The 57,671-nt window shown below is 39.9% G+C and carries 54 protein-coding genes and 6 tRNA genes (1 of these 60 running past the window's edge); 20 read left to right on the top strand and 40 right to left on the bottom strand.

From position 1 onward, the window contains the following. The 3 genes in view from ACTHN6_RS17915 to ACTHN6_RS17905 are tightly spaced (at most 58 nt apart) and all read left to right on the top strand, a layout consistent with a single transcriptional unit that may run on beyond the window. Positions 1 to 324, top strand: the 3' portion of a protein-coding gene (locus ACTHN6_RS17915) for an adenylosuccinate synthase (RefSeq protein WP_440437146.1). 945 nt of this gene lie to the left of the window's left edge; the window shows 324 of its 1,269 coding nt (coding positions 946-1,269); its start codon lies beyond the left edge, outside the window; it ends in the stop codon at positions 322 to 324. A gap of 58 nt (positions 325 to 382) precedes the next feature. Beyond that, the gene (locus tag ACTHN6_RS17910) at positions 383 to 826 is read left to right on the top strand and encodes a hypothetical protein (RefSeq protein ID WP_440437145.1); all 444 of its coding nucleotides are present in this window, start codon (positions 383 to 385) and stop codon (positions 824 to 826) included. Positions 827 to 836: 10 nt separating this feature from the next. Next, on the top strand, positions 837 to 2,120 hold the full coding sequence (locus ACTHN6_RS17905; RefSeq protein ID WP_440437144.1) for an anthranilate synthase component I family protein: 1,284 nt from the start codon (positions 837 to 839) through the stop codon (positions 2,118 to 2,120). Here the strand turns inward: ACTHN6_RS17905 and ACTHN6_RS17900 are convergent, their stop codons facing one another. From ACTHN6_RS17900 to pheT, 8 genes are all read right to left on the bottom strand, one after another. After that, the gene (locus ACTHN6_RS17900) at positions 2,121 to 3,209 is read right to left on the bottom strand and encodes a lytic transglycosylase domain-containing protein (protein ID WP_440437143.1); all 1,089 of its coding nucleotides are present in this window, start codon (positions 3,207 to 3,209) and stop codon (positions 2,121 to 2,123) included. It abuts the gene before it with no gap. A 4-nt stretch (positions 3,210 to 3,213) separates the two neighbouring features. Then, positions 3,214 to 4,659 (bottom strand): Asp-tRNA(Asn)/Glu-tRNA(Gln) amidotransferase subunit GatA, encoded by a 1,446-nt coding sequence (gatA, locus tag ACTHN6_RS17895; RefSeq protein WP_440437142.1) that lies wholly within the window; start codon positions 4,657 to 4,659, stop codon positions 3,214 to 3,216. A 33-nt stretch (positions 4,660 to 4,692) separates the two neighbouring features. Beyond that, positions 4,693 to 4,932, bottom strand: coding sequence for a Sec-independent protein translocase subunit TatA/TatB (locus tag ACTHN6_RS17890; protein ID WP_440437141.1), 240 nt, complete (start codon positions 4,930 to 4,932; stop codon positions 4,693 to 4,695). Positions 4,933 to 5,065: 133 nt separating this feature from the next. Further along, entirely contained in the window at positions 5,066 to 5,416 is a 351-nt protein-coding gene (rplS, locus tag ACTHN6_RS17885; RefSeq protein WP_440437140.1) for a 50S ribosomal protein L19, read from the bottom strand. 108 nt (positions 5,417 to 5,524) lie between these two features. Continuing rightward, entirely contained in the window at positions 5,525 to 7,084 is a 1,560-nt protein-coding gene (gene rny, locus ACTHN6_RS17880; RefSeq protein ID WP_440437139.1) for a ribonuclease Y, read from the bottom strand. Positions 7,085 to 7,523: 439 nt separating this feature from the next. Then, positions 7,524 to 7,808 carry a cell division protein ZapA gene (locus tag ACTHN6_RS17875; protein ID WP_440437138.1) on the bottom strand — a complete coding sequence of 95 codons (285 nt, stop codon included), beginning with the start codon at positions 7,806 to 7,808 and terminating at the stop codon, positions 7,524 to 7,526. Next, the gene (locus ACTHN6_RS17870) at positions 7,808 to 8,095 is read right to left on the bottom strand and encodes a hypothetical protein (RefSeq protein ID WP_440437137.1); all 288 of its coding nucleotides are present in this window, start codon (positions 8,093 to 8,095) and stop codon (positions 7,808 to 7,810) included. The genes ACTHN6_RS17875 and ACTHN6_RS17870 overlap by 1 nt, the downstream gene beginning before the upstream one ends. Before the next feature lie 20 nt (positions 8,096 to 8,115). Beyond that, complete coding sequence (pheT, locus tag ACTHN6_RS17865) at positions 8,116 to 10,539, bottom strand: phenylalanine--tRNA ligase subunit beta (protein WP_440437136.1); 2,424 nt, start codon at positions 10,537 to 10,539, stop codon at positions 8,116 to 8,118. 382 nt (positions 10,540 to 10,921) lie between these two features. Here pheT and dnaB point away from each other — a divergent pair, with 382 nt between their 5' ends. Next, positions 10,922 to 12,487, top strand: a complete 1,566-nt coding sequence (dnaB, locus tag ACTHN6_RS17860) for a replicative DNA helicase (protein ID WP_440437135.1) — start codon at positions 10,922 to 10,924, stop codon at positions 12,485 to 12,487. Positions 12,488 to 12,495: 8 nt separating this feature from the next. On the opposite strand, the gene ACTHN6_RS17855 is transcribed toward dnaB, so the two are convergent. Next, a complete protein-coding gene (locus ACTHN6_RS17855) occupies positions 12,496 to 13,500 on the bottom strand; it encodes a carbohydrate kinase family protein (protein ID WP_440437134.1) in 1,005 nt (334 codons plus the stop codon). A 92-nt stretch (positions 13,501 to 13,592) separates the two neighbouring features. Here ACTHN6_RS17855 and ACTHN6_RS17850 point away from each other — a divergent pair, with 92 nt between their 5' ends. Further along, a complete protein-coding gene (locus ACTHN6_RS17850) occupies positions 13,593 to 14,567 on the top strand; it encodes a sensor histidine kinase (protein ID WP_440437133.1) in 975 nt (324 codons plus the stop codon). Continuing rightward, complete coding sequence (locus tag ACTHN6_RS17845) at positions 14,567 to 15,271, top strand: response regulator transcription factor (protein WP_440437132.1); 705 nt, start codon at positions 14,567 to 14,569, stop codon at positions 15,269 to 15,271. The genes ACTHN6_RS17850 and ACTHN6_RS17845 overlap by 1 nt, the downstream gene beginning before the upstream one ends. Here the strand turns inward: ACTHN6_RS17845 and ACTHN6_RS17840 are convergent. Next, positions 15,253 to 16,644 (bottom strand): BatD family protein, encoded by a 1,392-nt coding sequence (locus ACTHN6_RS17840; protein WP_440437131.1) that lies wholly within the window; start codon positions 16,642 to 16,644, stop codon positions 15,253 to 15,255. The genes ACTHN6_RS17845 and ACTHN6_RS17840 overlap by 19 nt on opposite strands. Positions 16,645 to 16,836: 192 nt before the next feature. Between ACTHN6_RS17840 and ACTHN6_RS17835 the strand changes: the two genes are divergently transcribed. Further along, complete coding sequence (locus ACTHN6_RS17835; protein WP_440437130.1) at positions 16,837 to 17,979, top strand: formimidoylglutamase; 1,143 nt, start codon at positions 16,837 to 16,839, stop codon at positions 17,977 to 17,979. Positions 17,980 to 17,991: 12 nt separating this feature from the next. Here ACTHN6_RS17835 and ACTHN6_RS17830 read toward each other — a convergent pair whose 3' ends face one another. The 12 genes from ACTHN6_RS17830 to rpsU form a co-directional block, all read right to left on the bottom strand. Beyond that, entirely contained in the window at positions 17,992 to 18,420 is a 429-nt protein-coding gene (locus tag ACTHN6_RS17830; RefSeq protein WP_440437129.1) for a hypothetical protein, read from the bottom strand. A gap of 127 nt (positions 18,421 to 18,547) precedes the next feature. Beyond that, positions 18,548 to 19,144, bottom strand: coding sequence for a transcription termination/antitermination protein NusG (gene nusG, locus ACTHN6_RS17825; protein WP_090654089.1), 597 nt, complete (start codon positions 19,142 to 19,144; stop codon positions 18,548 to 18,550). A gap of 16 nt (positions 19,145 to 19,160) precedes the next feature. Next, complete coding sequence (gene secE / locus ACTHN6_RS17820; RefSeq protein WP_090654087.1) at positions 19,161 to 19,355, bottom strand: preprotein translocase subunit SecE; 195 nt, start codon at positions 19,353 to 19,355, stop codon at positions 19,161 to 19,163. Positions 19,356 to 19,447: 92 nt separating this feature from the next. Then, positions 19,448 to 19,518: transfer RNA gene (locus ACTHN6_RS17815), tRNA-Trp, on the bottom strand. 66 nt (positions 19,519 to 19,584) lie between these two features. Next, entirely contained in the window at positions 19,585 to 20,772 is a 1,188-nt protein-coding gene (tuf, locus tag ACTHN6_RS17810) for an elongation factor Tu (protein ID WP_440437128.1), read from the bottom strand. Positions 20,773 to 20,887: 115 nt separating this feature from the next. Further along, positions 20,888 to 20,959: transfer RNA gene (locus ACTHN6_RS17805), tRNA-Thr, on the bottom strand. Positions 20,960 to 21,048: 89 nt separating this feature from the next. Next, positions 21,049 to 21,121 (bottom strand) — tRNA-Gly (locus tag ACTHN6_RS17800). A 122-nt stretch (positions 21,122 to 21,243) separates the two neighbouring features. Then, positions 21,244 to 21,326 (bottom strand) — tRNA-Tyr (locus tag ACTHN6_RS17795). Between the two features lie 15 nt (positions 21,327 to 21,341). Continuing rightward, positions 21,342 to 21,414 (bottom strand) — tRNA-Thr (locus ACTHN6_RS17790). A gap of 222 nt (positions 21,415 to 21,636) precedes the next feature. Beyond that, positions 21,637 to 21,936, bottom strand: a complete 300-nt coding sequence (gene hpf, locus ACTHN6_RS17785; RefSeq protein ID WP_440437127.1) for a ribosome hibernation-promoting factor, HPF/YfiA family — start codon at positions 21,934 to 21,936, stop codon at positions 21,637 to 21,639. Between the two features lie 160 nt (positions 21,937 to 22,096). Next, positions 22,097 to 22,990 carry a site-specific tyrosine recombinase/integron integrase gene (xerA, locus tag ACTHN6_RS17780; protein ID WP_440437126.1) on the bottom strand — a complete coding sequence of 298 codons (894 nt, stop codon included), beginning with the start codon at positions 22,988 to 22,990 and terminating at the stop codon, positions 22,097 to 22,099. 56 nt (positions 22,991 to 23,046) lie between these two features. Beyond that, positions 23,047 to 23,244, bottom strand: a complete 198-nt coding sequence (gene rpsU, locus ACTHN6_RS17775) for a 30S ribosomal protein S21 (protein ID WP_090654078.1) — start codon at positions 23,242 to 23,244, stop codon at positions 23,047 to 23,049. Between the two features lie 181 nt (positions 23,245 to 23,425). Between rpsU and ACTHN6_RS17770 the strand changes: the two genes are divergently transcribed. Together ACTHN6_RS17770 and ACTHN6_RS17765 are read left to right on the top strand one after the other, a co-directional pair. Then, complete coding sequence (locus tag ACTHN6_RS17770; RefSeq protein ID WP_440437125.1) at positions 23,426 to 24,568, top strand: sensor histidine kinase; 1,143 nt, start codon at positions 23,426 to 23,428, stop codon at positions 24,566 to 24,568. A 1-nt stretch (position 24,569) separates the two neighbouring features. Then, on the top strand, positions 24,570 to 25,262 hold the full coding sequence (locus ACTHN6_RS17765; RefSeq protein ID WP_440437124.1) for a LytR/AlgR family response regulator transcription factor: 693 nt from the start codon (positions 24,570 to 24,572) through the stop codon (positions 25,260 to 25,262). On the opposite strand, the gene kynU is transcribed toward ACTHN6_RS17765, so the two are convergent. The 6 genes from kynU to ACTHN6_RS17735 form a co-directional block, all read right to left on the bottom strand. Beyond that, a complete protein-coding gene (gene kynU / locus ACTHN6_RS17760; protein ID WP_440437123.1) occupies positions 25,257 to 26,546 on the bottom strand; it encodes a kynureninase in 1,290 nt (429 codons plus the stop codon). The two genes, ACTHN6_RS17765 and kynU, sit on opposite strands and share 6 nt — an antisense overlap. Before the next feature lie 79 nt (positions 26,547 to 26,625). Then, complete coding sequence (locus tag ACTHN6_RS17755) at positions 26,626 to 26,955, bottom strand: four-helix bundle copper-binding protein (protein ID WP_440437122.1); 330 nt, start codon at positions 26,953 to 26,955, stop codon at positions 26,626 to 26,628. Between the two features lie 113 nt (positions 26,956 to 27,068). Continuing rightward, positions 27,069 to 28,442, bottom strand: coding sequence for a hypothetical protein (locus ACTHN6_RS17750; RefSeq protein WP_440437121.1), 1,374 nt, complete (start codon positions 28,440 to 28,442; stop codon positions 27,069 to 27,071). Between the two features lie 103 nt (positions 28,443 to 28,545). Further along, positions 28,546 to 28,932, bottom strand: a complete 387-nt coding sequence (locus tag ACTHN6_RS17745; RefSeq protein WP_440437120.1) for an HYC_CC_PP family protein — start codon at positions 28,930 to 28,932, stop codon at positions 28,546 to 28,548. Between the two features lie 20 nt (positions 28,933 to 28,952). After that, positions 28,953 to 29,687 carry a heavy-metal-associated domain-containing protein gene (locus ACTHN6_RS17740; RefSeq protein WP_440437119.1) on the bottom strand — a complete coding sequence of 245 codons (735 nt, stop codon included), beginning with the start codon at positions 29,685 to 29,687 and terminating at the stop codon, positions 28,953 to 28,955. A 73-nt stretch (positions 29,688 to 29,760) separates the two neighbouring features. Continuing rightward, positions 29,761 to 30,324: a helix-turn-helix domain-containing protein gene (locus ACTHN6_RS17735; protein WP_440437118.1), complete on the bottom strand. Its 564-nt coding sequence runs from the start codon at positions 30,322 to 30,324 to the stop codon at positions 29,761 to 29,763. 123 nt (positions 30,325 to 30,447) lie between these two features. Here ACTHN6_RS17735 and ACTHN6_RS17730 point away from each other — a divergent pair, with 123 nt between their 5' ends. Beyond that, positions 30,448 to 30,936 carry an META domain-containing protein gene (locus ACTHN6_RS17730; RefSeq protein ID WP_440437117.1) on the top strand — a complete coding sequence of 163 codons (489 nt, stop codon included), beginning with the start codon at positions 30,448 to 30,450 and terminating at the stop codon, positions 30,934 to 30,936. A gap of 57 nt (positions 30,937 to 30,993) precedes the next feature. Here ACTHN6_RS17730 and trxB read toward each other — a convergent pair whose 3' ends face one another. The 4 genes from trxB to aspS all read right to left on the bottom strand — a co-directional run bounded on the left by trxB (position 30,994) and on the right by aspS (position 35,558). Next, on the bottom strand, positions 30,994 to 31,947 hold the full coding sequence (gene trxB / locus ACTHN6_RS17725) for a thioredoxin-disulfide reductase (RefSeq protein WP_440437116.1): 954 nt from the start codon (positions 31,945 to 31,947) through the stop codon (positions 30,994 to 30,996). 169 nt (positions 31,948 to 32,116) lie between these two features. Beyond that, complete coding sequence (locus tag ACTHN6_RS17720; RefSeq protein WP_440437115.1) at positions 32,117 to 33,016, bottom strand: DUF4249 domain-containing protein; 900 nt, start codon at positions 33,014 to 33,016, stop codon at positions 32,117 to 32,119. A 71-nt stretch (positions 33,017 to 33,087) separates the two neighbouring features. Beyond that, entirely contained in the window at positions 33,088 to 33,687 is a 600-nt protein-coding gene (locus ACTHN6_RS17715) for a 5'-methylthioadenosine/S-adenosylhomocysteine nucleosidase family protein (protein ID WP_440437114.1), read from the bottom strand. Positions 33,688 to 33,707: 20 nt separating this feature from the next. Then, positions 33,708 to 35,558, bottom strand: a complete 1,851-nt coding sequence (gene aspS / locus ACTHN6_RS17710; protein ID WP_440437113.1) for an aspartate--tRNA ligase — start codon at positions 35,556 to 35,558, stop codon at positions 33,708 to 33,710. 372 nt (positions 35,559 to 35,930) lie between these two features. Here aspS and parS point away from each other — a divergent pair, with 372 nt between their 5' ends. From parS to ACTHN6_RS17690, 4 genes are all read left to right on the top strand, one after another. After that, positions 35,931 to 36,452 (top strand): type II RES/Xre toxin-antitoxin system antitoxin, encoded by a 522-nt coding sequence (gene parS, locus ACTHN6_RS17705; RefSeq protein ID WP_440437112.1) that lies wholly within the window; start codon positions 35,931 to 35,933, stop codon positions 36,450 to 36,452. Positions 36,453 to 36,460: 8 nt separating this feature from the next. Further along, a complete protein-coding gene (locus ACTHN6_RS17700) occupies positions 36,461 to 36,919 on the top strand; it encodes an RES family NAD+ phosphorylase (protein ID WP_440437111.1) in 459 nt (152 codons plus the stop codon). Positions 36,920 to 37,018: 99 nt separating this feature from the next. Beyond that, positions 37,019 to 38,578: a glycoside hydrolase family 10 protein gene (locus tag ACTHN6_RS17695; protein WP_440437110.1), complete on the top strand. Its 1,560-nt coding sequence runs from the start codon at positions 37,019 to 37,021 to the stop codon at positions 38,576 to 38,578. Between the two features lie 33 nt (positions 38,579 to 38,611). Then, on the top strand, positions 38,612 to 39,535 hold the full coding sequence (locus tag ACTHN6_RS17690) for an alpha/beta hydrolase (protein ID WP_440437109.1): 924 nt from the start codon (positions 38,612 to 38,614) through the stop codon (positions 39,533 to 39,535). Positions 39,536 to 39,678: 143 nt separating this feature from the next. On the opposite strand, the gene ACTHN6_RS17685 is transcribed toward ACTHN6_RS17690, so the two are convergent. From ACTHN6_RS17685 to ACTHN6_RS17675, 3 genes are all read right to left on the bottom strand, one after another. Beyond that, positions 39,679 to 42,210 (bottom strand): metallophosphoesterase, encoded by a 2,532-nt coding sequence (locus ACTHN6_RS17685; RefSeq protein WP_440437108.1) that lies wholly within the window; start codon positions 42,208 to 42,210, stop codon positions 39,679 to 39,681. Then, positions 42,179 to 42,598: a hypothetical protein gene (locus tag ACTHN6_RS17680; protein ID WP_440437107.1), complete on the bottom strand. Its 420-nt coding sequence runs from the start codon at positions 42,596 to 42,598 to the stop codon at positions 42,179 to 42,181. The genes ACTHN6_RS17685 and ACTHN6_RS17680 overlap by 32 nt, the downstream gene beginning before the upstream one ends. Before the next feature lie 193 nt (positions 42,599 to 42,791). Then, positions 42,792 to 42,865, bottom strand: a tRNA-Met gene (locus ACTHN6_RS17675). 206 nt (positions 42,866 to 43,071) lie between these two features. On the opposite strand from ACTHN6_RS17675, the gene ACTHN6_RS17670 reads away from it, so the two are divergent. Next, positions 43,072 to 45,612 (top strand): PKD domain-containing protein, encoded by a 2,541-nt coding sequence (locus tag ACTHN6_RS17670; protein ID WP_440437106.1) that lies wholly within the window; start codon positions 43,072 to 43,074, stop codon positions 45,610 to 45,612. 1 nt (position 45,613) lies between these two features. On the opposite strand, the gene ACTHN6_RS17665 is transcribed toward ACTHN6_RS17670, so the two are convergent. The 4 genes from ACTHN6_RS17665 to ACTHN6_RS17650 all read right to left on the bottom strand — a co-directional run bounded on the left by ACTHN6_RS17665 (position 45,614) and on the right by ACTHN6_RS17650 (position 48,613). Next, positions 45,614 to 46,813 (bottom strand): pyridoxal phosphate-dependent aminotransferase, encoded by a 1,200-nt coding sequence (locus tag ACTHN6_RS17665; protein ID WP_440437105.1) that lies wholly within the window; start codon positions 46,811 to 46,813, stop codon positions 45,614 to 45,616. A 40-nt stretch (positions 46,814 to 46,853) separates the two neighbouring features. After that, complete coding sequence (locus tag ACTHN6_RS17660; protein WP_440437104.1) at positions 46,854 to 47,579, bottom strand: methyltransferase family protein; 726 nt, start codon at positions 47,577 to 47,579, stop codon at positions 46,854 to 46,856. A 1-nt stretch (position 47,580) separates the two neighbouring features. Continuing rightward, a complete protein-coding gene (gene cmoA / locus ACTHN6_RS17655; protein ID WP_440437103.1) occupies positions 47,581 to 48,309 on the bottom strand; it encodes a carboxy-S-adenosyl-L-methionine synthase CmoA in 729 nt (242 codons plus the stop codon). Between the two features lie 61 nt (positions 48,310 to 48,370). Next, positions 48,371 to 48,613 carry a KTSC domain-containing protein gene (locus ACTHN6_RS17650; RefSeq protein WP_440437102.1) on the bottom strand — a complete coding sequence of 81 codons (243 nt, stop codon included), beginning with the start codon at positions 48,611 to 48,613 and terminating at the stop codon, positions 48,371 to 48,373. 145 nt (positions 48,614 to 48,758) lie between these two features. Between ACTHN6_RS17650 and ACTHN6_RS17645 the strand changes: the two genes are divergently transcribed. Then, complete coding sequence (locus ACTHN6_RS17645; protein WP_440437101.1) at positions 48,759 to 50,639, top strand: lectin-like domain-containing protein; 1,881 nt, start codon at positions 48,759 to 48,761, stop codon at positions 50,637 to 50,639. A gap of 80 nt (positions 50,640 to 50,719) precedes the next feature. Here the strand turns inward: ACTHN6_RS17645 and ACTHN6_RS17640 are convergent, their stop codons facing one another. Beyond that, on the bottom strand, positions 50,720 to 51,163 hold the full coding sequence (locus ACTHN6_RS17640; protein ID WP_440437100.1) for a response regulator: 444 nt from the start codon (positions 51,161 to 51,163) through the stop codon (positions 50,720 to 50,722). Between the two features lie 300 nt (positions 51,164 to 51,463). Between ACTHN6_RS17640 and ACTHN6_RS17635 the strand changes: the two genes are divergently transcribed. From ACTHN6_RS17635 to ACTHN6_RS17620, 4 genes are all read left to right on the top strand, one after another. Then, positions 51,464 to 53,779: a PSD1 and planctomycete cytochrome C domain-containing protein gene (locus ACTHN6_RS17635; protein ID WP_440437099.1), complete on the top strand. Its 2,316-nt coding sequence runs from the start codon at positions 51,464 to 51,466 to the stop codon at positions 53,777 to 53,779. Between the two features lie 140 nt (positions 53,780 to 53,919). After that, positions 53,920 to 55,365: a DUF1501 domain-containing protein gene (locus tag ACTHN6_RS17630; RefSeq protein ID WP_440437098.1), complete on the top strand. Its 1,446-nt coding sequence runs from the start codon at positions 53,920 to 53,922 to the stop codon at positions 55,363 to 55,365. Positions 55,366 to 55,437: 72 nt separating this feature from the next. Continuing rightward, on the top strand, positions 55,438 to 56,466 hold the full coding sequence (locus ACTHN6_RS17625) for a 6-bladed beta-propeller (RefSeq protein ID WP_440437097.1): 1,029 nt from the start codon (positions 55,438 to 55,440) through the stop codon (positions 56,464 to 56,466). 162 nt (positions 56,467 to 56,628) lie between these two features. Then, positions 56,629 to 57,671 (top strand): c-type cytochrome domain-containing protein (locus ACTHN6_RS17620; RefSeq protein ID WP_440437096.1); only part of this gene is annotated, 1,043 nt, incomplete at its 3' end.

Raw genomic sequence — 57,671 nt, 5'->3', positions numbered from 1 at the left:
TGCATGCTTAACGGGGTAACGAATGTGGTAATGACGAAAGCAGATGTATTAGATTCATTTAAAGAGCTTAAAGTTTGCACAGAATATTTAATAAACGGTAATAAAAGTAAGGAAGTGCCGTTCCAGTTAACGCATGCAGATGTGAAGCCTGAATATAAAGCCTTTGAAGGATGGAGCTGCGATTCTACTTTGCTTAAAACAGGGGATAATTTACCGGAAGCTATGCAGCGTTATATTTCTTTTATCAATCAATATATTGGTTCGCCTGTAAGCCATGTGTCAAACGGCCCGCAGCGTGAACAGATAATAAAAATTAATGATTAATTTTTTTTGCTGATTAAAAAACTCGTTGAAATTTTACAACAGCTAATCCAAACTGTGTATGGCATCTAAATCTGACAAAACAAAGAAAACTACTCCGAAACCGTCCGGAGATAAAGCTGGTAAAACAAGTTCTTCCAAAGCAAAAAAACAAGTGGAAGAGGATGATGAACTGGATGAAGATTTTGAAGACGATGAAGAAGTACAACCTTCAAAAGCTGCAAAGTCTGGCCCCAAGACTAAAAAGCAATCCGAAGAGGATGACGACGATGATGATGGAGAAGATGAAGTGGATGATTGGGATAAACCTGAAGAGGAAGAAGAGTGGGATCCCGATTTCGATGAATTCGACATACCAAAATCAGGAGGTAAAAAATCATCTGGCGGCGGAAGTAAAAAGGGCGATGATGATGACGATGATTTTAAATTTGATGATGATTTAAAAGAGTTTGATCTTTTTAATGATTCAAACAGCTTTGACGATGATGACGACGACGATTTCTAAAATGTAATAGGTGAAAAGAACAACTGCATCTTTTCCTATTGATGATATTCTGTTGTTTAAAAAGCAAATGCTGAGCTGGGCAAACCGGTTTGGCATTTGTTGTTTTATGGACAGTCATTATTATGCTGACAAACATCATAAATATGATTGCCTGGTTGCTGTTGATGCTGTCAAAGTTTTTTCTCCTTCAGAAAATATTTTATCCCAACTTGATCATTTTTATAGTGAAAATGCAGACTGGATTTTCGGGCACCTGGGATATGATTTAAAGAATGAAATCGAGGATTTACAATCATCACATACAAATAATGCCGGCTTTGAAGATGTTTTCTTTTTTGTACCAGCAATAGTAGTAAGCCTTGATAAAAATATCGTTACGATTCATTCAGTTAAAGAACAACCAGGTTTAATAATTGAGGCGATTGGAAACGAAGTTTTAAATGATAACCGGTCTTCATCATCAAAACAAATACAACTGCAATCTTCTTTAACGAAAGAAGAATATATTGATATTATTAAAACGGTTCAGCGCCATATACTTCGTGGAGATTGTTATGAATTGAATTACTGCCAGGAATTTTTTGCAGCAGAGGTTTCAATAGAGCCTTTGCATACTTATTTAAAGCTTATAGAAATTTCTCCAACCCCATTTTCCTGTTTTTATAAGATTAACAATAAACATCTGTTATGTGCCAGCCCGGAGCGCTTTTTATCTAAAACCGGCAGCACTATTTTTTCGCAGCCGATAAAAGGCACTGCTCCAAGAAATGTAAACATTGCGCTGGATGCGCTTGAAAAAGAAAATTTGCAAGCTAACCAAAAGGAGCGCAGCGAGAATGTAATGATTGTTGATTTGGTGAGAAATGATCTTAGCAGGATTTGTAACGAGGGAACAGTTGTAGTTGATGAATTATTTGGCATCTATTCTTTTCCGCAGGTACATCAAATGATTTCTACTGTAAAAGGCGAATTAAGGGAGGATATAACATTTGCTGAAATTATTCGTGCAACCTTTCCCATGGGTTCAATGACGGGCGCTCCAAAACGGCGGGCCATGCAATTAATTGAGCAGTATGAAAAAACAAAGCGGCAATTGTTTTCAGGCAGTGTTGGCTATATATCACCCGAAAGAGATTTCGACTTTAATGTAGTAATACGAAGCATTTTTTATAATGCCCACAATAGGTTTTTGAATTACCTGGTCGGTGGCGCCATAACTTTTTATGCCGATGCGGAAAAAGAATATGAGGAATGTTTATTAAAAGCGAAAGCAATAATTGATACGCTTCGGTAATTATTTGCCCGCTACAACCGGTGTAGCCGCAGGCCTGGAACCATTCAATAACAGTTCAACACTTTGTTTAAGTATATCGCTCTTTTTAGATTGAAATAATTGAGCTTTATCAGCAGGAACGCGCATGGGATAAATATCACCTTTAGCAAGTACATTATCAATATCAGGGTTAAGCTGATTGAATAATGAAAGATCCATCATTAAGTTATTAGCAATAACAACGGAATTATATTTCCCGTAAATATTTACGGTTGAGCAGTTGGCGGCAATGTCTAAATAAGCATCCTTATTTTGCAAAGTTATGGCCTTATTGTCTGTTGCAATACCTCCGCTTCCCTCAAAAAAATAGCGCGTTGCAATAAACTTTTTTACATGATTGCGTGTTTCAAGTGGCAGGTAATATTGAATCTTCCAAAAATCTTTGCTATGTGCTTTTGCAATAGCACGGTTTACATTGCCTGCTCCTGTGTTGTAAGCAGCAATTACCAAAAGCCAATCACCATAGGTATTATACAAATCTTTTAAAATTTTGCAGGCGGCGTTGGTGCTTTTAACGTAATCGGCTCTTTCATCATAATAGCCTGTCCTTAATCCATGCTCTCTTGCTGTGGCATCCATAATTTGCCACGGTCCCACGGCGCCTGCCCAGGAAATAGCCGTACTGTTCAAGCTGCTTTCTATAACAGAAAGATATTTTAGCTGCAGCGGGATGCCATAAGAAGACAAAATCCGATCATATAAATTGAAATATGGCTTTCCCCAAACCTTCATCTTATTGAAGTAAGCTGTATGTTTTTTTATATAATTATCTGCAAAATATTTTGCCTCAGCATTCATTGATAAATCCATGGGGTTATTGCCAACCGCAGCATTTCCTAAAAGGCTTGTAAACATTTTAGAGCTGTCTGCAATAAATGCACCCTGGATTGGTCTAGAAATAGAATCGGTACCGGTACTATCTTTTGGGAATAATGTATTATTTGTGCGGGAAAACGAGGTGGTTGAAATATTCAAAAGACAGAATAAACAGGCTGCTTTTACTATAGAAAAAGTTTTCAAAAGGTATATATGCCTGAAAAACTGCTTCATAATTTTAAACATCAACCGGTTGGTTAGTTGTTTTGTTTATCTCTGTCAGATGTTCTGAAATAGCCAGCAAAGTTAACTCATTTAAATGAGATGCCATTACCTGCAGGCCAAAGGGCATACCATTGGAATGTCTAAATAGCGGGATTGATATGGAAGGAATACCGGTTAAATTAGCGAACACGGTATAGATATCTGCCAAAAACATAGCTATGGGGTCATTATTTTTTTCGCCTATTTTAAAAGCGGTAGTTGGTGAAACCGGCATTACTATGGCATCAACTTCAGTAAATATTTCCTTTACTTTTTTAAGTAAAATATTTCTAACTTTTTGAGCCTTTGTTATATATGCCTCATAATAACCTTCGCTTAAAACAAATGTGCCCAGCATAATGCGCCGTTGTACTTCCTTGCCAAAAAACCGGCTGCGGGTTAAATTTATCTGCTCGTTTAAATCTTTAGCCGGCTGTTGTGCTCCATATTTCAGACCATCATATCTCGCCAGATTACTTGAAGCTTCAGCGGTTGTTAAAATATAATAAGCAGGCACTATATAATCCAGCAGGTCAAATTCAATTTGGGAAACTTTAAAACCTTGTTCCTGTAAATGATTAATAAAATGCTTTTGGGTTGCAGCTATTTCAGGGTCAAGCCCGGTATGATTTAATGTTGCCGGGAAATAGCCGATTTTGAAATCTTTTTTTTCGTTCCACCGGTCGAACTTAAAAATATCTTCTGTGGCTGTGCTGTCAAAATCATCTTTTCCTGCAATCACTTCAAGCACGATACCAGCATCTTCCACGGAATTTGCGAAGATCCCAATCTGGTCAAATGAGGAAGCATAGGCAATAAGCCCAAAACGGGAAATGCGCCCATAAGAAGGTTTTAAACCTACAACGCCGCAGAAATCTGCAGGTTGACGAACCGAGCCGCCTGTATCGCTTCCTAAACTTACCATGCAAAGCTTAGCCTGAACAGCTACAGCCGAACCACCCGAAGAGCCGCCCGGCACCCTCGAATTATCTGCAGCATTCAATACATTGCCAAATGCTGAATTTTCGTTGCTGCTGCCCATGGCAAACTCATCGCAGTTTTGCCTGCCAATAATTATGGCATCTTCCTGCAATAATCTTTCAACAGCAGTTGCATTATAAACCGCCTGGAAATTTTTGAGTACGCGGGAGCCGGCGGAAAGTTTATGGCCTTTATAACTTATAACATCTTTAAGGCCCACAACTACGCCATGCAATTTGCCCAACGCATTTCCTCCTTTTCGTTTTGCATCGAGCAGGGCAGCACGTTCCCGTGCTTCTTCTTTATAAACTTCAAGAAAAGCATTAAGGTGCTTATTTTGTTCTATATTCTTTATATAATAAGAAACGGCATCAGCGCATGTTGCTTTGCCGTTTAATAATAAAGATTGATAGTCTTTGATAGAATGAAAGCTAAACAAAGGCTACAAATTTTTTAATGATATGGAAAGAAATTATGGCTGAGTTGTAGTAGAAGCTGTTTGTTGAACACCGTTTGCCGATGGTGTTGGCGGCTTATTGTCTTTTTCATTCAAGCCTTCTTCAAGTTCTTTTCTAACACTGTTTTTTGCATCGTTAAATTCACGAACGCCACGGCCCAAACCCTTCATAAATTCAGGTATTTTACGGCCACCGAAAAGCACCAGAACTACTACTGCTATCAGTAATATTTCCTGAAAACCAAGATTTCCCATTTGATAAAATTTAAAGTGAAAACAAATATAGTAACTAATATACGAGACCGCCTAAAGAACTGCTTGTAAAAAATAAAAAAGCGAAAAATTTTTAACATCTTTCGCTTTTCTCTTAGGTGGTATAGTGTGATAATTAAATTCTTTTTTCTTTGATCCTGGCGCTCTTGCCGCTGCGGTTACGCAGGTAGTACAACTTTGAACGGCGAACTTTACCTACTTTGTTCAGAACAATCGATTCAACATTAGGTGAGAAAAAAGGAAATGCTCTTTCAACTCCAATTCCATCAGATATTTTTCGCACTGTAAAAGTTGCCGTAGCACCAGTACCCTGAATTTTTACAACATCGCCGCGAAACCCTTGTACACGTTCTTTGCCACCCTCTACAATTTTATAATTAACTGTAACATTATCACCAGCCTTAAATTTCGGGTGTTGCTTTTTTGCCGTAAGCTGTTCATGTATAAATTGAGTTGCTGCGTTCATAACCAATAATTTTAAAAAGGTTTGCAAAGGTAACGGCATTTGCAGGAAATGCCAAATAATAAAAACCAATTCTTTATAAACATTAAGTATTGTTTATAATATTCAAGGTTACCGGGCTACATTAATGGCCCTTTTCTCCCTTATTACGGTTATTTTAATTTGTCCGGGATAAGTCATTTCGTTCTGAATTTTCTGGGCTATTTCAAAACTCAGTTTATCGCTGTCTGAATCTGTAATTTTCTCTGATTCAACAATAACCCTTAATTCCCGGCCTGCCTGAATTGCATAGGCCTTTTCTACGCCGCTATAACCCATAGCCAGTGTTTCGAGATCTTTAATGCGCTGAAGGTATTGTTGCATAATTTCCCTTCTTGCGCCCGGTCTTGCACCACTAATAGCATCGCAGCTTTGAACAATAGGTGAGATGATATACTGCATTTCCATTTCATCGTGGTGTGCCCCGATGGCATTTACAACGGCCGCATTTTCACCGTATTTTTCTGCAAGCTTGGCGCCGAGTAAAGCATGGCTTAATTCTGTTTCTTCATCAGGCACTTTCCCAATATCATGCAATAAACCGGCACGCTTTGCCAGTTTGGGACTTAATCCTAATTCCGCTGCCATGGTTGCGCATAAATTGGCCACTTCCCGGCTGTGCATTAATAAGTTTTGCCCATAGGAAGAACGGAAACGCATTTTTCCCACAATGCGAACCAGCTCTTTATGAAGGCCATGAATACCCAGTTCAATTACTGTCCTTTCGCCTATTTCCATTACCTGCTCTTCCAGTTGTTTGCGTGTTTTTTCAACAACTTCTTCAATGCGGGCGGGGTGAATTCTTCCATCAGCTACCAGTCGCTGAAGACTAAGACGTGCAATTTCGCGGCGCAACGGATCGAATGAAGAAAGTACAATAGCTTCAGGGGTGTCATCAACAATAAGATCAACACCTGTTGCAGCTTCTATAGTACGGATATTTCTGCCTTCACGGCCTATAATCTGGCCTTTGATTTCATCACTTTCCAGGTTGAAGATAGTAACCGTATTTTCAATGGTTTGTTCGGCTGCAGTTCGCTGAATAGATTGAATAATAATTTTTCGTGCTTCTTTATTTGCTTTTTGCCTTGCTTCTTCAATCACCTCCTGCTGAAGTTGAAGCGCCTGGGTTTGAGCCTCCTGTTTAAGACTTTCAATTAGTTGTGTCTTTGCTTCTTCTGCGGTAAGGCCGGCAATCTTTTCGAGTCTTTTAATATGTTCTTCCTGATGTTTTTCAAGCTGGGTTCTCTTCTGTGCAACAACTTCCAGCTGCCGGTTAAGATTTTCTTTAATTACTTCATTTTCCTTTATTTGTTTGTCAAGTAAGCCTTCCTTTTGATTAATACTGATTTCTTTTTGTTTTATCCGGTTTTCACTATCATTTATTTTACGGTTCCGTTCCAGAACCTCTTTATCGTATTCAGCTTTAAGTTGTACAAATTTCTCTTTTGCTTCGAGTATTTTTTCTTTCTTAATGGTTTCAGCCCTTAGCTGTGCTTCAGAGAGCATTTGCTGAGACTGTAAATCAGCCTCTTCTATTTTTTTGCGGGTATTTTTGGCAAATAAGATTTTTCCCAACCCAATTCCGGCAAGCAAAGCAATTATTCCTGTGATTATGATTGATATATCCATGAAAAATTAAATTGATAAAAAATTATTGTTATAACTGTTAAGCTGCGAAGTTAATTATCAACAGGCAGAATATTTAAAGTGATTTTGAGTCTCATTTTAGGACAAAGTTGTTTCAAATCGGGAATAATTAGAATTGAGTTATTTTATAACTTTCTGATATACAGTAAGTTGCTTGTTTGCAATAGCGTTGGCACTCAATTTGAAAAAAGACCAATACCCGTTTTTAATTCGTTCTTTAAGAAACCTTTAAAAGACTTACCGTTAAAACTAACAGTAAAGTTTTTAAAAGTTAGGGGCCGTAACCCAAACTGAATGTGTTTAATGTAGTACCTTCTCTGAAAACTGAAGAGAAAATTGAAAAATGTTTGCCTGTAAGGCGCAATGATTTTCGGGGCTTTTTCAGAATACGCTCTGTTCATTTTTGGACGGAGCTTTTTATTTATATAGCTTCCTCAATTAACTGTTGAAGTGCTTTTAATTTTCCTGAAATTTCCCTGGCATTTTCATTAGTAATTGCGCTTGAAGGTTGTTCGGTTGCCAGCCATATTAATACCATGGCGATATAATCCTGCATGTCTTTACCGGCAAAATTAGTTTTAAATTCTACCAATTTATTATTTACGAGTTTTATTGTTTTACGCAGATTTTCTTCATCAGCAGGCTTAATTTTGACACGGTAATTTCTATCGCCCACCAAAATATTTACAGGTATTAATTCTTCCATTATCTGGCATTAAGTAGTGCAAGACATTTTTCAATGTCTTTTAAATATGCATCAATCTTAAATTGCAAAGCTTCTTTTTGTTCTTCATCGTACAAACCATTAATATTTGCTGTAACAATCTTTTCTTCACTTGCATTAATTAAATGCTCCTTTTCTGAAACGGCTTTTCTCAACGCTTCATTTTCTTTTTTTAGACCCTCGTTTTCTTTTTTTAACCCGTTCAGTTTTTTTAATAACGTTTGTAAAGCAAAATGTAAATCTTTAACTGTGGCATGCAAATCTTCCATACAATAAAAATTAGGCCAAATTAGTGCCGGATTTCTGCATCAAATTCTTTTACCAGCTTTTCGGTAATTGCCTTCATAGCCAGCTCCACTTCAGCATCGGTAAGCGTTTTTTCTGCATTGATAAATCTAAAGTTAATGGCAAACGATTTCTTATCAGCGCCTAATTTTTCACCTTCATAAATATCAAACAGCTTAAAGCCTTCAAGATATTTCACCTTCATTCTCTCTAAAAACGATGCAATGCCGCCGTAAACAACATTTTTGCCGGTTACAAAAGCGAAGTCTCTTTCCACAACCGGAAACTGTGAAATTTCTTTATATAAAACCTGCTGTTTTATAGTTTCTTCTGCCAGGCCTTCTACATCAAACTCTGCAAAAACAACCGGCTGTTTAATACCAAATTTGTGTAAAAGCGAATTGGCTGCCAGCAAAATGCTGCCCAATTTAGTGTTGTTTTTTTGAAGTGTTTGAATGGTGCCTTCTGCCATGGCTTCGGGTTCTTCAAAAAATATATTTTTAATATTGATGCTTTCCAGCAGTGCTGCAGTAATACCCTTGGCTGTAAAAAAATCAGCTTCTGCATGTTGGTTTTTCCAACCCGGAGTTTGTTGCCTGCCTGTTATCCAAAAACAAAGTTTTTCTGTTTCTGTGTAACCATTTTCATCCTGCTTATAAACCTTACCAAGCTCAAAAAAACGAAGGTTAGTATTTTTTCTGTTGATATTATATGCAAGTACTTCCAGCCCTGTTTCAAGCATGGAAGGCCGCATAATATCAAGATCGGCGCTTAAATTATTAAGCAATTTAACAGCAGTATTTAACTGATCTTCCCTGTAATTTTTACTATTGGTAATAGAATTGGTAATAATTTCATTGAACCCCAAACCGGCAAATAATTGCGCCAGTTTTTCTTTCAAATTCTCCTTTAAACTGTTTTCATTTATAGCAGGCGTTATTGTAATTGTTGATGGAATTTCAATATTGTTCAAGCCGTCAATCCTTATAATTTCTTCTACAATATCGGCGGGCAAACTAATATCAGCTTTGCTTAATGGCACAGCCAGTTTTATAAAGCTGTCATTTTTTTCAAGTATATCAAATTCAAGCGCAGTTAAAATGTTTTTTACTGATTCCGGCGAATAAGTTTTGCCACTTAATTTTTTAAGGTAATCATATTTTAAAACAACAATTTTCTTTTCTGCCACTGTTGGATAAACATCAATCAGTTTCCCGCTTACTTCACCACCTGTCATTTCTTTTATCAATTCAACAGCGCGTAAAAGCGACTGTACTGTGCCTGAAATATCTACACCTTTTTCAAACCTGATGGCAGCTTCTGTTCTCAGGCCATGTTTTAATGAAGTTGCCCGTATAGAGGAAGGGCTGAACCATGCGCTTTCTAAAAATATGCTTTGTGTTTTTTCGGTAACACCGCTGCCTATGCCGCCAAAGACACCCGCGATACAAATAGGTTCATTGTTGTCGCAAATCATTAAATCCCCGCTGCCTAATTTCCTTTCCACTTCGTCCAGTGTTTTAAATAAAGTACCCTCGGCCAGATTTTTTACCACTACTTTTTTACTGCTTAAGGCATCAGCATCAAAAGCGTGTAAAGGCTGGCCCGTTTCATGCAAAATGAAATTGGTAATATCAACTATATTATTGATTGGACGCTGGCCTATTGCTTTTAAATAATGCTGCAGCCATGCGGGTGATGGCGCAACTTTTATATTTTTTATTGCTATACCTGAATACCTTTTGCAGTCATCTGTATTTTCAATTACAACAGTAAATTCACTGTTTTCGCTGCTGCTTTCCGTATTATTTGTAAATGGAAGCTTTGCCGTTACTATCGTATGATTATGGTAAGATAACCATGCACAAACATCTTTGGCAACACCAATATGGCTCATGGCATCCATGCGGTTTGGTGTTAAACCAATTTCATAAATCCAGTCAGTATAAACATCAAAGAGCTTTTCAACAGGTGTTCCGTTTTTCGTTTCTGCAGGTAAAATAAGAATGCCTTCATGATTGTTGCTTAAGCCTATTTCATCTTCAGCGCAAATCATTCCAAAGCTCTCAACACCTCTTATCTTAGCCACTTTCATTGTTACTGCATCTCCATTCAAAGGATATATGGTTGTGCCCACAGGCGCTACTATAACTTTTTGGCCGGTAGCTACATTTGGTGCGCCGCAAACTATTTGCAATGGCTCACCTTTATTTATATCAACTTTTGTTATTTTAAGTTTATCTGCATTTGGATGTGGTTCGCAACTTAAAACCTCACCTGTAACAAGTCCTTTTAATCCTCCTTTAAAATTTTCGTAAGGTTCAAGTGCTTCAACTTCAAGGCCAACAGAAGTTAAAATTTCAGATAATTTTTGCGGTTCAATTATTTCGGGTAAATATTTATTAAGCCAGTTATAAGATATCTTCATAAAAATCAATTAATGCAAAAATAGACTTTGAAATAAGAGAAGAAAGTGAAATTTTAAACTTAAGCAATACAGCTTTTTTTAAAACTAAGTATGTTTTTTATGAAAAAGTTTTTGCACCCGTAACTGTGAATATCAGCACAGAATTTTCTTAAAACTTTTTATTTCTGTGGAAGAACTATAATCTTATCGTGGATAACCACGTTATTTTGTTGGCAAACTGTGCAAACAAGTTTGATAAGTTTAATTGAACTAAAATTTTTTGGTGCCATGAATTAGGCCTTAATTCGTTGCCCCGTTACCGGTAATATACAGGTAACACCGGGGCAACAATTGCTTAACATAACGCGGCTACTTAAAACCGATTAAATTCTTTTCATATAAAATGGATATTGTTAACCAAAATAAAGACAGAAGAACAAGAAGAAAACCAGCAATAGATCTTAGCACTACCGTTTATGGAAAATTGCCGCCGCAGGCCCGCGAACTGGAAGAAGCGGTACTTGGTGCTATCATGCTTGAAAAAAGCGCTTTTGATACCGTTATTGAAATTCTGAAGCCGGAATGTTTTTATACGGATGTAAATCAACGCATATTTAAAGCTTTTCAAAGCCTGGCGCAACAAAGCATGCCGATAGATATGCTTACCGTTGTTGAACAACTAAAAACTTCGGAAGAGCTTGAGGCGGTAGGCGGCCCTTATTATATTACCAAACTTACCAATGCCGTGGTATCCACGGCTAATATTGAAGCGCATTCAAGAATTATTCTGCAGAAATTTATTCAGCGGGAACTGATTCGCATAAGCGGTGAAATAATCAGCGACGCGTATGAAGACAGTACCGATGTTTTTGATTTGCTGGATGACAGCGAAACAAAAATGTTCAGCATCACCAATAATTATCTTAAAAATAATTATGAAGATATTGGCAATGCCTTAGCCAAAACCATCAACCGCATTGATGAACTGCGCACCAAAACAGAAGATATATCCGGCGTTCCAAGTGGCTTTTCAAGCCTTGACCGTGTAACCTATGGTTGGCAACCAACTGATCTTATCATACTGGCGGCAAGGCCATCTGTGGGTAAAACAGCATTTGCTTTAAACCTTGCCCGCAATGCCGCTTTAAGTCCTGTTAAGCCTACGGCTGTTGGTGTGTTTTCGCTTGAAATGAGTTCTTCACAATTGGTACAGCGTATTTTGTCGGCGGAAAGTGAAATAGCGCTTGAAAAAATTGCACGCGGCAAACTGGAAGACTATGAATACCAGCAATTGCATACCAAGGGTATTAAACGTCTGGAGCAGGCTCCCATTTTTATTGATGATACGGCAGCTTTAAACATTTTTGAATTCAGGGCAAAAGCACGCCGCCTGGTAAATAAGCATAATGTTGGTATTATAATTATCGATTACCTGCAGTTAATGAGCGGCACTGCCGATCGCGGTTCAAACCGTGAACAGGAAATAAGCACTATTTCCCGTAACCTGAAAGCGCTTGCCAAGGAATTGAACATACCAATAATTGCATTAAGCCAGTTAAGCCGTGCCGTTGAAACGCGTAAGGAAAGCAAGATGCCTCAGTTGAGTGATTTGAGAGAATCCGGCGCTATTGAACAGGATGCTGATATGGTTATGTTTATTTACCGGCCGGAATATTATGAGAACTTTTCAAACGAGCATGGCGAAAGCACACGCGGTGAAACGCACATTAAAATAGCAAAGCACAGGAACGGCTCGCTTGAAACTATAAAACTCCGCGCCCTGCTGCACATACAAAGATTTGAAGAATGGGATGGCGACAGCGGCCCTGCTTTATCTTCAGGCGGTAATTGGAAGCCGCTTGGCCCGCAGCCTTCGCAAACAGGCGATGATAATAATGCACGCCTCTTTATACAAAAGGGCAGCCGCATGAACGATGATACGTTTGGTGAGGATGAAGACCCTTTTTAGCAAACAGCTTAGTTAAATATATCGCTGCTTAAGTGTTTAAAGGCTTCCATGGCGCCCATATATTCGCAGGTTCTGGCGCCGGCTTTGTTGGCGTTATAAACTATATTTTTCCAGTTTTCGAAAGATATTTCATCCAAAGCCGTTTGCATTTTACTTAACTGGTATAGCACAGCGCCAACAAATGCATCGCCGGCCCCGGTTGTGTCAACAACCTTCACATGAATGCTGGGCACTGTAACAATTTCATCGTTTACAATCAACAGCGTGCCTTCTTTCCCGATAGTTATTGTAAAAACAGCGTTTGTTTTTTCTCTTAGAATTTTTATAGCATCCGTTACAGTTGCTCCACCGGTTATCAATAATGCTTCTTCTTCACTTACTTTAAAAAAATTACAGCTTTCTATAAAGTTCCAGGACTGGTCAATAAATGATTGCACATTATTTTTAAAAAGCAGGTGGCGATAATTAGGATCGAAGCTCACATATAAATTTCGCTGAAGCGCTTTCTGTATCAGGCCCTGGTAGGCAGTTTGTAATGGGCCGGGCAGGAAGCCCGTTGCAGAACCAAAATGAATAATGGAAAATCCATTGAGATCAATAGCCTCCATTTCAGACCTGTTTAACTGGCCATCAGCGCCGCGGTTAAATACAAAATCACGTTCGCCGTTTTCCATTAAAGAAACAAATGCAAATGTGGTGAAGTAATGGTTATCCTGCAGCATCCATTTTGTTGAAACTTTGAAATCCTGCATCACTTCTATGAGGTGTTTGCCAAAGGGGTCGTTTCCAACTTTAGCGGCTAATTCCACATCACCACCAAGTGCAGCAATAGCGGCTGCAACATTCGTGGGCGCCCCGCCGGGCTTCTTTAAAAAGTGCTGGCCTTCGGTTAGCGGTTTACCTTTGTCTGTGCAAATCATATCAATAAGCGCTTCGCCCATGCATAAGATTTTGCCTCCTTCCCACAAACGCGTATTTTGAGCATCATCATATTCCGTCAGGTTGTTTTCCATTGTAATTTTTTAGATTAACAGATCAGAAGCTGTTTACAAGTGTAGCACATCATAATCAATTTTGCAACACATAATCTTTTTATTTTGCAGTAATGATCTCTGTTTATAAACAGCGCAAGCTTACATTCATAACTTTTGTGTACTGGTTCCTGCTGTTGTTTATTACGGCAGCATGGATATGGTGGTTTATTTCGCTGGAACAACAAAACGACCAGATGCGCTTTTATAAATTGCTGCAACTGAATAAAGATGATGCTGCGTATGAACAAAAGCTTTTTTTAGTTAATGATGAACATTCCCGCAAAACGGCACAGTATATTAGTGAAGGAATAACTTTTGTAATCGTAACATTGATAGGAGCATTATTTGTTTATCGTTCTGTGAGAAAACAATTTATGCTAAACCGGCAGCAGCAAAATTTTATGATGGCTGTTACGCATGAATTAAAAACGCCTATTGCTGTTATAAACCTCAGCCTTGAAACTTTACTTAAAAGAAAACTTGATGAAGAAAAGCAGCAGCATTTTATTAAAACAAGCCTGCAGGAAACAGAACGGCTTAATGAGCTTGTTTCAAATATTCTGATAACATCGCAATTGGAGAGTGGCAATTATTTAAGCGCTAAGGAAAGTATTAATTTTTCTGAACTGGTTGATAAATGCGCGATATATTTTGCTGCCCGTTTTCCATCAAGAACCATCATCAAAAACATAGAAGAAAACATCTTTATTAATGGTGAAAGTCTATTGCTGCAATTGCTGATAAATAATTTAATAAGTAATGCCTTGAAATATTCACCAAAAGGAAAACCTGTTTATATAAAGCTGGTGAGTTATAATAATGTTCTTTTGAGTGTGATTGATGAAGGCGTTGGTATAAACGAGGAAGAGAAGAAAAAGGTTTTTACAAAATTTTATCGCAGCGGAGATGAAACAGTGCGCAACACAAAAGGTACAGGGTTAGGGTTATATCTTTGCAAACGGATTGCCGAAAGCCATAATGGTAAAATAAGTATCGCCGATAACCAGCCTGCCGGAAGTATTTTTAATGTAGAATTTAAAGTATAATGAAAGAAGAAAAAGCAAATATATTGTTGGTGGAAGATGAAGAAAATCTACACGAAACATTAAAGCTGAACCTTGAAATGGAAGGCTATTCCGTTACTTCTGCCTTTACCGGAACACAGGCTATGAAGATAGTGGCCGAAGAATATTTTGATCTTATCATTATGGATATAATGCTGCCTGAAATGGATGGAATAACCGTTACAGAAAACATCAGGATTAATAATAACGATGTTCCGGTTTTAATACTAAGCGCTAAGGATACCGGGAGCGACAGGGTTTTGGGCCTGAAAAAGGGTGCTGATGATTATTTAACCAAGCCGTTTAATCTTGAAGAATTATTATTAAGAATTGATAAACTCATTATTAAAAACAAAAAAATTTCCGATAAGGATTTTGCGTTTGATACCTATAATTTTGATGGCAACATTATTGATTTTAAAGCACAGGAAGCAACATTGAATAATGGTGATAAAGTTGAGTTAAGCAAGAAAGAAACCATGTTGCTAAAACTGCTTATTGAAAACAAAAACCAGGTTGTAACAAGAGAAAAAATATTGCAGTCTGTTTGGGGTTATAAAGTTTATCCTAACACGAGAACGATTGATAATTTCATTCTTAATTTCAGAAAATACTTTGAAAAAGATAGCCGCAACCCGAAGCACTTTCATTCTGTAAGAGGGGTGGGCTATAAATACGTTGAATAATCTTCCTGCTGCAGCTGTTCAACTGTTTCCTTTACTTCTTTAAAATAAAAATCAAGATCGGCAGGCGTTTCAAAAGGCGCATATAAATTCAGGTTAATAGCTTCGTATAAAGCTGCCGCTTTATTACAAACGGGTGCATTGCATGTTTTTTTAATTAATTCATTCATTAAAACCTGTTCAGAGTATTGTGTTGAATCAAGCTTTTCAGCAACTGCTTTTGTAAGAATAGTTTTTGCTTTTATAAAAAAAGTTTTGTTATCGGTAATAGTTTGCAGTTCATCAAAATACCTTGAGAAGTCAGTTTTATATTTTACTTTAAAAACAGGGCTGGGAGTTTCAAATGCAGGCGGGGCTGTACTTGAAACGGTGATGTTTTTTGGATTATTTTTATCATTACGCCTGTGGGAGATAAGCGCTGTTAATGCCACAAGCAGCGCAATTGCCGGTACTATCCATAAATATTTTCGGTTGGTTATATCATAATTTACAATTTCACTGGCTGCATCTTTTTGGGAAAGCGCCTTTATAAAAAATACAGGAATGCTATCTGTTTGTACAGTCTCATATTTTCTTAAATCAGTATTAAAATAGCTGAAACTTATTGGCGGGATAATGATATTTCCTTCCCTGTTTCCAACAAATGGTATAGTAAAAACACGGTCGCCGGTTATGGGAAAATCATTCTGGCTTACATGCTGCGAGTCTTTACTATCAAAATGCTGCACATTTTGCGGCCAGTTAATTTCTGGCTGAACAATAGCATCAAGATTACCTGCACCTTTTATCGTTACAATTAAATTTCCATTTTCACCCACAGGGATTTTATTATTTTCAATAGCTGCATTTATACTGAACGTGCCGGTAATGCCATAAAAATTTTCCGGTTTATTATTCTCAGGTAAATTAATTACATCTACCGTTTTATTACCATTGCTTACGGTAATATTAAATTTCCTGGTTGTTAAAACATCATTGGGATTAAAAACCTGCACATAATTATTCACGTATGCTTTTCCCAGCGAAAGACTTCCTTCCTGCAATGCGGTTAATTGTACCTTCCTGATTGTATAAACTGAAAAGGCTTCATTATTAATATTTTCAAATTCGGGTCCCTGGTCAAAGTTTAATTCTTTTACGCTGCATCCGGAAAACTCAGGTTGTTTGGCTACAGAAGGCCGGTCGTTTATACCGCTGGCAACATAAAATTTATAGGTAGCCATAAGTGGCTCACCCACAAAAGCCTTATCCTTATTAGTAAAAACCTTTACAAACATTTTTCGTTTCAGCGAAGATTCTATATCCTCATTATTATTCTGGTCATTACCCGTTTCATTATTAATTAAAGAAGGAATATCGGCAGACAGTGGTTGCACAAAAGAGGTTTGTATGCTTGCGGCAAGCATTAAAAATGTCAATACATATTTCGCATACAAAGGCATTCAACAAAAATATATACAGATATTTTGTAAATAATCCGGGTGCGGGTTAAACAATTCAAAATTAAAAACCAGTGTGCTTTTGCCAAAGCTTCATTTTAATTATGTTTGTTATAATAAAAGTACAATATGGCATTTTCTGCAATAGATACAATCATAGATTTTCTTGAACCTGTTAATTTAAGCTTGCTGAATAATGATGAAGATTATAATTCCAAACAATTAGGCAGCGCTGCAGATATTTATACGAGTAATTTTCCTGATGTTGATGCTGCAGATCTTATTATTGTTGGCTGCAGCGAAGCACGTGGCGCCGGTGCACCTAAAAGAGATGATGATGGCATTAATGCTGTGCGGACCCATTTTTATAATTTGTATCACTGGCACGCGGAAGTTAAAATTGCTGATATAGGCAATGTAAAATCGGGCGCTTCACTGGAAGATACTTATGCTGCATTGCAGCAAATATTGAGTGAGTTATCAGCGCTTGATAAAAAAGTGGTGGTTATTGGCGGGTCACATGATATTATGATGGCGCAGTATAATGTTTTTGGGGAACAGCAAAAACTTGTTGATGCTGTTTGTATAGACGCTATTCTCGATATGAATGTTGACAGCCGCATGCCGGCTGAAAATTTTCTTATGCAAATGTTTACCAAAGAACCCAATTATTTAAAGCATTATAATCACATAGGTTTTCAAAGCTATTTTGTACATCCGTCAATGCTGGAAACAATTGATAAGCTGCGCTTCGATTGCTACCGCGTTGGAATTGTAAAAGAACATATGGAAACAATGGAACCGGTTGTACGCAACGCCAATATAATTGGTTTTGATATAACGGCCATTCAGTATAGCCATGCACCTGCCAACCGCATAACTCCAAACGGATTTAACGGCGAAGAAGCCTGCATGCTGATGCAATATGCGGGTATGAGCAGTAATGCCGGCAGCATTGGCATTTATGGTTATAATTATAAGCAGGATGTAAGCGATCTCACAGCCAAACAAATTAGCCACATGCTTTGGTATTTAATGGATGGTATTCAGAAGGGAAAAAATGAAGCGCCACTTGAACAAAGGGAGTATTTTAACGAGTTCAGGCTAATGTTTGCCGATTTTGAAACGATGTTTTTACAAAGTAAAAAAACGCAACGCTGGTGGATGCAATTGCCTGATAAAACCTTCGTTGCCTGCAGCGGGAAAGATTATGCCACTGCTTTAAACAACGATATTCCTGAACGCTGGCTGCGGGCGGCAGAAAGGTTATAAATGAATTTTAATTTAAAGCCCAAAGGAGAATTTAAGAAGTACAAATAATAGTACTGCTATTCCAAGCCACATCATTATAGAACCGAGCTGCCTTGTTTGAGCATTATAAACATAAAATTCTTTACCCGTCTCATCTTTTTGTTTAGACCGGCTATAAATATAACCTGCATAAATAGCTATAAATCCTCCAAACAAAGCCAATACAAAACAGAGAAAGATATATAACGGGCTTCCAGACTTTTCCTTTTCAAATTGTTTATTCAGCGTTTGTTTAAATTCTTGCCTTTGCTGTTTTGGTAAATCCAGATTTATATTGCGAGCTGTGAGTTCTTGTTCTGCAAGCGCTACAAAATCGGGATTATAGTTTGATGCATTAATAAATATCTCGGTGAGCTCCTCGTTGGTTTTTTGTTTTATCTGTCTGGTAAAATCAAATTGCATAAGCTTAGAGTTTTGCTTATCGAAATTAAGACAGTGCTACCAACACTACAATATATATCAACTTGTTTTTTCTTAGCATAAAAAAACCACAGAGAATATCTGTGGTTTTTCTTTTGAAAAGAAGTATTTAACTAAGCTTTTCTACCTGCATGTAATTCAGTTCAACCGGAGTAGAACGCCCAAATATTTTTACGATCACCTTCAGCTTTTTCTTCTCATCATTCACTTCTTCAATCACGCCATTAAAATCGTTGAATGCACCATCAATAATCTTAATGGTTTCACCAATAATAAATGGTTCGCTCATGGTAATACCACCGGCTTCACTCATTTCATCCACTTTACCCAGCATTTTATTTACCTCGCTTTTGCGCAGTGAAATAATATTGCCTTTTGAGCCTTTGCCATCGGTTAAAAAATGCATTACGTTGCTCACATTACTTATGTGATGAATCATATCATCTGTAAGCTTTCCGTCCAATACTTCAAGCATAACATAACCCGGGAAATAGTTCTTTTCACGCATTACCTTTTTGCCATTCTGCACTTTATATACTTTTTCCATTGGCAGAAATACCTGTTTTATAACCTCAGCATAACCGCTGCGGATTATGTCTTTATCAAGATATTCCTTTACTTTTCTCTCTTTGCCGCTCACAACACGCAATACATACCATTTGGTATCCTGCTGTTGAACAACATTTTCCTCAGTTACATTCTCCATACACTTACTTTATATATTAACTGAAAAATGAATAGATAAGTTTTAGCAGTTCATTACTGCCCAAATCCATTAAACCTATTATGGCCATTATTATTATTGTAGCACCCAAAACAACTAAGGTTGATTGCTGCAACTGGGCCCAGGTTGGCCAGGTAACTTTTTCAGTCAATTCTTTATAAGAATCGCGGAAATAATTAGAAACTTTATTCATTTTTTTAAGTTGATTGAGTTGACTGGCTGATTAAGTTGATTAGTAAAAACCTTTCAACGTATCAACATTTCAACTTGTTTACTTTTACTAAGCACGGGCACTAGGATTCGAACCCAGATCGAAGGTTTTGGAGACCTCTATTCTACCATTGAACTATGCCCGTAAAATCAAATTAGCTAATTAGCAAATTGCTAATTAGCTAATTTATATCGATTGTCAAAAATACCGATTATTTTATGATTTCAGTAACCTGGCCTGCACCTACTGTACGGCCACCTTCGCGGATAGCGAACTTCAAACCTTTTTCCATAGCTATCGGCTGAATTAACTTAACGGTTAAACCGATGTTATCACCAGGCATTACCATTTCAGTTCCTTCAGGTAAAGCTACTTCACCTGTAACGTCTGTAGTTCTGAAATAGAACTGAGGACGGTATTTGTTGAAGAACGGCGTATGACGGCCACCTTCTTCTTTGCTCAGTACATAAACTTCGCATTTGAATTCAGTGTGGGGAGTAATGCTCTTAGGCTGAACGATAACCATACCGCGACGGATATCTTTCTTTTCAATACCGCGTAACAGTAAACCTGCATTATCACCGGCTTCACCGCGATCCAGCAATTTTTTGAACATTTCCACACCTGTTACAGTTGAGCTTAAAGGAGCATCCATTAAACCAACCAGTTCAACAGGATCGCCAACTTTGATCACACCGCGCTCAATACGTCCTGTGGCAACAGTACCACGGCCGGTAATTGAGAATACGTCTTCAACAGACATAAGGAAAGGCTGATCGATAGGGCGGGGAGGCAGCGGAATATAGCTGTCAACAGCGTCCATTAATTCTTCAACTTTCTTAACCCATTTTTCTTCGCCGGCCAAAGCACCGGTTGCAGAACCCTGTATAATAGGAGTGTTATCACCATCGAAACCGTAGAAGCTTAAAAGTTCACGAATTTCCATTTCAACAAGCTCTAATAATTCAGGATCATCAACCAGGTCAACTTTATTCATAAACACTACCATGCGGGGAACGCCCACCTGGCGTGCCAGCAGGATGTGTTCTTTGGTTTGAGGCATGGGGCCATCAGTTGCAGCAACAACAAGGATAGCACCGTCCATCTGGGCAGCACCGGTAATCATGTTTTTCACATAATCCGCGTGACCCGGACAGTCAACGTGAGCATAGTGACGATTAACCGTCTGATATTCAACGTGTGCTGTGTTAATGGTAATACCACGCTCTTTTTCTTCAGGGGCGGCATCAATTTCATCATATTTTCTAGCCTCAGCCATACCTTTTGAAGATAAGATGGTAGTAATAGCTGCGGTTAAAGTGGTTTTACCATGGTCAATGTGACCAATTGTACCAACGTTTACGTGAGGTTTATCCCTCTTAAAAGTCTCTTTAGACATCTTTATCGTTTTTGTGTTGTTGTTTAAAAATCCAGCTATCAGCTTTAAGGCTTCAGCAATTAAAATTTATATCGTTCCGCTTCAGCGGCACAAATTTCATCCAGTCTTTGAACAGAGCCGTTGATGAGAATTGAACTCACGACCTCTTCCTTACCAAGGAAGTGCTCTACCACTGAGCTACAACGGCTTGTCAAAAAAAAGTTGACAGTTGACCGTTGTAAATTGACAGTGAAGTTCCCGTCAACTGTCATCTATCCTCTGTCATCTCATTCAAAGAGCGGGAGACCAGGCTCGAACTGGCCACCTATAGCTTGGAAGGCTATCGCTCTACCAAATGAGCTACTCCCGCATTTTAATTTAAAAATTTGAAAATATAGTAATTTAAAGATGATTACTGTAGTTCAAACATTCAAATCTCAAAGAACTTATTCAATAAGGCAATTAGTAGTTACCCTATTACCAAATTAGCTGTGGGCAGAGCAGGGTTCGAACCTGCGTACTCGTGAGAGAACAGATTTACAGTCTGTCGCCTTTAACCGCTCGGCCATCTGCCCAATTATAAATACCAGAGCCACTTGTCGGAATCGAACCAACGACCTACTGATTACAAATCAGTTGCTCTACCAGCTGAGCTAAAGTGGCTTTTGTAATAATTATTAATTACGCCACCTAATAATTGAAAATATCCTTTTTAATTCCTAAAGTGACGACAATAAAAGAACTACCCCTTTTTTTCGGGATGGCAAAGGTAAGTGAAAACTTCATTTGGCAAAATTTTACGCAGAATTTTTGAAGTGGTTTTGCAAGAATAAATTAAAAAACCCCCGCTGAAGGCGGAGGTTTTAATTTTAAAGCGCTTTAAAATTAAGCGGCTTGTTTTTCTTTTTGTTTTTTTAATTGGTTAACTACAGAATCTAATGCGCTGTCGAAAGATTCCTGAAACGACTTTGAAGTTGCTTTTACAAAAAAGCTGTGCCTGGGCACGTATATTCTTATTTCGGCAATTTTATCTTTAATATTATGCGCCACATTGTCTAATTTAAGAAAAACATCGGTACGTATTATTCGGTCGTGGAATGTGGTTAGCTTATTAAGTTTTTTGTTTACGTGGTCTATCAGTTTAGCGTCGGCGGTAAAGTGTACCGTTTCAATGTTTACATTCATAAAAAAACTGCTTTTAAAGTGAACAATAAAAAAAGAACTCACCTGGAAATGCCCTTTCGGGGTTTATTGATTTCCGTTGATGAAGATAGAATTTTTAAATTTTAATACCTCATTTTTTTGTCACTTTTTAAAGGAATTTTAAGGCAATTTATCAAACTATTTAAGCCTTGGGATGTGCTTTTTTAAATACCTCTTTTAAACGTTCGATGTCGTTGTGCGTGTAAACCTGTGTCGCTGCAAGGCTGCTATGGCCAAGCAACTCCTTTACTGCATTCAGATCGGCCCCGTTACTGGTTAAATGGGTGGCAAAACTGTGGCGTAAAATATGCGGGCTTTTCTTATTTACAGTAGTAACCAGCGACAGGTTTTTCTTTACCGTATTATATACCTGCCTGGCATATAATGGCTTGCCTTTTTCGTTTACAAATACCTGGCCGGTGTTGCCGTCTCCCGGCTTATGTTTTATATAATCCTGAAGATTTGCTATTAGTTCTTTATTTACCGGTATGATTCTTTCTTTATTGCCTTTGCCTAAAACCTTTATATGGTTGTAAGCACTATCAATCTGGGATGTTTTTAAATTCACCAGCTCGCTTACACGCATGCCCGTATTATAAAAAAGCTGTAATACCAGTTTTTCAGTTCTTCCTTTCCAGTCGTCTGAAAATTCTACATAATCAAATAATGTTTGAATATCTTTTTCTTCCACGTAAACCGGCAGGCGCTTGTTGCTTTTTGGTGCGTTGATGATGCTCATAGGCGTTGTTTCCACAATGCCCTCCCGCATTAAAAATTTATAGAATGATTTTAAAGTGGAAATTTTACGGTTGATGGATTTTGCCGTTAAATCTTCTTCCTGCTTAAGATGCGCCAGCCAGGATCTGACTATAGCCGCATTAATTTCAGCTATGCCCGGCCTGTCAAATTCGGCAATCACAAAACTTAAAAACTGTTCAAGATCGTTTTGGTAAGAAATGATGGTATGCTGCGAATAGCGTTTTTCAAAACGCAGATAATTGAGGAAAGCTTCTTTTTGTGGATATTGAGCAAACATAAACAGCCATAAAATTATATATCTTATGGCTGTTTTCTATCTATAATAGAAAAATATTAAAGCTCAATCTTTCCGCTGGAGATTTTTTGCTTGTAAATAGCTTTTAAAATCTGGTTGCGACGCTTAACAGAAGGTTTTGTAAAAGTCTGGCGCTCCCTTAATTGTAATAAGGTTTTGCTCTTTTCGTACTTCTTTTTATACTTCTTGAGCGCTTTGTCAATGTTTTCGCAATCTTTTGAATCTACAATTAACATAAATTACTTTTCCTTTTTTAGGGCTGCAAAGATAAGTACATAAATCTATTTTCCAAATGTAATTTAGCTATGAAAGGGCAATTTTTTGATTTCTTTAATTGATCGGAATTATACGGCAGTTGGTCGAAATCATTTAATGCAGAGCATTCTATCCGGTAGCTTTAGACTTTAAAAACAACATATGGAATTTGATAACGACCGGCCGGTAAAACATACGGGCAAAATTGAAATATTTTGCTGGGTATTGCTTGCTTTAATGAATCCATTAATGAATTGTCTCACTTTCTTTTTAAACGATGCAAAGATCTGGTGGTTTGTATTTGGAGTTAATCTTTTGCTGTTGCCTGCTTACATTTTCTATTCAGCTATAATAGTTTCAAGATTTTTATATAAAAAAAAATATGTGCAATTTTTTGGCTTAACTATTTTGTTCCTGGTGGTTATACAGCTAATACTATCTGGTATTTATTCAATTATTTGGGATTTTGGTTCGCAAGCTGAACAAGCCTATTTTACTTATAGTTTTAGTACGGTCATCAGGGAATGTTTATGGAGTATCATTTATACATTAATTGCAATAGCAATTTATTTTATTAATAAGGCTTCTGATGAAAGAAAATTATTAATAGCACTGCAAAAAGACAACAACAATTTTCGGTTAAAATATTTACGAGCACAACTTAACCCGCATTTTCTTTTTAATACTTTAAACAGTATTTATTCATTAAGCATGCAGAAGTCTGACGAAACACCAAATGTTGTATTAAAACTTGCTGACCTGATGCGTTATCTTATTTATGAATGCAATGAAGATAAAATACTCCTGAGTAAAGAAATCGAATTCATACGCAATTATATTGAACTTGAAAAAATAAGGTATAATGCTGACATACGGTTTGAAATTGAAGGCGATGCTGATGATATAATGATAGAGCCTTTGCTGTTTATTTCATTTATTGAAAACGGGTTTAAACACGCATTCGACAGCGCTTACACCAATGCATTCATATATATAACCATAAAAATAAAACCGGAACAAATTGCGCTTACCGTTATTAATAATACCAGCATTGATCTTGAAACGCAGGCAAAAAAAATCCAGGGCACAGGCATCAGGGCAAGTAAAAACATGCTGGAATTATTGTATCCTACTTCCCACGCTTTGCATATTATTCAAACCGAAAAGGAAGAAAGCCGATCAACTGAATTGCGCATGCAAAATGCCAGGCGAAGACTTGAAAATCTTTATCCGGATTCCCATACGCTTGATGTAATTTTAAGCAACAACACTTTTACTGTTTCACTAATTCTTAAAAGAGCCTGATTTGATAAAATGTATAATTGTTGAAGATGAAAGGCTGGCGCAGCAGGTAGTTGAATCTTATATTGAACGTACGCCACAGTTACAACTGGTTGCAATTTGTAATAATGCCCTTGAAGCGAAAGAAGTTTTATTAAAGCAACAGGTTGACCTGATATTTTTAGATGTTCAGCTTCCGGGAATGACCGGGTTAAATTTCCTGCGGACTTTACAAGCTATGCCGTATATTATTCTTACTACAGCTTACACTGATTATGCCCTGGAAAGTTATGAGTTTAATGTTATAGATTATTTGCTGAAACCCATACCATTCGAGCGTTTTACAAAAGCAATACATAAATACCTTGACATTAATTTACCTGTTGAAAGCAAGGCTAAGAGCGATCATATTTATGTAAAAAGCAGCGGAAGGTTTATTAAGGTAAATTTTGCTGATGTTATTTATATACAAGGCATGAAAGACTATCTTAAAATAGTTACCGCTAATGCAAATATTGTAACGTTGCAAACAATGGGGGAAATGGAAAGAATATTACCACAAGCACAATTTATACGCGTTCATAAATCTTATATCGTTTCATTAAATCATATAAAATCTATTTATGGCAACAATATTGAAACAGCAAAAGCTTCTATACCCATTGGTATTAATTATAAGGAGAAGATTTCAGGACTGATCAGCGGTTATTTTTCATAATATACCATCTTGCTGAAAAATGCTTTCAATAATGTTTCCGAAGCGCCATACATCTTCGTAGGTATTATATAAAGGTACCGGCGCCACACGAATTACATTAGGTTCGCGCCAATCGGAAATTACACCTTCATTGGTTAAAGCATTAAATATGGCTTTGCCGTTTTTATGCATGAGCATCGAAACCTGGCAGCCTCTTTCATGTTCATTTGCTGGTGTTATTACGTCAAGTATGCTGTCATTATATTTTTGATTGATATCATTCAAAATAAAATGCAGGTAAGCGGTCAACGCTTTTCTTTTTTGATGAAGATGCTCTATTCCTGCCGCTTCAAAAATATCAAGTGCAGCTTTGTGTGCTGCCAGCAATAGTGCAGGCGGCGTGCTTAACTGCCAGCCTTCTGCTGTGGGAATGGCATCAAAATCTTGTTCCATTTTAAAACGGGTTGATTTATTATTGCCCCACCAGCCTGCAAGCCTTGGAAAATTTTTATCCGTTGCAAATCTTTCATGAATAAAAACGCCGGAAACAGCGCCGGGGCCGGAGTTTAAATATTTGTATGTACACCAGCACGCAAAATCAACGTTCCATTCATGCAGCTGTAACTCAACATTGCCGGCTGCATGCGCCAAATCAAAACCTGCATAAGCGCCGGCTTTATGCGCAGCTTCGGCAATAGCTTTAATATTGAAATATTGTCCTGTGTAATAATTTATACCACTGAATAATACAAGCGCCGTTTCATTGCTATGCTGTTCAATTACCGAAATAATATCTTCTGTTCGCAATAAGTGTTCGCCTTCACGCGGCTTAACTTCAATAATAGCGTCTTCAGGGTTAAGGTTATGCAGTAAGGCCTGTGATGCAAATGCGTATTGATCGGAAGGAAAGGCTTTTGCTTCGCAGATGATTTTATAGCGTTGCTTTGTTGGCCTGTAAAAGCCTGCCATCATTAAATGCAGATTTACGGTAAGTGAATTCATTACCACTATTTCTTCCGGTAAGCAGCCAACAATTTTTGCAAGTGGTTTGGTGAGTTTATCATGAAAATGCATCCAGGCATTTTCTCCTTTAAAATGCCCTTCCACACCGAGTGCAGCCCAGCTATCCAGTATCTTCTTTATTTCACCTAACGTGTTTTTTGGCTGAAGCCCAAGCGAGTTGCCGGTAAAATAAATGCAGTCTTTACCATTATGCTGCGGAAATAAAAACCTCTGCCTGAAGTGCTTTAATGTATCTTTCTCATCAAGCTGTAAGGCGCAGGCAAGCGTATTTTCGAACTTCATAAAAATTCAATTGGGTAAACAAAAATCGTTATCTGCACGAATAAATCTTCAATTTACCCAATTGAATTACTGTAAATACTTATGCCATCTTTCTGCACGCCTCTGCGCATTTTTTGCATGCCGCCGCGCATTCTTTGCAATGCTCATGGTTATGTTTGCTGCATTCTGCATAGCAATCATCGCACAACTGCGCACAGATAAAGCAAATTTCTTTTGCCTGGCTGCTGCCCAAACTCATTAACTGCGCTGATGCATAGCATATAGCAGCACATTCCATACACAGCTGAATGCATCTGGCCATCATGTTCACATCTTTTTCCTGCGTATCTCCGCTGGCACAATGGTTACACAAGGCGGCGCATTCCAAACAGGCATCAATGCATTCTTTGTAATCGTGGTAATTTTTCATATAAAAGGTTTTAATGATTACATTAATTGATGGTGAGCTTCAGTTGTGAATGGATGAGTAATTCAAGATCGGCAATATTCATTCACAATTAACAGCCCATAAGTATAGAAACATTACATTTTCATCCTCATCATACCAGGATAAATACGCAGGTATACTTCCAATGCAGAAGGGTTCTTTCCATATAAACTATACAACTTTTTGTCTTCTTTGTAAAAAGTAAAATGCGTACCCAGCGCAACCCTTGTTTTATTCAGTTTGAGTAAATCATAATTCGCGCCAATTGTAAATGCGTTTACATTAAACAGGTCATGTCCATAAACATCATCATCAAGATTAAGCTCATGTGTTGATTTTTGCACAAACTCATATTTTCCATAAAGCGCCAGTTTGTTTAAACGATAAGACGCTTCAACAAGCGCAGCATGTTCGCCATCTTCATCTTTTTGTTTGTTCATGCCCCAAACGGCCGTAGCGGCTAATGAACTTTTCTTACTGAATTGCGCAGCATATTCTGCGGATGCAGTTGTTCTGTAAACATTTTCATCAGGATGCAACGCTTCAGGACTTTTTACATACGCCTGCGATACCTGGAATGCCCAGTTTTTTGAAGGATTGAAAGAAAGCCTGCCGCTCCAGGAATCAAATCTTGGTTTATCCAAATTATAACGGTTTTCACCGGGCTCCCGGCCGGTAAAAGAAGAACCTTCCAGTTTGAATTGTCCCAATCTTACGCCAATAGTTGCCACGCCAAAGGTTATGTGCGTTGCATCAATCCAGTGATGTGAAATGGGCGCATCAGGATTATCCATGGCAGAAGCGCGGTGCATAAAAGCCACAGGGCCTAAAGCCGGCTCGCCAGGATAGCCAATGTATGCAAACACATCTGCTTTATTGGAAAGTGCATAAGAATAAGCAACAGACAGTTCAGAAAAAAGATCATGCGGATGCTGGCGATCCACAAGTGGTACGCCATGTGCAGATTCGCCGCTTTGAAACAATAAAGGATAACCTTTCTGGCCGGTTACCAGTGCATCAAGCGAAAGCATAGTTCCAAAACGAAACAGGCCTCTTTCGCCAACCTGCCGTTGGCCCATAAACATAAGCCAGTTGGGCGCATCAAACATTTCGTCGCCACGTGTGCCTTTATCAGCCAGATCTTGTTTATTGTAACGGAGAAAGAGATTGTAATGCAGCATATACATCCAGTTTTTTGAATGATACATGTGGCCATACATTGGCGCTGCATCAGGGCTCCAGCCCGTGCCGGAACCGTTACGCGTCATGGGAAGGTTGAGTGAAAAAGAATGCGACATATTGCCCATGGGGGCATAATCAATCTTGCCGGCATTTTTTGTAGGGGAAGGCATTGAATCGCTTTTCATTTTATGCATATCATGATGTGTATGCATTGAACTATCGTTTTGCGCCTGTAAATAATTTATTGATATAAGAAGAACTGTAATTCCGGTTATAAAAGATTTCATGAAATGATTTTAAAATTAATAATAGTAACCTGGTAGTCTGTAGAGAAAGTAACAACATTTAAAATGCTGCAGAGAAACGACATGTGATTGAACAACACTATTATCAGATTCTGAAAACACAATTCAATAAAAATGGTGGATTGGTCTTTGGAGGTGGATTTTCAATGCGCTGAACAACTACATTCTTACTGAATAATGGTATATCAATAAAGGCAAATGAACGATCCTTTACATATTCAGCATGATTAAACAGCGTGAAATTAACGGCTGAAATAACCTGTTCTTTACTGATATTGAAAGAAGCATGGGCATCATTGCAGCATCCCTGCTGTTCCTGTTTATGCATGCCGCAGTTATCACAATTTTTTGAATCGTCTTTATCAATGTCCCATCCAATAAATTTTCCCATGCAATAATGAAAACTTACTGTGGCGCCGCTGGATGCAGTTGCATACACAATAAAAAGTAATATGGACAGGATTTTCTTCAACTGAAATTTTATATCAATATTTACGCCAGCAAAAATAAAAGCATTGCACCACTCATTGATATCATTAACAAATCTTCAATAATTGTTATAGTGCTCATGGGTAAATTAAATACAGCGCCAAGACAGGCACATTTTATTTTTCTTTTATTGAAAACGCTTTGCAAAACACCTGTAATACTTACGGTCATTACAATTAGTGTAACAGCATTGGTAAGTAAGGGATTAAATCCTGTAATAAACGCCACACCTAATGCAAGCTCAATAAAAGCATATAAATAGCCGTAACCCATCCATCTTTTCGCAATAATATCATAAGAAAAATAGCTTTCGGCGAAGCCTTTCAAATCAAGCATTTTAAAAAATGAGAAGACAAGAAAGAAAGCGCCCATGAAATTGTTCATCCAGTGCATGATATTAAAGCCTTTGTTAGCCTCAATCAGCAATGTTATGCCGGTGATGTACATAAAAATCAATAACACCGGCTTATAAGTTGCAAACCATGTTTTACCTTCATCTCCATGCTCCATTTGCATTTGAACAGGCACATCAGATTCCGTTAACTGGTATTTAGGATAATCTTTCAATGCATGCTGCAAGGCGCTTGTTTGTATATGATGATGCATAGTAATGTCTGCTTCATTTTTATCAAGATGAATATCTGCTTTCTCAACACCGTTAACAGCTTCTAAAAGCTTTTGCACTTTTGAAGCGCAGCCGTTACAGGTCATTCCGGTTATAGTATATGTGTGTGTCATACAGCAAAATTATTTCAGTACCCGGCCCTGCTGTTACACAATTGTGGATTGTATTTATATAATTCGGGTTATATTAAACGTTGTCGAGTGTTTTGCGGTGGTGTATGCCGCTTTGTTTAAAAACCGTCGGCGTTTGCCCGGTAACTTTTTTAAATTGTGCGGATAAGTGTGCCACACTGCTGTATCCGGTTTCATAAGCAATCTCGCTTAAGCTTTTTTCATCATATACCAGTAGTTCTTTTACTTTTTCAATTTTCTGATTGATGATGAATTGTTCAATGGTTATGCCTTCTGTTTCAGAAAATAATTTACTGAGATAGGAATAATCATGGTGTAATTTTTCTGCGATAAAAATGCTGTAATTTTTTTGTGGTTGCTGATCGTTGTAATGCACTGTATTGATGATGAGCGTTTTGATCTGTTCAATTATTTTTTGCCTTTTATCATCCAGTAGTTCAAAGCCTAACGCTTTTAAGTTCTTACTTAACTTGGATTTTTGATCTTTACTTAAACTGTCTTCTTTAATAAGCACTTCCCCCAGTTCTGTTTTTAATGGATGTAATCCGAGTTTTGTCAATTCGTTTTCAATTGCAATTTTACACCGCTGGCAAACCATATTTTTTATATAAAGATTCATTATTCAAAATTAGTAAATAGCAATTGCTACTTTAAGAACATGATGTGAGATTTATTATTGAAATATATAGCGGCAAAAATTTTGCTGATTTTAAAATTTATATTTACCTATAAAATTCAATTTATGAAAGCAAAATATTTCGCCGTCTTATCAATGTGCCTTGGCATAGTTTACAGTGCCTGCAGCAATCCTAAAGATGCTGCAACTTCATCATCAGACTCTTCGTCCACCGTTGCAGAAACTGCACCTGCAACACCCGCTTCCACAATTACAGATGGGAAATGGAAATTGATTGAATTAATGGGACAACCAATTGCCGACAGTGTAAATGGCAAAGAGCCTTTCATTATGTTTAAAAATGAAGACAGCAGCTATGCTGCCAACGGCGGCTGCAATGGCCTGGGCGGTAAATTTGAATTAAATGAACAGGCGCTGCGCATTACGTTTAAACAAGGTATGTCAACGATGATGGCTTGCCTCGACATGACGGTTGAAAACGGATTAAAGCAGGTATTTACAGATGCAGATAATTACACACTCAGTGGCGATAGCATTTTATCTCTTAATAAAGCACGCATGGCGCCGCTGGCACGTTTTAGGAAAGTAGAATAATCAAATATAAACCGGATTATACTTAATAAACCTGCTGGTTTATCAACAGGTTTATAGTTAATTCAACCCTGATTCTCCCAAATATCTTTCTGCATCCAATGCAGCCATGCAACCGCTGCCGGCTGCGGTTACTGCCTGGCGGTAAATTTTATCCTGCACATCGCCTGCAGCAAATACCCCTTTGATATTTGTTTTGGTTGAACCGGGAACAGTTTTAATATAACCGGCTTCATCCATGTCGATCCAGTTTTTAAAAATATTACTGTTAGGCTGGTGGCCAATTGCAACAAAGAATGCGCTTATTGGTATGGTTTGCTCTTCGCCGCTTTTATTGTTTTTTATCTTCACTCCTTCAACTTTTGTTTCGCCCAGCACTTCAACGGTTTCTGAATTCCAGTAAATTTTAATGTTAGGTGTATTCTTAGCACGCTCCTGCATCACCTTGCTGGCGCGCATGCCATTCTCATCTTTGCGTACGATCATGTGCACATTGGTGGCGAGCTTTGAGAGATATAACGCTTCTTCGCAGGCAGTATCGCCGGCGCCCACAATAGCCACTTCTTTATTGCGGAAAAAGAAACCATCGCAAACGGCGCATGCGCTTACGCCATAGCCATTTAAACGTTGTTCGCTTTCTATGTTAAGCCATTTGGCTGATGCGCCGGTAGCAATAATTACGGCATCTGCCTCTATTAACTTTTCTTCATCAATCCACACTTTATGAACGGGTCCGGTAAAATCCACTTTTGTAGCAAGGCCATAGCGGATATCGGCGCCCATGCGTTTTGCCTGTTTTTCAAAATCAATCATCATTTCCGGGCCCTGGATGCCATCTGCATAACCCGGATAGTTTTCCACTTCGGTTGTTATGGTTAATTGCCCGCCGGGCTGAATACCCTGGTATAAAACGGGTTTTATATTGGCGCGTGCTGCGTAAATAGCTGCTGTATATCCTGCCGGGCCTGAACCTATAATCAGGCAGTGAACCCTTTCTGTTTCGTTATTTGCCATACTGAATTTTAATTTGAACAATTGAATGATGCTGCCATGAAAAACTTAAGTAGAAGGGAGTGACACAACCGTGACGCTACAAAGTACAAAAGCCGGGAATCACAACAACAAAAATTATTTGCCTGCAAATAATTTAAGCGTGCAAAATTAATAAAGCTTGTGTTAATAATTACTTAGGGATGATAATAGAACGGTATTGTGTGGCATAACCGCAAAAAGCGCCAAGCGCATCGCCGCTGATATTGCCGATGATTTTAATGGGAGAGGAGAAGGGGTTGCCGGTGCTTTGATAAGCATATTCCCAGGTGCGCCAGAAATCGTAAGTGGCTTTATCTATGTCGCAGAATTTAAAAACAATGCTGTCGCCGCGGTGAAAGAAACCAAAATCATCATCGTTGAATTTAATGGAATCGCCCCTGCTGTAACTTTTTGGTATCTGGAAAGTGTAGGTGGTGCCATCGGTAACCTGGTCGTCAAAAGCGGAGGTATAGCCCGGATAAAATGGCTGATTATTGGTGCTTACGAAATAGCGTACGTAATCGCCAAAACCGGGTGGATCGGTAAACAGGCCATATAAAACACAACGGGTTGTGTCGGGATTTTCAGGTGCTTTTTTCCACCAGAGCGAATCGCAGGTTTTTCGCATGGGGGGAATGGTAGTGATGGCTGTATAAACGGAACTATCCGGCAGCACAATATTCAGGTTATAAGTAGTGTTAAGCTTACCAATAAGTACCTGTGCGGGATTGGCGGCATCAACTGTATAATAATAAAAAGTATAACCACTGGTATCAATATAATTTACTTCTTTTAGTGTTACAGTTTTGCTGCCATCGGTTATAGTTACATTGGCATTGTGCACGAATGAAGCCTGCAACTCTTCCGGTGAAATTGTATTGAAATAATTGAGCGAATAGGAAAGCACTATCGTTGGTGTACCGTTATCTTCAATTCGGCCATCAACAACGAGTTTGGTGGCTTGATCGTTTACTTTGAGACTGATAGTGCGTTCGCAGGATGCCAGCACAATGAACAGGCATACGTAATATAATTGTTTGAATTGCTGCATTGATTAAGGGCAAAGATATTGGGAAACTAATTGAAGCCTCTGAACATCTTCTTTTGCGCATCTTACCATATTTACTCTGTAGAGAATAATATCTTTTTAAAAGCCTCAGCAGCTTTATGCACCTGTACTGTCCAGTTGTCTGCTGCGGCGTCATCGGCGCCGTCTGAAATATATTTCAGGCAGATAAATGGGATATTTTCTTTCATGGCAATTAAGGCAAGCGGATAGGCTTCCATATCAATTACATTGTAATCGGCATTTGAGTGATTGATTTCGAAATCATCGCCGGAACCACAAATACCGTGAGGCAGGCCTTCTATTTCAATACCATAATTTAATAAAGGTGGAATGCCTGAAAGCGGCGTTTCATATTTGGCAAAGCCTAATGGACGAACATCCATATCGCGTTGAATAAATTTTGTGCAGCAGATTACTTCGCCGGTAGGGAAAACATTGCTGCCGGCAGAACCAAGATTTATAATAAGGGAAGATTTATTGGTTTGAATAAACTTTGTAAGTTCATAAGCTGCGTTTATTTTTCCAATACCACATATGAGTTTATTTACATGCCCAAATTCTTCTGCAGCTTCCGAAGCGAGTGCGAAAACGAACAGCGTTTTTGTATCTGTAAGCTGCAAATCCTTAAATGAAATTTTGCCGGGGGATATCATAGTTTATCTGGCTTCAGAGCCTATCCTTTTACGTCAAGCTTTATCTGTAATTCCTCCAACTGTTTATCATCGATAGTGGCAGGTGCATCGAGCATTACATCCCGGCCTGAATTATTTTTAGGGAAGGCAATAAAATCCCTGATGCTTTCACTGCCACCAAGAATGGCGCAAAGCCTGTCGAAACCAAACGCAATGCCGCCATGCGGAGGAGCGCCATATTCAAAAGCGCCTAATAAAAACCCGAATTTATGCAGTGCTTCTTCTTTGCTCATGCCAAGTGCTGCAAACATTTTCTCCTGCAGTTCACGCTGAAAAATCCTTATAGAGCCACCGCCAATTTCATTGCCGTTTAAAACAATATCGTAAGCATTGGCCTTGATGCCAGCGTAAGGATGTTCCAGGTATTTTGCAGCATCTTCTATTACCGGGTTATTATTGATCATCACTTCAATATCCTGCGGCTTGGGTGATGTAAACGGGTGATGCCTTGCCACCCAGCGGTTGCCTTCTTCATCGTATTCAAACAGGGGAAAATCAAGCACCCAAAGCAGCTTAAATTCATTGTCTTTGCGCAACCCCAGGCGTTTGGCCATTTCTAAACGCAGCTCGCTCATGGCTTTGCGGGTGCGTTCTTCATTGCCTGCCAGGATTAAAATTAGATCGCCGGGTTTTGCGCCTGTGGCATCGGCAATAGCCTTTAATCTTTCACCATTATAAAACTTATCTATGCTGCTTTTATAGCTGCCATCGGCATTGCCTGCCTGTTCGGCAGACAGGCATTTTATAAAAGCCAAGCCCTTCATGCCAATTTGTGGGCGTTTCACCCATTCGGTTAATTCGTCTGTTTGTTTGCGGGTATATTCACTGCAGCCCGGAACGGCAATGGCAACAACTGTTTCGGCGCTATCAAATACAACGAAGCTGGCATTATCGATTAAAGCACTGTTGGCAGTTTTATTTACATAAACAGATGAAGGTTTTTTAAGATTGTTGATCTTCATGTCAAACCTGATGTCCGGCTTATCATTGCCGTAATTCCACATGGCATCTTCCCATGTCATGCGTTCAACCACATCTGTATAATCAATTCCCTTTACATCTTTAAAAATGCGTTTTACCAGGCCTTCAAACATATTCAGGATATCTTCCTGTTCCACAAAGGCCATCTCGCAATCTATTTGCGTAAATTCAGGCTGGCGGTCTGCACGCAGATCTTCATCCCTGAAACATTTTACGACCTGATAATAACGATCGTAGCCGCTTACCATTAACAACTGTTTAAAAGTTTGCGGGCTTTGCGGCAATGCATAAAATTCGCCCGGGTTCATGCGGCTTGGCACCACAAAATCTCTTGCACCTTCTGGCGTTGATTTTATAAGGAAAGGCGTTTCAATATCGTAAAAACCATTCTCATGTAAATAATTTCTTGCGCTGCGGTTTACGGCATAACGTAATTCGAGGTTTTTCTTAACCGCATTGCGGCGCAAATCCAAATAGCGGTATTTCATTCTTAAATCATCACCGCCATCAGTGTCATCCTGTATGGTGAAAGGCGGCACTGCTGATTTATTGAGTATCTTAAATTCATCCACTGCAATTTCAATATCACCGGTAGGAATATTTTTATTTTTATTGCTGCGCTCAGAAACTTTTCCCTTTACCTGTAATACGAATTCGCGGCCAAGTGGGCTGGCTTCCAGCTGGTCATTTAAAGTTTCGCCAAATAGTAATTGTGTTATGCCATAACGGTCGCGTAAATCAACAAAAGTTATAGCGCCGAATTTGCGCATGGTTTGTACCCAGCCGGCCAGTGTAACAGTTTCGCCGGCATTTTCAATTCTCAATTCTCCGCATGTATGTGTACGATACATAAACGCCTGTCCGCTAAAGGAGGACTACTTTTTTTATGAATAATTTTTTTGCTTCCGGCTTTGGTATTTATAATATTTCCGGTTGATTGCTTATGCCAAAATCGGGCGGCAAATATACGCGGATTGAGGGAATGCTTTTGAGCTTCCTTTCCATAATACGTTGCAGTGTATCTTACTCTAACACTCTATTCTTAAAGTAAAACGTTAAAGCTATTTATAACTGTTAAGATGATTGCTCAATTTAATCATCTTGAATCCAAATCAACTGTCTGTATAAACTTTAAGCTGAATTGTTTTAAAAATATTTGAGGAAATTTACTTTTTTTAAAATAAATGTATAATTTTATATTTGTATTAGTAAAATTTTATACTATGGCAAAAAAGAAAACGGTAAAATATAAAGCCGGAAAATCAAGCAATAATGTAGAAGAGAACGCTGCTATATATGTGGTTAAAAAAAATGGCAATGGGACGAAAAGCTTTTCTTCTATTCTCTCTTTTAGTCATAAGCCAGAAAGTCAAATGACGAATTTTGAAAAAATGGCGGCTGTAGAAGATGGCATCAGTAAAGAAGAATTGCAAAAATTAAAGGAGAAAACAAGTATGGATTACGATAAGCTTGCCAAGGCATTGTCTGTTACACGAGCCACATTAATCAACAAAAAGAAACAAGAAAAATTCAATGCAGGCCTGAGTGAACGCATTTTTAGCCTTGCCGATTTATATTCTTACGGTTATGAGGTTTTTGAAGATGTGTCCCGGTTTAATACCTGGATGTTCAGGCCAAACCAGGCTTTGGGCGGTAAAACACCTTTTGAGCTTATAGGAAGCCCATTTGGAAGAGATGAAGTAAAAAATGTTATTGGCCGCATTGAATATGGCGTTTATTCTTAATTGCCTTTATGCTTGTATATAGAATATGCAAAACCAAATTTGCAAACGATTTATCTGGAGAAGGGGCGAGATTATTTGGTGGCCGGTGGAATAATAAATTAACGCCTTGTATTTATACATCAGAAAGCAGGGCTTTGGCTTTGCTTGAATATACCGTTAATATAAATATTGACGATGTGCCCAGAACGTTAAGCATAATCACACTTGAAATACCTGATGAAAATATCCTTGCTTTTGAAGAACATGAATTGCCCGGCGACTGGAAAGATATACCGGCTCCATCTTCAACAAAAAAATTTGGTACAGCACATTTGATTACAGCAAAAAGCCCGGTTATAAAAGTTCCTTCAACTGTTATTCATGATGAATTTAACTACATATTAAACCCGCGTCATGCTGACAGCAAGCTTTTCAAAATACTGGAAGTAAAAGATTTTGTGTATGACATTCGCATCAAACTCAACTGAGTTAACTTCTTATCAACATACATTTCACGATTCTTGTAATACATTTCTAAATTTCTTTTTATCATTAAACACAAAGCGCTCAACTTATATCTTCGTTTGATGATGCGATTCTTTTGTTGTGTACTGATTCTGTTTTTTCTTGATCTTTCACCGGTTTATTGCCAGCCCAAATATGAGTTTCGTGCCGTATGGATTGCATCTGTTGCCAATATTGACTGGCCAAGCAAAAAAGGGTTAACTACCGAACAGCAAAAGCAGGAATTCATTAATATCCTTAACGAGCAGCAAAAGAACGGCATGAATGCCGTGGTTGTACAAATACGGCCCGCTGCCGACGCATTGTATGCTTCCCAATATGAGCCATGGAGCGAATTTTTAACCGGCAGGCAGGGTGTTGCCCCCTCACCTTATTACGATCCCCTTACATTCATGATTGAAGAAACGCATAAACGCGGCATGGAATTTCATGCATGGCTAAACCCATATAGGGCGGCTATGAGCCCATCAACATTTATTGCCGCCAATCATATTACACGGCAGCATCCGGAATGGTTTGTATGGTACGGCGGCAGACGATATTTTAATCCCGGTATTCCGGAAGCCATGAAGTATGTAACCGATGTTGTTATTGATATTCTCAAGCGTTATGATATAGATGGCATACACATGGACGATTATTTTTATCCTTATAAAATTCCCGGCAAAGACTTCCCGGATACGCAGGCTTATCTTAAATATGCAAGAGGAAAAGGCATAAGCAAGGCCGACTGGCGGCGCAGTAATTGCGACAGTATTGTAAAAATGATTCATGATGCTGTGCTTATGTATAAGCCATTTGTAAAATTTGGTATAAGCCCCTTTGGTGTTTGGCGCAATAGCTCAGTTGATCCAAGAGGCAGCGATACGAAAGCCGGGCAAACCTGTTATGACGATTTATATGCCGATGTTTTACTATGGCTGAAAGAAGGGTGGATAGATTACGTTGCGCCACAGTTGTATTGGGAAATAGGCCACAGGCTTTGCGATTATGAAACGCTGCTTAACTGGTGGAGCGAGAACAGCTATGGAAAACAATTATACATCGGCCACGGTGTTTACAGGGCCATTGAAAGACCAACACCGGCATGGCGTAATCCCAATGAATTGCCTGATGAAATAAAAATGCTTCGCGATGACCCTGATGTAAATGGCAGTATTTTTTATAGCAGCAAGTTTTTAATGTATAACCCAAACGGGTGGCAAGACAGCCTTCGGTTTAACTATTACAGGCTACCTGCATTAATTGCACCTATGAACTGGATTGATACCATAGCGCCGCATCATCCGCATATATTAAAAATAGATTTGGGGGAAAATATAAGAAACCAGCGCTTAACCATTTCCGGCGATGGAATTAATAAAGAAGAAACGGAACCTATAAAAAATTTTGTGGTGTACCTCTCAAAAACAATTGCGGGAATAACTAATCATCCCGCAATAATAATACCGGCGGATGCTTCACTTAAATTTGAATTTGTTATTCAAACCACTGCTATACCTAAAGAATGGGATAATTGTTATATGGCCGTTACCAGCATTGATCGGGAGAATAATGAAAGCCCTCCGTCTAATATTGTCCTGCTTGAAAAAACATCTGACGGCTGGCAGGTTAAAAATTGATTTTATTTGCATAAACCAGAATAATTTTTGCGCATGAAAAAATTTGCTTTATTCCTATTTATTTCAACAATTGCTATGCATGCCTTATATGCACAACAAACCATTAATTTATATGATGGTGCTGTACCTAACAGCAAGCCTTATAACACTAAAGAATGGTGGGAGCCCCGGGAAAGTGGCGATACAATAGTTCATTTTACATCACAGCCAACGCTTACCATTTTTTTACCTGATAGGAAAATTGCAACCGGCACTGCTGTGGTTATTTGCCCGGGTGGTGGCTACTGGATAACATCTATTGTAAAAGAAGGTTTTGCTATAGCAAGAGAATTTAATAAAATGGGTGTGGCTGCCTTTGTTCTTAAATACCGCATGCCTGAAGACAGTGTTATGGTTAATAAAACCATCGGCCCCTTGCAGGATGCCCAGCGTGCCATTCAACTGGTACGCATGCATGCAAAAGAGTGGAATGTGGATGCAGGTAAAGTAGGTATTATGGGATTTTCTGCGGGCGGGCACCTGGCTTCAACTGCGGCTACGCATTTTACCCACAGCTATATTGAGAATGCAAATAATATAAACCTGCGGCCCGATTTTTCTATCTTTATTTATCCTGTTATCAGCTTTCAGGACAGTATTGCACATATTGGCTCAAGGGACAGGTTGATTGGTAAAAACCCGTCTAAATCATTACTTGATTCTTTCTCAAACGAATTGCAGGTAACCGCACAAACGCCGCCAACATTTTTGGTGCATGCAACGGATGATAAAACGGTGCCTGTGATGAACAGCATTGTATTTTATGAAGCTTTAATCCGAAATAAAATTTCTGCCGAAATGCATATTTATAAAGCGGGCGGCCATGGCTTTGGATTGCATAATTCCACAACTAATGAGTTATGGATGGAAAGCTGCAGAAACTGGCTGCAAAGCATGAAACTTTTACCGGGAAAATAAATTTCGGAAATGAAAAGAGGCGCTGGCGAGCGCCTCTTTTTGTAGGATGCTTTCAGCTCTTTATAAAGCAGGCTGTTGCCCAGCTTGCATAGTGTAAATATTGGAGACCCAACCTGTTACATCCATACCAGGCCTGCTAAAAATCATGTGCGTGAAGCCCATCTTACACTATTATCTGACCGGCTAATAAAAGCCACATAGGCGCCGCCACCAGGAAGCGCGATTGCTGCCGGGGACTTCTGCATGAAAGGCGGTTGATTGTCCTTTTTCATGCGGGGGAGTGATACCCCACCTGACCATACATCATGAGCGATGCTATAGGTTGCCCAGTTAACGGTCTTTTGATTATCTACGTTATGCGCGCCGTAAAAAATAGTAATATCGCCATTCGCTTCTACAATTGCTGCAACGGAACTGGTTGCTTTTGGCGTACCCACACTCTGCTCAATACCATTATTCGTAACACACTTTTTATTAGTCCATACACCCGAAGATGTGTTGTATATCTGCCAGTAGATATAGCTTGAATTGCTGTCGTCTTTACGGTAGAAGAGGTACAGGTTGCTACCGGATGCAGCCAATGTGGGAGTGCCCGGGCCTGATGGAAGATTGGGTACATTGATCGTACTAACATTGCCCATATCTGTAGAGATCAGCGTAATGCTCTTGGTTGCAGTATCCTGGAAAGCTATGTAGCAGGTATTGCCAATCCACACCGAGGATATGGCCGAGCCGGAAGAACGGGTTTGGTTGTTACTTACAACATACCTGGGTGAGCTCCAGTTTTTCAGATCAGTGCTGCTGATAAAGCCTACCTTATTACTGTTTGATGAGTCGGCGTATATCAGGTAATAAGTACCGTTATGCACCGTTAGGCTTGGGCCATGGGCAGTAAACACCGTATGACCATTGGATGATATGGCAACAGGATTGCTCCAGTTATTGTCATTATTGTTCTGGTCATAGCTGGCCATCATCAGCTCATTATTGCTGTTGCTGCCGCTGGCCGCTTTATTGAAAGCAATAAACAGGTGGTGCCCGTTCTGAAGCAGGGATGGTGTATTATTACTCACAATATCATTATCCATTTTATCATTTCCCGTCCAGCTGAAAGAACGCATCGGAGAGGCGCTTATCTCTTCGGAAAGCATCAGTGCGAGGGCGGCATTAGAAGGCATGCTTTCGTATTGCGCCCAGCTTGGAAAAGAATAATATTTCACATTGATTGGATCGGATGGGTTCGTTCTTTTAAAATCAAATACAGCGCATGCATGATAGAAGAATCCGTCATTATCTACCGGTGGCTGTACATTATTCCGGGCATAGGGAACGATTGGGTAATAACGGTCGTTGCTGCTCTCAGTTTGAGGTACTTCATAGCTGCTGCTGCCCAGCAGGCGGCCTTTTGCCAGCCCGAAAATGCCATCCTGGTAAATAGCAAAACTGTGCTCATGCCCCCAGTACCAGGCTGCTATTTTATTAAAATACCGGGAGAAATAACCGTGCAGGTAACGGTTAAAAAAAGGCTCCACATCACTGTCGATCATATTTTCAGAATCACGTGTAAATAACTGGTGGTGCGACATCATGATCGTCTGCCCGCTGAAATTATCGAGTTTATCCTCGTGCCAGGCCAACTCACCATCGCTGTCCCGGTCGCCAAACAGTTGTGGGGCAAAGGGGGACAGATGCGTTACATAAGGATTGTTGTCATCCTGTCCGGTATCCATAGCCAGGAACTGCCATTTACTATCAGCGGTACGCAGACAGAAATAGCTCCCGCCTTGTCGCTGATTGCTGCTGGCATTCATCTTATCGATCAGGTGATAGAATCCTTTACCCATCGAATAGTATTCGTGGTTGCCGGGAATGGTAAATACAGGCACCATCTGTTTTCCCAGTTCCTTCGCAACATCCCTGAAGATGTTGTAGAAATTATTATCGCATTCTTCTTTGGAGCCAGAGTAATAAATATCACCCAGGTGCACAAAAGCAGCAGGATTTTCTTCCTGGAGCCATATAGCTTTCAGCAATTGTTTGCAATCATCGTTGCTCGTGCCCCAGTCACCCAGCATAATTACTTTGGCATCATTGGGTAAAGTCCAGGCGATTTTAGAAAAGTTCTTTCCTGCTCCCTGATCGTGCCATTTACGATATTCAATGATGTCTTGTATCTTCTCGTCAGAGCTTTGAAGAAACCATTGACTAGCAAGTGCTGCTGCGCCTCCCGGGCTAACACTAAAAAGAAACTCAGCTACCTCTTGATAGGCAGGTGCATGTTCAATCTGCTGCATGGTCATGTATTCCCACCACGTACCAGCCAGCACCCACCATTCAAGATCGTCATCGCTATAGTCGCGGGCGGCAAGTTTATTTTCCTCTATATCATCTGTCTTTGCAAGGGTTGTGGCATTATTTGTAGCAATACTGGTAGTTTGCGCCAACGCGTAAAAGGCCTTTGATTTTTCGACAAGCAGGGCGGCATCCGGCTGTAGCCCGGCCAGCTTTTTTCCCTGAGTTTCCTCTACATGCGCATAAATAGCCTGCATAAAAGGCAGCTGCCGTACCTTAGCAGTGCTCATATCCTTGTGGATAAATCGTTGCAGTGACTCTCCAAAGGTTTCCCATAAGGAAAGTCCTCGGTCACGTGTAGTGATGATCGGTGGTTGTTTCATGTTTTTGGAATTTTGGAATTTTGAAATTATGAGTATAGTGAATTAAAAAAGGCAGGAAAAAGCAGATTAGTTTGTACAAAAAAGCCGGATTTACGTCCGGCCGGGAGATAGGCTCTAACCCTTTACCGTCTTCGCCCACCATGTTTGGCTTCAGATATAGCAGATTAGTGTCTGAAGCTAATATCAGACCGGATAGTGAATGGTTTATTAATGTATTGAAATTTGTGATAATTAGGATACGACTAATGTTATAGCTGGAGAAAAAAGGAAGATGATTTCTAATTTCAAGCCTGGCATTATTTAAAACTTCATGGTTGCCAATAAAAATTAGCATACCTCCTGCATTGCTCACGTCAACAATTTTCTTTTGAAGTATTTTTTCCTTCATAGAATTTTTGTTATGAACAATGTTAATGAAATTATTTAAACTCCCCAACTCTGTTGAAACACTACAAAGTTTTGTAAATCAATTATTAATCATTGATATTATTGTTTAAAGCCTGGTGCAAGCCCATTCGTATCGTATACAGTACATAAAATAAAAAAGCCAGAATGCTTACAGGATAAGTATTCTGGCCTTGTAGCGGGATCGGGAATTGAACCCGAGACCTCCGGGTTATGAATCCGACGCTCTAACCACCTGAGCTATCCCGCCTTATTTAGGGAGCGCAAAAGTAGTCTTTATCAATTAAAATAAAAAGCGGGGTACTAAAAAACTGTTTCAGGGCGTTTTAAGTATTACTTTTTTTTAAGTATATGTTCCAATATATATTGATTTGCAGGATTTTTGCAATAAATCTGAAACTAGTAAAAACCAATCTTATTAAAATTAACTATCGTAATTCCATTTTTATTTTATTGTTGGGCATTTTTCTGGTGTTGAGTGTTGAGGGAAAGACGCAGTTAACCGCAGCATTTTCAGCTTCCGTTACCAGCGGCTGCTCCGATCTTACAGTGAGTTTTACCGATCTGAGTACCGGTTCGGCAACAAGCTGGTTTTGGGATTTTGGCAACGGCCAAACTTCTGCTGAAAGAAATCCAACAATGACCTATACAACCGGCGGTAATTTTACCGTAAGGCTTATTGTAAGAAATGACCTGGAGGAAGATTATGAAGAAAAAACGGGGTATATTAAAGTGTTTCGAACTCCCAAACCTGAATTTACCACGGGCGTTACCACGGGCTGCTCGCCGTTAAATGTCCAGTTTACTGATAATACCAGCCTTACGGGAGTAACGCTTAAAAACCGCACCTGGGATTTTGGCGATGGAATCACTTCTTCCCAGCAAAATCCCACGCACACTTTTACGGGTACAAAGATATTTGGCGTTTCCCTTACTATTGAAACAACGGACGGCTGTGTAGGCCAGTTTAAAGAAGAAGGTCTGATACATGTAGGAACTCAACCAACCGCTAATTTCACTGCTACTCCGCGGGATGGCTGTGCCTCTGAACTAAGACAGTTTACCAATAAATCTTCGGCTAATGTTAAATCGTGGTCATGGAGCTTTGGTGATAAAACAACAAGTGACGAGCCTTCACCTTTACAGCATTACCAGGATTCAGGCTGGTTTGATGTGCGGTTGATTGTCAGCAATAATGGATGCAGGGACACGATGTTTAAAAATAATTACATTCATGTAAAGGCTCCCGGTGGAAGGATATTCGCAACCCCTGATTGTCAGAATCCCTATACATTTAATTTTTCGGCAACCTTATCGCCAAACACCACTTACCAATGGTCATTCGGGGATGGCGAAAGTGATACCTTAAGATCAGTTCCACATACATATGATTCAGTGGGCGCCTATAATGTAGGGCTTAGAGTTGATGACGGCATTTGTTATGATACCACAAGCCGTACGGTTTTTGTTTCAGAGATCAAACCTGTTGCCGATGTGTTGTCTGCAGCGCCTTACTGCTATGGTAATCCTGTTCAATTAGGTTTTACACAATACGATCCTGATGTTGCAAAAGATTTCAGGTGGTATTTTGGTGACGGCGATTCCACAGGATATAATCCAACCCGAGATACAATAAATCACGTTTATGATACAGCAGGTAATTTTAATCCTGTTGCCATTTTCCGCAATATTTATAATTGCACCGATACAATTAGTTTAAGCCCCATAACAATTGTAGGCGCTACGCCAAAATTTTCCTTCCCGGATACCGCGTGTACCCTCACCGAAGTAGATTTTTCGGATGAATCAACGCCATCAGGATCACCAATACAGCAATGGATTTGGAGTTATGGTGATGGCAGGACAGATTCAGTTCAGGGGCCCGCTCTAAACTATTATGATTTTCCCGGCCTTTACAATGTTAAGCTTACTGTTACCGATAGCGATGGCTGCGTAAATTCGACAACACAGCAAATACAATTGCTTACCACGCCCACAGTTATTGCAGGAAACGATACATTATTATGTTTAGGTAAAAGCGCTGTTTTAACAGCCTCAGGCGCTTCAACTTATACCTGGAATACGGATCAGGCAGTTATCTGCAACCCCTGTACTGTACCACCAACAGTAACACCCAATGCAACGACCAATTATTATGTGAGAGGCTCAACGCCGGAAGGTTGTTTCGCTACAGATACCGTTGTTGTAACCGTTCAGCCTAAAGAACGCGTAAGCATACAACCCGGTGATACGGCTGTTTGCGCTGGGTCATCTCTGCAACTGATTGCAGGTGGTGCAAGCTCCGGCAGTTATTCATGGTTTCCTTCTACCGGGCTAAGCGATGCTGCCATTGTCAATCCCATTGCCACACCCCCCGGGAATATATCCTATTCAGTTTCGGGCAGCGACAGCAATCGCTGCTTTACCGATACGGCTATCATCAATATTACGGTTAATCCTGCACCTACTGTAGATATTACCGATAGCCAGGTGGCTTTGCCGGTGGGTTCTACCTATACGCTGCAATCAACCTCAAGTGCTGATGTTATCAATTGGCAATGGTCGCCGCAAACCGGCCTTTCCTGTTTCAATTGCCCAAGCCCGGTTGTTACACTCGGAAGCCCGTTAACCTATACTTTAACGGTGCGTAATAATTTCGGATGCATCAGTACGGATTCTGTTCAGATGATCCCGGCGTGTATTGATAATTTTGTTCTTATACCAAACAGCTTTACGCCGAACAACGATCGGTTAAACGATTATTTCTACCCCAACTCAAAAGTGCCGATAACCGTAAAATCCATGATGATTTTTAACCGCTGGGGACAGAAGGTTTTTGAAAGGGTAAATTTCACTACCAATGAAGCTGCTTATGGCTGGGATGGAAAGTTTAAAGGCCTTATTCAAAACCTGGGCACATACGTATATGTAATGCAACTGATATGCGTAGATGGCAGCATTATTAATGCAAAAGGAACCATAAACCTCCTGCGCTGATTTATTTACGCCCGGGATATTGTTCAAGCGCTTTCTGCAGGCAATCCATAGCTGCGCCTATAGCTTCAAGATTTAAAACGTAGGCAAGCCTTACTTCATCTTTCCCATAATCAACTGAGCCGTAAAAACCTGTTGCCGGCGCCAGCATCAATGTTTGATTATTATAACTGAATTCTTCCAGGAGCCACTGGCAGAATTTATCAGAATCATCAATAGGCAGCTTGGCCATTGCGTAAAAAGCGCCACCGGGATTTGGGCAGTAAACACCCGGAATAGCATTTAATCGTTTTACAATTAAATCCCGCCTGGCTTTGTATTCTGCTTTTGTTACATCAAAATAATTATCGGGCAAATCAATAGCTGCTTCTCCGGCAATTTGTCCAAAGGTTGGCGGGCTTAATCTTGCCTGGGCAAACTTTAATGCTGTATTGTATACTGTTTCATTGCGTGTGATAAATGCGCCTATTCTTGCACCGCAGCAACTGTAACGTTTGCTTATAGTATCCATCAAAACCACATTAGCGTCACAGCCTTCCAGTTGCATGGCGCTGAAATGCTCATCTTCATAACAAAATTCCCGGTACGCTTCATCGGCAAATAAATATAGGTTGTGTTTCAAAGCAATTTGTTTCAGCACTTCCATTTCATCTTTACTATACAAATAGCCGGTAGGATTATTGGGGCTGCAAACAACAATGGCTTTTGTGCGATTGGTAATAACCTTCTCAAAATCTTCTATGGGCGGTAAGGCAAAACCGTTTTCTATGTGCGATGTTATCGGCACCACATTCACGCCGGCTGAAACGGCAAAACCATTATAATTGGCATAATATGGTTCGGGAATAATTACTTCATCGCCGGCATCCATGCAGGCCATAAAGCCAAACAAAATAGCTTCGCTGCCACCGGTGGTGATTATGATTTGATTATGATGGATGCTGATGCCATTCTTGGCGTAATAACCCACCAGCTTGCGGCGGTAACTTTCATTACCTGCACTATGACTGTATTCCAGAATTTTAAAATCTGATTGACGGACCGCATCCAGCACATGTTCAGGCGTTTCAATATCGGGCTGGCCAATATTAAGATGATACACCTTTATGCCTTTCTTTTTCGCTGCTTCGGCAAAAGGCACAAGCTTTCGTATGGGAGATGGCGGCATTTCACGGCCACGCTTACTGATGGTGAGCTTAGACATATCACAAACCTAAAAATGAAAACTGATAAGGCAATAAAATTTATCCGTTCAGCCTGCCCGATTTCTTAATTATTCTTATGAAGATGTAAATAACCAGTAAAACCGCGAGGATGATGATGAGCAAGGTATTGCGTAAATGACTATCATAATTGGTGAGCTGCGGGTAAAAGAACAGCAGCAATAAAACAATACCAACAAGCCATATAAAAGTAGTTGTGTGTTCTTTGGAAACATAACGCTTCCAGTTAAAATGCATGCCCGAAAATGTTTTGCTGATGCCTTTAAGGCTGGGCACCCAGCGGTTTACCCTTGCACAATAGTTAATAAACTGCTCACCAAATTTATTGCGGAGAAAATTTTCTTCTGCCAGCACAATTGCCTGCCATATAAAAAGAAAAAAAGGGATCATTATAACAACATACAAAAGCGAATTGGATAATATACCCACGCCTGTAATCATTAAAATATTGCCCACGTATAAAGGATTGCGGCAATGGGCGAATATACCCGTGGTAACCAGGTCTTCTGCGTAAACTTTTTTATTCTTCCCGCCCCGGATTATATAAGCAAGCCCAATGGTGGCGCCGCGTATCGCCTGTCCTAAAACTGTAATGATTAAACCAATTATTATTGGATACCAGTAATAGTTTTTTCCAAAATTTTCCTCGGTAAATAATTGCGGAAGGCCTGGTACAAACAGCAATCCATAAAAAATTATAAACAGCCAGTTGCGGTATTTAAAAAAGAAATTGCCTATTTGTACCATATTATCTTTTTACTGCAATAAGGCCGGCGAAATTATACCATTTAAAAAATACTTCCACATGCGCAAAGCCGCTTTCGCGTAAAAGCAGGTTATCCTCGCTTAGTTTGTAAGGAACTAAAATGTTTTCCAGTGCCTCCCGCTTTTGCGAAATTTCCATTTCGCTATAGTTGTGGCGGCGCTTCATATCGTAATAATATTTTATAAAGTCGCGGTTAAAGCTGCTTTCTTCAGCCAGTATTTTTTCAATCAATATTAAAACACCGTCTTTATTCAGGCCTTCATAAATGGTTTTAACCAGCCGCTCCCGGTGAACCGGCCGTATAAACTGAAGTGTAAGGCAAAGCACCACCACAGAAGCATTTTTAATTTCAACCCCCTGGTTCAAATCGGCATTTACCAGTTGGTATTTTCTTGTAAAACCGGCCTCTTTTAGTTTACTGTCGCATTTTTCAAGCATTTGGTTAGAATCGTCCACACCAATAAACTCAATGTTTTCAGGCACCAGCGTATTCATGCCTATCATGGTAGTGCCGGTTGAGCAGCCGAGGTCATACACATAACTGCCTTCTTTTGCATGATCTGCAGCCAGTTCCGCGGTCATGCGCTGCATTTCGCCATAGTAAGGCACCGACCTGTTTACCATATCATCAAAAACATTGGCTACAGTGGCACCGAACTTAAAATCGGAAGCCTTTTTAATTTCATCTTTAAAAACCTGGTCCTGGCTCATAACTTAAGATGGCAATATTTGTGTTGCCATTGCGCAAAAGTATTGAATGATAACACATTTTTCAGCTAATTTCAACGTATTTGTAAAATGGCTTTATTCTTTTATTGATGAATGCACCTGCAGATTTGCCTGCAGTAATTGTTTTTAAAAAATCTTTCCACACCCTTTTTGGCATTTTTATATACTGATAAGTCCTGTTGTTGGAAAACGTTGCTTCCAGTATATGTGTATCTTCATCGTAGCTTATACTTTTTAAAGCCTCAGAATTTAAATGAATAGTGTTATTGTGGAATGATTTTTTCATACCTGATTATAAATAATTTAAAAATTATACCGGAATTGATGCAGTTGCCGCTAAATAAATAAATTGCAATGCTTTGATTGGAAGAATAAAATTTAAACCCCTCCCTGTATTATTCATTTCCCTATTGCTTTTAAATGCAGGGGTTTTGGCACAAAATCCGTACGAACTTGCTGGCTCCGCCATACAAGACGATTGTGGTTGCTATACTTTAACCAGTGAAAATAACTTCACGGCGGGCGCTGTGTGGAATAAAAATCAGGCAGACCTTTCCCAACCATTTAATTATGCTTTCAATGTTTTTCTGGGCTGTGATGATGCGGGCGGCGCCGACGGAATTTCTTTCGTGCTCCAAACCTCTCCTGCAGGTGTTGGCAACGAAGGGGCAGGGCTTGGATACGAAGGCCTGACACCTTCGGTGGGCATAACCATAGACACTTACATGAATGGTGTTCAGGATGATCCCGATTATGATCATATCGCCATACAATCTGATGGAAACACTTTCCATCATTCAATTTATAACCTCGCCGGGCCTGTTGCCGTTTTACCCGACAGTGTTAATATTGAAGACTGCCAATGGCATGTGCTGGCAATAAACTGGGAGCCGGCAAATAATTTAATGGAAGTAAGCGTGGATGGCCACCTGCGGCTTTCCCTCACCAAAAACATTGTGCAGGATATTTTTAATAATAACCCGCTTGTATATTGGGGCTTCACCGCCGGCACCGGCACCAATTTCAATATCCAGAAAGTTTGCGTGCCGCTTGAATCCAAATTTGCTTTGGCGGCGCATAACAACAGTTGCGTTGGCACACCTTTCAGCTTTACCGATAGCTCAACTTCGTATGGAAATATCAGCAACTGGTATTGGGATTTTGGCGATGGCACCACTTCAAATTTGAAAGATCCCCCGGCGCATGCGTATGAACAGCCAGGCGTTTATAATGTTACTTTAAACGTTAAGGGCGGCGATGGCTGCCTCTCTGATACTTTTGCCCAAACCCTCACGGTGGGCGCTTATCCAAAAGCGGATTTTGCTGCCAGCGCAACCCCCATTTGCACAAACGATACTGTGGTTTTTACAGATGCCAGCGTTTTAAACGGCGGCACCAGGAATTACTGGTATTGGGATTTAGGCAATGGCAGCACTTCTTCTTTGCAAAACCCGCCGCCGGTGCATTACCAGGCCGGCACTTATACCGTAAAACTGTTTGTAAATACCAGGGAAAACTGCCCTTCCGATACGGCTGTGCAAACTTTTACAGTGGGCACGGCGCCGCGAATAGATTTTACAAAAACAGATACCTGCAGCAATATTCCCATAACTTTTATGGCAAAGAATAACAGCCCCGGTATTGTGATAAATAAATGGCTATGGGATTTTGGCGACAATACTTTTTCCGAAGAGCCGGTTGCCATTCATACCTATGCAAGCGGCGGCACTTATACGGCGGCGCTTGCGGCACAGGCTGCCAATGGCTGTACTACCGATACGGTTATGAAAGCTGTGCGGGTGTATGGCTCTGCCGCCAATGCCGGACGCGATACCACGGTTATGCTTGGCTCCCCTTTTCAACTGCAGGGCAGTGGTGGCGAAATGTATTCATGGTCGCCGCCCACGGGGTTAAATAATAGCCACATTGCCAACCCCACAGCCATTTTGTATGAAGACATGACCTACACCCTTACCACCACCACGGCTATAGGATGTGCCACCAGCGATATAGTGCATGTAAAGGTTTTTAAAGGGCCTGAAATATATATCCCCACTGCCTTTACGCCCAACGGCGATGGACTGAACGATAAGTTTAAGATTACACCCGTGGGCATTAAGGAGATATTTTATTTCAGGATATTGAACCGCTGGGGCCAGGTGGTTTACACCTCTCAAAGTTTTTCTGCCGCCTGGGATGGTAATTTAAGCGGCATACCACAGCCCACCGGCACTTATGTGTGGATGATTGCAGGCAAAACAAATGCAGGGGCACCATTTACCAAACAAGGCACGGTTGTATTGATACGATGAAGGTTTTTTTTTGATTTAATATTTTTTTTCAGCGCAAGTATGCCGTTTCATGTAAAAACCTATCAGCGTTTACAACACAATTAAAATATCCGGGGTGGTTTGTTAGAAAAAACAGGTTCCGTACAGGTTGTCCAGTAGTCAACTACATGTTGTATAATATTTTTCAATTTTACAAAACTGGTTGGTTTTAAAAAAAAACCCTGAATGGAATGCGTATAGGAATATAATACGTTTTGTGATGGTGTGCCTGTTGTAAGAAATAAAAAAGGTATAGTCCGTAATCTTATTTCACCCACCTGCTGCATTTTGTCTCTTAACTCAATGCCTGACATCAACGGCATATTAATATCTGATATAATAAGAAAGAGGTCTTTATTCTTATTGTTGAAGTAGTCAAATGCCTCGCGTCCGTTTTTTAAAATAACCAACGGGTTTTGTATCCCCAGTTCCTCGTAAGCACGTTGAAAAAGTTCCTGGTCGTCCGGGTCATCTTCAATCAGGATGATTTCTCCTTTTTTGTTCATAAGCAAAAATCGAATTTTTTTTTTAAAATGCGATTACAACAGTTTTTTAAAATTATGTTTATTACGGCAAATATGACAGCGGTGAAACTGATTGCGCCAGGCACGGTTGTATTAATGCGCTAATTTATGTTGCGTGAAATAAAACTGCAAAAAAGCATTTATTGAAAATTTAAGAACTGTGATGCGTAAGCATTGTTATGCATCTTTACGATAGCTGCCAGCCCGGCACAACGTTCATCAACATTAATATGAGCAACGGTTTATTTCTAATTTGTATATTGCATCTCTACGATTAAGCCAATGCTTTCACGATTACTTACATTATTTGCCTGTATTGTCATTTGCGTTTTTGTTATAAATGCCTGTAATACTACACACAGCAGCGGCGATGCTTTGCCGGAAACGGTTAGCTATAATTTTGATATACGTCCCATCCTCTCTGATAAATGCTTTATTTGTCATGGGCCTGATGCCAATAAACGGCAGGCATCTTTAAGGTTAGACATTGCAGATTCAGCTTATGCACCATTAAAAGAAACGAAAGGTGCTTTTGCTATAGTACCGGGAAAACCGGAAGAAAGTGAACTGATTAAACGCATCTCATCAACCGATCCAACTTATCTGATGCCATTGCCAGAATCGCATTTGGGAACATTAAACGAACATGAAATCGCCCTGTTTAAAAAATGGATAAAACAAGGCGCAAAATACGAACGCCACTGGGCTTTTGTAGCTCCCCAAAAATCGCCTTTACCAAAAGTAAAGGATGAAAAATGGCCGAAGAACGAGATTGATTATTTCATTCTCTCCAAAATGCAATCGAAGGGACTAAGACCGAATGAAGAAGCAGATAAGGAACGTTTATTAAAACGCGTTACAGAAGATATAACCGGCTTGCCACCATCATTGCAGGCAATGGAAGATTTCCTGAATGATAAAAGCCCCGGCGCTTATGAAAAAGCGGTTGACCGTTTACTGCAAAGCAATGCTTATGGAGAGAAGATGGCCATGCATTGGCTGGATGTGGCGCGCTATGCAGACAGCTATGGTTACCAGGATGATAACATCCGCACACAATGGCCCTGGCGGGATTGGGTGATTCATGCGTTTAACGAAAACCTGCCTTACAATACTTTTCTCACCTGGCAGATAGCCGGGGATATGCTGCCCAATGCCAATAAAGAAGAAATACTGGCCACCGGTTTTTTCCGTAACCATAAATACACGGAAGAAGGCGGTGTAATACCGGAAGAATACCGCATTGGGTATATCATTGATAAAACAAAAACATACAGTACAGGCATTATGGGTTTAACGGTTGAATGTGCCCAATGCCACGACCATAAATATGATCCTTTTAGCCAGAAAGATTATTATTCGCTGTTTGCTTTTTTCAACAATACAAAAGAGGTGGGTTATGAAGGGGACGTAGGCGTATCAAAACCTGCAAAAATGCCTGTGCTTACCATTTCAGATACCGACCGTAAGCAGCTTCTTACATTTATTAATGATGCAGATACATCAACACTGATGGTTTCCGTAATGGGCGAACAGGATACACTGCGTAAAACATACGTACTGGATCGTGGCGTTTACGACCGTCCAACTTACCAGGTGCTGCCTGCTGCTTTGCCTGCAGTAATGGGGTTTGATACCGTTCAATATCCGCGTAACCGTCTCGGGCTTGCAGCATGGACGGTGAATAAAAACAACCCGTTAACAGGGCGGGTTTTTGTAAACCAGTTATGGCAGGAATTCTTTGGCCGTGGTATTATAAAATCTTCCGGTGATTTTGGTATGCAGGGCGATTTGCCCACGCACCCGGAATTGCTGGATTGGCTGGCCGTTGACTTTATGGAACACGGCTGGGATATCAAACGACTGGTAAAACAAATGGTAATGAGCGCAGCTTATCGCCAGTCTGCAGTTGCTTCAAAAGAAAAAATTGAAGCTGACCCGGAGAACGCTTATTTATCAAGGGGCCCGCGGTTTCGTTTACCGGCTGAATTAATAAGGGATATGGTTTTATCGAGCAGCGGATTATTAGTGCGAACAATTGGCGGGCCAAGCGTAAAGCCTTACCAGCCGAAAGGTCTTTGGGAACAGGCAACTTCGGGCCGCGGTGTATTGGCGACTTATAAACAGGATCACGGAGATTCATTATACCGCCGTGGCATTTACACATTTATCAAGCTTACAGTGCCGCCGCCTTCAATGGTAATTTTTGATGCGAGCAACCGCGATCAGTGCGAAGTAAAAAGATTAAAAACAAATACGCCGCTGCAGGCGTTGATTATGATGAACGATCCAACAGTGTTGGAAGCAAGCCGTGTGCTGTCGCAGAAATTAATGGAAGAAAAGAAAGATGAAGAGTATAATTTAACGAAAGCCTTCAGGCTGATCATTTGCCGCAAACCGGATGATAAGGAAATGAAGATCCTGAAAAGTTTTTATGATGAACAATTGCAGTCATTCAAACAAAACAAATTAAGTGCGGATACAACATTAATGCAGGGTGAATATGCACAGGATGATAAAGCAGATAAGAATGCAACCGCAGCATTGATGAAGACAATTGAGATGATGTATAATCTGGATGAGGCAATAACAAAGTAGCGGCCCATCCCAAACCCTTCCCAAAGAAGGGCAAAAAAGGCAACAGCATTATAAAAAGTAAGCATTTTTAATTATAAACGCTCCAAAAGTCTTCCCTTTGGGAAGATTTAGATGGGCCGAAGTTTGGAAAGGTCACTATCATGGAAAAAGAAATTCTTGAACGCAGGCTGAGCATGAACCGCCGCCGGTTTTTATCAAGGCTAAGCCTTGGTATTGGCAGCGTGGCGTTAGGTTCATTACTTATTCCTGACCTGTTCAGTAAAAACGATGAAGAGGCCGCCATTACCGGCCTTGCACAGTTTGCCCCAAAAGCAAAGCGCATCATTTATCTTTTTCAAAATGGCGCCCCGTCGCAGCTTGATTTGTTTGATTATAAACCGCTGCTTCAAAAAATGCACGGCGAAGATTTGCCCGCCAGCATACGCATGGGCCAGCGCTTAACCGGCATGACAGCCGATCAGAAAAAATTCCCGCTGGCCGGCACTTACTTTCAATTCAATCAATATGGCCAGGCAAAGGCTTGGATAAGCGAACTGCTGCCTTATACTGCCGGCGTTGTAGATGACCTCTGCATAGTAAAAAGTCTATACACCGAAGCCATTAATCATGACCCGGCATTAACCTTCTTTCAAACCGGCGCGCAGGTGGGCAACCGCCCAAGCATGGGTGCCTGGCTGAGTTACGGCCTGGGCAGTGAAAACAAAAACCTGCCTGCATTCTGCGTGCTGTTGTCAAAAGGCAAAGGAAACGGCCAGGGTGTATATTCAAAGTTGTGGTCAAATGGGTTCTTAGATTCCATTCACCAGGGTGTTCAGTTCAGCAGCGGCGACAGCCCGGTACTGTATCTCAACAATCCTGATGGCATGAATAAAACAGACCGCAGGCTTATGCTGGATAAACTTGCCGAATTAAACGAAGCTTCTTACAAAGAATTTGGCGACCCCGAAATTAATACCCGCATACAGCAATACGAAATGGCTTATCGTATGCAAACCGCCGTTCCTGAAATAACCGATATGAGCAAGGAACCGGAAAGCATTATTAAGTTATACGGCCCTGATTGCCTGGTGCCCGGCACATTTGCTGCTAACTGTTTGCTGGCAAGAAAGCTGAGCGAAAATGGTGTGCGCTTCGTACAATTATATCATCAGGGATGGGACGCGCATGGCAATCTTCCGAATGAAATTAAAGGCCAGTGTAAAGATGTTGATCAATCAAGCGCTGCATTGATAACAGATTTAAAACAACGCGGTTTATTAGATGAAACATTAGTGATTTGGGGCGGCGAATTTGGCCGCACTAATTATTGCCAGGGATTGCTGACAAAAGACAATTATGGCCGAGATCATCACCCACGCTGCTTTACGGTTTGGATGGCGGGCGGTGGTATAAAGCCGGGCGTGTATGGCGAAACAGATGATTTTGGTTATAACATTGCGCAGAACCCGGTGCATGTGCATGATTTTCATGCAACCATTTTAGCCCTGATGGGCATTGATCATGAAAAACTAACTTTCCGGCATTTGGGCAGGCGATACAGATTGACAGATGTAGCCGGAACTGTTGTGAAGGATATTATGGCTTAATAAATTTATGCAGCACCATAGCTCTATGCCTTCTTGGTTAAACGAATGCTTTATAAAATAACTGATTAAAATATGAATCGAAGAAAATTTGTACAACATGCATCATTGACTGCCGGAAGCCTGCTGATTATGCACGACCTGTTTGCAAAAAATAAAGAGAAAGTATATGGCTACAATAATATGTTATATACGCTTGATATGCACTGGAGCCAGGCCGATGCATCAAAATATCCTGTGAATGACTGCCACGAAATGGTGCAGGATAAACAGGGCCGCATCATCCTTCTCACAAATGAAACCAAAAACAATATTTTAATCTACGATACAAAAGGTAAACTGCTGGATGTGTGGGGACATGATTTTCCCGGCGGCCATGGATTAACCTTGCATAACGAGAACGGTACCGAGTATTTATACATTACCGATACGGTAAAGCACCAGGTATATAAAGCCACGATGGACGGCAAAATTTTACTTACAATAGATGCTCCGATGGAGGCCAATTGCATTTATAAAAAACAAGAGGAATTTGTGCCAACAGAAACCATTATTGATAGCAACGGTGATATTTTTATTGCTGATGGTTATGGCGCACAATATGTGTTGCAGTATGATCAGAAGGGTAAGCTGAAAAATTATTTTGGCGGCCGTGGTGACGGCGATGAGCATCTGGATAATGCTCACGGGATTTGTTTCGATACAAGGATTGATAACAATATGCTGCTGGTAACCGACAGAACACGCAACTGCTTTAAACGTTTTACGAAGGATGGCAAACTGCTCGAAGTAATTAAACTGCCCGGTGCCTGCGTTTGCAGGCCGGTAATTCAGGGCGATCATTTATATGCAGCCGTACTGCGTTCGCCGGATATGAATAAAGAAAGCTCCGGCTTTGTAACCATACTGGATAAAAATAATAAAGTCATCAGCAATATCGGCGGCAGCGAGCCAACCTATACTGATGGTGTTTTGCAACCAATGAGCCAGACCGATAAAATATTTGTGCATCCGCATGATGTGTGTGTTGACAAAGACCATAATTTATATGTAGCGCAGTGGGCTTCGGGCAAAGTATATCCTTATAAATTAAAGAGGGTGTGAGGCAAGCCCTGCCACGCCCCAACCCTAAAGGGAGAAAGGCACAGCGTGAAATATCAACCACGTTTACTGACAGACAATTCGTAAATAAATTTTCGTCTCAACACTAATAAAAACTATGTCTTTTAGGGTTGGGCCTTACATAACTCCCTTTAGGGTTGGGGCATGAAAAATATACTCGCCACTTTACTGATACCATTAAATTCTTTACTGCTTCTCTTTTTAATTTTTGATGATAAGCTTATTGTGCCGTTATGGCTGCAGGTGGCAGGCAGGCTGCATCCTGTAATACTGCATTTTCCAATTGTATTAGTACTTATATATTTTGCCATCACTTTAATAATACCTAAGAAAACAAAGGCAGATCCATGGTTCATTGATCTCAGCGGATGGCTCTTGCTTACTGCTGCTTTTATGGCCGTGATAACGGCGCTGGCAGGGTTGTTATTATCCCGTGAAGCGGGTTATGATGCAGATAACATTGCACTGCATAAATACACAGGGTCGATAACCTCGTTCTTACTTGTGTCAATTTATTTTTTACGCAATATTTTTAAATCAAATCCTGCATTGTTAAATATTCCCGTGGCATGCACAGCAGCGCTTATTATCTGGGCTGGTCATCTCGGCGCCAATATTACACACGGCGACAACTTTGTATTAGCGCCCGTAACGCCAGCACATACAAAGCCACAGGTAAGCCTGGAAGATGCCTTTGTGTATGCTGACCTGGTGGAGCCCATTCTTGAAGATAAATGCATGGGCTGCCACAATAGTAAAAAAGCCAAAGGCGAACTGGTAATGGAGACAAAAGATTTATTATTGAAGGGTGGTAAAAATGGTAAGCTCTGGGACACTGCAAAAGCCGATCTTGGTTTACTGATGCAGCGCATTCATTTGCCCGAAGAAGCAAAAGAGCACATGCCGCCGAAAGGTAAGCCGCAGTTAACGGATGAGGAATCGGGCATTTTATATGAATGGATAAAGAGCGGCGCCGAATTCGATAAAAAAGTAACGGATTTACCTGTTACGGATACCTTGCGCATACTTGCATCAAAAGTGCTGAAACAATCATCAGATGAAGTATATGATTTTGCCGCGGCTGATGAAAAACAGATTGTCAAACTCAGCAATAATAACCGCGTGATTACACCGGTTGCCATGGAATCGCCTGCCCTTGTTGTAAACTTTTATAACAAGCCTTTTTA

Origin of the sequence: Parafilimonas sp. (assembly GCF_051953455.1) — a bacterium.
Lineage (GTDB): Bacteria > Bacteroidota > Bacteroidia > Chitinophagales > Chitinophagaceae > Parafilimonas.
This window is presented reverse-complemented; position numbering and strand designations above follow the sequence as displayed.

Bases quoted from the DNA above. Each gene is read 5' to 3' on its own strand.
- ACTHN6_RS17910 (WP_440437145.1), top strand. From the start codon at position 383: ATGGCATCTAAATCTGACAAAACAAAGAAAACTACTCCGAAACCGTCC.
- ACTHN6_RS17900 (WP_440437143.1), bottom strand. From the start codon at position 3,209: ATGAAGCAGTTTTTCAGGCATATATACCTTTTGAAAACTTTTTCTATA.
- ACTHN6_RS17890 (WP_440437141.1), bottom strand. From the start codon at position 4,932: ATGGGAAATCTTGGTTTTCAGGAAATATTACTGATAGCAGTAGTAGTT.
- rplS (WP_440437140.1), bottom strand. From the start codon at position 5,416: ATGAACGCAGCAACTCAATTTATACATGAACAGCTTACGGCAAAAAAG.
- rny (WP_440437139.1), bottom strand. From the start codon at position 7,084: ATGGATATATCAATCATAATCACAGGAATAATTGCTTTGCTTGCCGGA.
- ACTHN6_RS17875 (WP_440437138.1), bottom strand. From the start codon at position 7,808: ATGGAAGAATTAATACCTGTAAATATTTTGGTGGGCGATAGAAATTAC.
- ACTHN6_RS17870 (WP_440437137.1), bottom strand. From the start codon at position 8,095: ATGGAAGATTTGCATGCCACAGTTAAAGATTTACATTTTGCTTTACAA.
- pheT (WP_440437136.1), bottom strand. From the start codon at position 10,539: ATGAAGATATCTTATAACTGGCTTAATAAATATTTACCCGAAATAATT.
- dnaB (WP_440437135.1), top strand. From the start codon at position 10,922: ATGGATATTGTTAACCAAAATAAAGACAGAAGAACAAGAAGAAAACCA.
- ACTHN6_RS17855 (WP_440437134.1), bottom strand. From the start codon at position 13,500: ATGGAAAACAACCTGACGGAATATGATGATGCTCAAAATACGCGTTTG.
- ACTHN6_RS17850 (WP_440437133.1), top strand. From the start codon at position 13,593: ATGATCTCTGTTTATAAACAGCGCAAGCTTACATTCATAACTTTTGTG.
- ACTHN6_RS17845 (WP_440437132.1), top strand. From the start codon at position 14,567: ATGAAAGAAGAAAAAGCAAATATATTGTTGGTGGAAGATGAAGAAAAT.
- ACTHN6_RS17835 (WP_440437130.1), top strand. From the start codon at position 16,837: ATGGCATTTTCTGCAATAGATACAATCATAGATTTTCTTGAACCTGTT.
- ACTHN6_RS17830 (WP_440437129.1), bottom strand. From the start codon at position 18,420: ATGCAATTTGATTTTACCAGACAGATAAAACAAAAAACCAACGAGGAG.
- nusG (WP_090654089.1), bottom strand. From the start codon at position 19,144: ATGGAGAATGTAACTGAGGAAAATGTTGTTCAACAGCAGGATACCAAA.
- secE (WP_090654087.1), bottom strand. From the start codon at position 19,355: ATGAATAAAGTTTCTAATTATTTCCGCGATTCTTATAAAGAATTGACT.
- tuf (WP_440437128.1), bottom strand. From the start codon at position 20,772: ATGTCTAAAGAGACTTTTAAGAGGGATAAACCTCACGTAAACGTTGGT.
- hpf (WP_440437127.1), bottom strand. From the start codon at position 21,936: ATGAATGTAAACATTGAAACGGTACACTTTACCGCCGACGCTAAACTG.
- xerA (WP_440437126.1), bottom strand. From the start codon at position 22,990: ATGTTTGCTCAATATCCACAAAAAGAAGCTTTCCTCAATTATCTGCGT.
- rpsU (WP_090654078.1), bottom strand. From the start codon at position 23,244: ATGTTAATTGTAGATTCAAAAGATTGCGAAAACATTGACAAAGCGCTC.
- ACTHN6_RS17770 (WP_440437125.1), top strand. From the start codon at position 23,426: ATGGAATTTGATAACGACCGGCCGGTAAAACATACGGGCAAAATTGAA.
- kynU (WP_440437123.1), bottom strand. From the start codon at position 26,546: ATGAAGTTCGAAAATACGCTTGCCTGCGCCTTACAGCTTGATGAGAAA.
- ACTHN6_RS17755 (WP_440437122.1), bottom strand. From the start codon at position 26,955: ATGAAAAATTACCACGATTACAAAGAATGCATTGATGCCTGTTTGGAA.
- ACTHN6_RS17750 (WP_440437121.1), bottom strand. From the start codon at position 28,442: ATGAAATCTTTTATAACCGGAATTACAGTTCTTCTTATATCAATAAAT.
- ACTHN6_RS17740 (WP_440437119.1), bottom strand. From the start codon at position 29,687: ATGACACACACATATACTATAACCGGAATGACCTGTAACGGCTGCGCT.
- ACTHN6_RS17735 (WP_440437118.1), bottom strand. From the start codon at position 30,324: ATGAATCTTTATATAAAAAATATGGTTTGCCAGCGGTGTAAAATTGCA.
- ACTHN6_RS17730 (WP_440437117.1), top strand. From the start codon at position 30,448: ATGAAAGCAAAATATTTCGCCGTCTTATCAATGTGCCTTGGCATAGTT.
- trxB (WP_440437116.1), bottom strand. From the start codon at position 31,947: ATGGCAAATAACGAAACAGAAAGGGTTCACTGCCTGATTATAGGTTCA.
- ACTHN6_RS17720 (WP_440437115.1), bottom strand. From the start codon at position 33,016: ATGCAGCAATTCAAACAATTATATTACGTATGCCTGTTCATTGTGCTG.
- ACTHN6_RS17715 (WP_440437114.1), bottom strand. From the start codon at position 33,687: ATGATATCCCCCGGCAAAATTTCATTTAAGGATTTGCAGCTTACAGAT.
- aspS (WP_440437113.1), bottom strand. From the start codon at position 35,558: ATGTATCGTACACATACATGCGGAGAATTGAGAATTGAAAATGCCGGC.
- parS (WP_440437112.1), top strand. From the start codon at position 35,931: ATGGCAAAAAAGAAAACGGTAAAATATAAAGCCGGAAAATCAAGCAAT.
- ACTHN6_RS17700 (WP_440437111.1), top strand. From the start codon at position 36,461: ATGCTTGTATATAGAATATGCAAAACCAAATTTGCAAACGATTTATCT.
- ACTHN6_RS17695 (WP_440437110.1), top strand. From the start codon at position 37,019: ATGATGCGATTCTTTTGTTGTGTACTGATTCTGTTTTTTCTTGATCTT.
- ACTHN6_RS17690 (WP_440437109.1), top strand. From the start codon at position 38,612: ATGAAAAAATTTGCTTTATTCCTATTTATTTCAACAATTGCTATGCAT.
- ACTHN6_RS17685 (WP_440437108.1), bottom strand. From the start codon at position 42,210: ATGAAACAACCACCGATCATCACTACACGTGACCGAGGACTTTCCTTA.
- ACTHN6_RS17680 (WP_440437107.1), bottom strand. From the start codon at position 42,598: ATGAAGGAAAAAATACTTCAAAAGAAAATTGTTGACGTGAGCAATGCA.
- ACTHN6_RS17665 (WP_440437105.1), bottom strand. From the start codon at position 46,813: ATGTCTAAGCTCACCATCAGTAAGCGTGGCCGTGAAATGCCGCCATCT.
- ACTHN6_RS17660 (WP_440437104.1), bottom strand. From the start codon at position 47,579: ATGGTACAAATAGGCAATTTCTTTTTTAAATACCGCAACTGGCTGTTT.
- cmoA (WP_440437103.1), bottom strand. From the start codon at position 48,309: ATGAGCCAGGACCAGGTTTTTAAAGATGAAATTAAAAAGGCTTCCGAT.
- ACTHN6_RS17650 (WP_440437102.1), bottom strand. From the start codon at position 48,613: ATGAAAAAATCATTCCACAATAACACTATTCATTTAAATTCTGAGGCT.
- ACTHN6_RS17640 (WP_440437100.1), bottom strand. From the start codon at position 51,163: ATGAACAAAAAAGGAGAAATCATCCTGATTGAAGATGACCCGGACGAC.
- ACTHN6_RS17635 (WP_440437099.1), top strand. From the start codon at position 51,464: ATGCTTTCACGATTACTTACATTATTTGCCTGTATTGTCATTTGCGTT.
- ACTHN6_RS17630 (WP_440437098.1), top strand. From the start codon at position 53,920: ATGGAAAAAGAAATTCTTGAACGCAGGCTGAGCATGAACCGCCGCCGG.
- ACTHN6_RS17625 (WP_440437097.1), top strand. From the start codon at position 55,438: ATGAATCGAAGAAAATTTGTACAACATGCATCATTGACTGCCGGAAGC.